Genomic DNA, 51,644 nt, shown 5'->3' with positions numbered 1-51,644 from the left:
TGACCATAGCTAATCGGTACCACCCCTTCCCATCCCGAACAGGACCGTGAAACGATTACGCGCCAATGATAGTGCTGCAACCAGTGTGAAAGTAGGTTATCGTCAGGCTTTTATTCCGCATACCCCCGCTCATTTAATTGAGTGGGGGTTTTGCTTTTAAGTGAGAATAGTCGATTTTGTAAGTGGTTTCGCAGAAATTAGCGAAATAACAGATGAAAAGACTAGACAAGAAGCATGATTGTGAAGTATAATTTCGCTTCTGTTGATGTGGTGACACACATCAAGTTTATCTGACTAGGCAAGAATATGGGTGCTTAGCTCAGTTGGTAGAGCGGCGCCCTTACAAGGCGTAGGTCGGGAGTTCGAGCCTCTCAGCACCCACCACAGATAAACAGCAAGAACGGTTAAGTAGTTTCGGAGTGGTAGTTCAGTTGGTTAGAATACCGGCCTGTCACGCCGGGGGTCGCGGGTTCGAGCCCCGTCCGCTCCGCCAGTTTCAAGAAAAAAGACAAGCGATGCTTGTCTTTTTTTTCGTCTGCATTTTCCTCCAGTCCAGGCAAGGATCTACCTTGATCCACGAACGCCGCTGCAAGCGCCTGCACGGTAGCCTCCTGCCTCAGTAGAGCGCCGGTTTTAGTTTTTATGTTGAATATCGGCATACCAATGCAAGGGCTTGAACTACTCCAATACTTCATCAACAGTAATGGGGATGCTAGTAGCCAGCCGTCAGGTTATGAAAGAATTAGCCGAAACTTCGTCGCTCCAGCGCAGGCTGGAGCCTGGAGTCCTTGGTTAATGCGCCGTGTGGCGTGACTAAGAGACCGATTGAGCGATGGTAAAACGGTGCGCACGGCGCACCCTACTACAGCGAGGAAGCGCTGCGATCTAGAAATAAAATAAGTAACCCAAACAACATAGTAAAAGCAGAGAGCACGTGTCGTTCTATTTCCGTTTATTTGAGTAACGAAGTCTGCTTGCAAGCAGTTTTTCCTGCCCCCGTACCTCTGTATTGATAGGTCTTCGGCCTATAGTAAATGCTGCGCACAAAACAAAACCCCCGCCCAATTACTTGAGCAGGGGTTTCCGGGACAAAAGGCGTCAGATCATCAAGCAGCCTGAGCGCTATCCATCTCACCATCTAAAGCAAACACCACATCGCTGAGCAAACTGGCCAGCTCGGCAGTCATCAGTACAAAGTCTGCATCAAAGCGTTCTTCTTCATTACTACCCTTGTCCTTGCTTTCATCAAGCACATCCAGCGGTTTGATGCGCTTGATTGTCAATGTGTCGGTCAGGACAAAGCTGACTTTGTCATCCCAGGTCAGCGCCAGCTTGGTGCATTGTTTGCCAGCGGTAATATGCTTCTGGATATCGTCCGGTTCCAGCGTGTAGCGTACGTAGCGCACAGTAGCCTTGTCTTCGGTAGAAGACTTGAGTTCGGTATCCTGGTCAATGGTGAAGCCCTTCGGCGCTTCATTGCCAGCCAGCCAGCCTGTCATGGCTGCTTGTGGTGAAGTCTTGGTACGCAAGCCTTCGAGTGGCAGCTTGTCGCAGCATTTCAGCAAAAGCTTGATGACTTCATCAGCCTTGGATGGGCTGGATGCATCGATAACCAGCCAGCGGTTCACCGGGTCTATCCACACATTGGTATTGCGCTTGACGCCAAAGGCGCGTGGCAACAATTCTTCAGTGATGCGTTCTTTCAGGTCTTTCATGGCTTTGCGGCCAGGTGCGAAACCTTGTTCTTCTTCTATTTCCAGCGCGCGTGCCTTGGTGACCTGGTTGATGACGCTGGAGGGCAGCAATTTCTTTTCTGTTGCCAGCGAAATCAGGAATTGTTGATTGACGCTATGTACCAGTTGGTCATTATTGCGTGGCGGTGCCCAGCCCTGGCTTTGCATCTCATTCGAAGCACATTGTGAAAACGCAATGCGTGACAATTGGGCATGCAACTCCTCGGCAGTGATCTTCCAGGGAGTTGTCAGACGAAAAACTTGCAGATTCTTGAACCACATAGCGTATCCAGACGAAGAAAACCTAGCATTCTACACGTCTGCGCTGGGCCACTCACGACCAAAAACACCTCTTTCGCGGCGAGAACTAACGCTTCGTCGCTTTCTGGCATACATAGCAGTTCAGCTTTGCAATACTTCTTACATCGCAGCAAAACAAACCAGCGAAATAACGCTAAACCCCACTAAACAGTATTCAAGGAGATCATCATGTTGAACCAAATCATCAGCGGCACACCAATGTATGTATGGGCAATTCTGGGCTTTCTGGCATTTCGCGGCATCAAAGCAAGTGTTGATCGCGAACTGACAGTCAGGGCAGTGGTCATCATTCCTCTGGTCATGCTGGCCTTGTCGGTGCAAGGCATATTGTCCGGTTTCGGTGCTGATCCTCTGGTACTGGCAGCGTGGCTGGCAACGATGACAGCCGGTGCGGCAGTGTCCTGGAATATGGTCAGCGACAAGAACGTGCGTATCCTGGCTGACAAAGGCACCGTGTTTTACCGTGGTAGCTGGGGCCCGCTGGTCATGATGATGTCCATCTTTGTCATGAAGTATGTTGTCAATGTGGCTTTGCACGTAAATCCTTTCCTGCATAGCAACATGTTGTTCGCTGTTATCAGCACTGCATTGTTCGGCCTGTTCAACGGTTTGTTCCTTGGCAAAATGCTGCGCGTCCTGATCATGTACAAACAAGCAATGTCTTCCAGCACAGTATTTACCCGCTCTGCTACGGTTTAAAACGCAATCGGCTAGCAAAAGCAGGAGGATGAGTAGTAATTCGTAACAAGAAGATGCAAGATTCGCTTGCGGCATCTCAGACAGGGGCAGGGTGAGACAGTATAATGTCCCCTGTCCTTATTTTATTTATTGTCAAAATACAATAAAAATTGCGTGCCATGCTAGCTGAACAAAAACAAGAATTACTGAAACTATTCCAGAATGCGGTTGAACCTATCTTGGCCGGTTCCGAGCTCAAGCCCACGATAGCACTGGAGCGCCCGCGTGATCCTTCCCATGGTGATGCAGCTTGCAATATCGCCATGCAGATCGCCAAACCGTTGCGCAAGAATCCACGCGAACTGGCACAGGCCATCGTTGCAGCAGTAGAAGCACAAGATAGTCCGCTGGTTGCCAGTGTGGAAATCGCTGGTCCTGGCTTTATCAATATCCGTCTTGCTGCTGCGGCCAAGCAGGCAGTGGTCACGACAGTATTGCAAAAAGGCGCAGAATTTGGCAAAAGCCAGCGTGGTGCTGGTGAAAAAGTGGTGGTCGAATTTGTTTCTGCCAACCCTACTGGCCCTCTGCACGTAGGCCATGGCCGCCAGGGCGCATTGGGTGATGCCCTGTCTGCCTTGCTGGATGCGCAGGGCTACGATGTCAGCCGCGAGTTTTACTATAACGACGCCGGTGTACAGATCAATAATCTGGCTTTGTCAGTACAGGCGCGCGCCAAAGGCTTTGCACCTGGTGAGGCTGGCTGGCCAGAGTCTGCCTATAACGGCGACTATATTGCCGATATTGCACAAGACTTTTTGGCGAAAAAGACAGTCTCTGCGGGCGATTGTGCACCTGTCACAGCCAGTGGTGATGTCGATGATATCGAATCCGTACGCCATTTCAGCGTGACCTATCTGCGCCGTGAACAAGATGCAGACTTGCTGGCCTTTGGCGTCAGGTTCGATAATTACTATCTTGAAACTTCGCTGTACAAAGACAACAAGGTCGAGACCACAGTTGCCGCCCTGAAAGCCGCAGGCAAAACCTATGAGCAGGAAGGCGCGCTGTGGTTGCGTACGACCGACTATGGTGACGACAAAGACCGCGTCATGAAAAAGTCAGATGGTACTTACACCTATTTCGTGCCGGACGTGGCCTATCACGTCACCAAATGGGAACGTGGTTACCGCAAGGCTATTAATATCCAGGGCAGTGACCATCATGGCACCATAGCCCGGGTACGTGGCGGTCTGCAGGCTTTGAATGTAGGCATACCGCAAGGCTATCCTGACTACATCCTGCATAAGATGGTGACCGTCATGAAGGATGGTGCCGAGGTCAAGATCTCCAAGCGTGCCGGTTCTTATGTGACCGTGCGCGACCTGATCGAATGGTCAGGTGGTGGCGATGAGCAGCGTGGCCGTGATGCCGTGCGCTTTTTCCTGATTTCGCGCAAGGCGGATACAGAATTTGTGTTCGATGTCGATGTCGCTCTGGCACGCTCTGAACAAAACCCGGTATTTTATGTGCAATATGCCCATGCACGGATTTGTCGCATGCTGGAACAATTCTCCACTGACGAAACAGCCTATGGAGCGTTCACTTCCGTTGATTTGTCGCCGCTGACAGCACCAAGTGAAGCCAGTTTGCTGACGAAGTTGGCAGAATACCCAGAGGTTCTTGAAAAAGCACTCGACGAACTGGGGCCGCATCAGGTGGCGTTTTACTTGCGCGAACTGGCTGGTGAATTGCACAGTTATTATTTCGCCGAAAAAGTCCTGGTTGAAGATGAAGCCATCAAGCTGGCCAGACTGGCACTGGTACTGGCAACCCGTCAGGTCTTGCGCAATGGTCTGGCACTGATCGGTGTTTCAGCACCAACACAAATGTAAATTTATTGCCTCATCAAGCTAACAAAACACGTCGGAGACGCATGAAATCTCAACAGAACGCCCCAAAACAAAAGAATAGCCAGCGCGGCAGTACCCTGACTGGCATCATCATCGGCCTGGTAATCGGTCTGGCTATTGCAGTGGGCGTGGCCATGGTGATTACCAAGTCATCGACGCCATTCACCAATAAAAATGGTAAATCGGACAAGGCGGATATTCCCCTGACGCAGTTGCAGGACCCTAACAAGCCTCTGTATGGCAACAAGGATGCTGCCAAAGAAGCCAATAAGGAACTGACTGCCAGCAAACCGGCAGAAACAGTAGCGCCGCCAGTTAAACCCGTAGAAGTCAAACCGCCAGAAAAAACGGCAGCAGAAAAAGCCGCCGAAAAAGCGGAGAGGGCAGAAGCTGCCGCTGCTGCCAAGGCCGACAATGCAGACGAAAAATATATTTACTTTTTGCAGGTTGGTGCGTTTAAGGAGCAGGTGGCAGCAGAAAACAGCCGCGCCAAGCTCGCACTGATCGGTTTTGAAGCTCGTATTGTGGAAAAAAATTCAGACGCCGGCACCATGTACCATGTTCGTCTTGGCCCGTATGCGCAACTCGAAACAATGAACCGTACCCGTGCCCGCTTGTCAGAGAATAGTGTGGATGTTGCCGTGGTTCGCACAGTCAAATAACAGACCGGTAAGTAATCAACGTGCAATGAGCGTGTAATAAGCGTACAAAAAGTGATTTATAAAGGAAACGTTATGCAATTCTTCAGACAAATCAAACGCCGCATGTTCATGCTGGCTAGCCTGTCTCTCGTGGTTGGTGTCGTCAATGCCAGCCCGACCGCACCTCAGCCTGGTGTTGAATATCAGGTCTTGAAACGCCCTCAGCCTGTTGACAGTGGCAAGAAAATTGAAGTCATTGAATTCTTTGGCTATTTTTGCCCGCATTGCTATGCGCTGGAACCTTTGCTGGCAGAATGGGTGAAGAAGCAGGGCGACAATATCTCCTTCAAGCGCATCCACGTGAATTTCCATGATCTGGTACCACAGCAAAAACTCTACTTCACCATGGAAGCCATGGGCAAAGCTGATGAATACCACATGAAAGCTTTCAACGCTTTCCACGTTGACCACAACCGCTTGCAAACAGATGCCAACATCATGGAATTCGTTGCCAAGTCCGGTCTGGACAAGCAAAAATTCTCTGATATCTACAATTCTTTCTCTATCACCAGCAAGCTCAGCCGTGCCACCCAACTGGCAAATGCCTACCAGATTGACGGTGTACCGTCGATTGCCATTGATGGCCGCTTTGTGACTTCACCAGTGCTGGCAGTTTCGACCATGACCAGGGTGACAGAAGACATACAGAACCACGCAGTCATACAGGTGCTTGATAGTCTGATCGCCAAGATACAAAAAGAGAAGAGTGGTGCACCAGCAGCGGCACCTGCTGCGGCCTCAGCCAGTTCAGCGGCTTCGGCCAAGGCAGCGCCCAAAAAGAAATAAGTAGCAATAGAGTTACAGATAGTCCGCCATCCCGGCGGACTTTTTCATTGGATATCATGAAAACAGTCTTCATCACTGGTGCATCTTCTGGCATAGGTGCCGCGCTTGCCAGAGCGTATGCCGAGCAAGGCGTTACCCTGGGCTTGCTGGCACGCCGCCAGGAAGTGCTGGAAGAACTGCGGCAGAGCCTGCCCAATCCCGGCCAGCATCATATCTATGCGGTGGATGTCACCGATCATGAGGCCCTGACAAAGGCTGCCAATGATTTCATGCAAGCCGTTGGGCAAGTTAATATCGTCATCGCCAATGCCGGCATTTCAGTTGGCACGCTCAGCGAATATGCTAGTGACATCAAGGTGTTTGACAGCGTACTGCAAACCAATCTGATAGCAACAGTGGCGACTTTTTCACCTTTCATCAATGCCATGAAAACTTATGCGCACAATGTTGATTGCCGCCTGGTTGGCATAGGTAGTGTCGCTGGCATACGTGGCTTGCCGGGTGCGGGAGCATATTGCGCATCCAAGGCTGCGGTCATCAGTTATTGCGAATCGCTGCGGGTAGAATTACGTGACAGTGGCATACGCGTCGTGACGATTGCGCCGGGCTATATCGATACGCCCATGACCAAGGGCAACCCTTACCCCATGCCTTTCCTGATGCCGGTCAAGGCTTTTTGCGCCTCTGCACTAGGGACCATTGATGCAGGTAACACTTACCGCGTGATCCCCTGGCAAATGGGTGTGGTCGCCAAGGTAATGCGCATCTTGCCGAACTGGCTGTACGACGCAGTGTTTGCCCGGGCGCGCCGCAAACCGCGTGCCGCAGATCAGACATGAGCATGTTGATTGATGCGCTAGGTACCGTGCATCAGCCTTACCTGGTCAATGCCGAGGCTGTGGCTGAGCCGCGCATCGTCAGCCTGGTGCCTTCCATCACTGAACTGGTTTGCGAGCTGGGGCTGTCGTCTTATCTGGTTGGCCGCACCGGTTTTTGCATACACCCCAAGTCTGTAGTGCAAACTATCCCCAAGATAGGTGGAACCAAGGATGTGAATATAGAAAAAATCCGCAAGCTGGCACCTACCCACCTCATCGTCAATATTGATGAAAATGAAAAACCAACAGTAGAAGCGCTGGCAAAATTCATTCCCCATGTCATCGTCACCCACCCACTGGTGCCACGCGACAATCTGGCCTTGTATCAATTGCTGGGCGGCATATTTGGTGCGCAGCAAAGGGCGCAGGAGTTGTGCAGCCAGTTTGAAGCCGCCTATGCTGCCCTGGACCCTGCTCCGGCCAGCTCTCAGCAAGTCATCTACTGTATCTGGCAAGACCCGTGGATGACAGTCAGCCGCGACACCTACATCGCCGCCATGCTGGGACTGATAGGCTGGCAAACCTGGTCGCCACCCAACAGCATCTTGCGTTACCCAGGTTTTCAGTGGGCTAGTGCAATGCAGCATCCCATCGACAGGGTTTTGCTTTCTACCGAACCCTATCGCTTTACTGAAAGCCATGTCGATGCGCTGGAGAAGCAGTTGGGCCTGCAAGTACAACTGGTCGATGGTGAAATGCTGTCATGGTATGGCAGCAGGGCAATTGCAGGTTTGCAATACCTGAAGCAATTGTCTGCGCAATAAGGTTATGCAATTCTGCGTATCAGCCCCAAATTCGAAATACGTCTATACAATTTACACAAAAATGCCACACTGCATAGCACAATAATTGACACTCTAATATGTCGACAACCATACTTCTGGGCATACCAGTTAAGGTTTTCTATATATTCTTGGAGAAGTTTGTTATGAGTAAGATGCGCAAAGCGATTTTACTTGCCCTGTATGGTGCAAGTGCAGCAACTGTTTTCACTCCCGCCATGGTGAGTGCGCAAACTGCTCCCGCAGCAGAAAAAGCTCCCGAAGCACCGATACAAACCATGACCATCGTTGGTTCGCGCCGTGCCAATACCAGCGCTACCAATACGCCACTGCCTGTCGATTTTATTTCGGTATCCAAAGCTGCAGAGCAGGGTGGTCAGTTTGATCTGGCACAGACCTTGGCCAATATCTCACCTTCTTTCAATTCCACCCGCCAGACCGGTGCTGATGGTGCCGATCTGGTGGATTCTGCGGCCCTGCGTGGTCTGGGTTCAGACCAGACCCTGGTGCTGGTGAATGGCAAGCGTCGCCACACGGTATCGCTGGTGAACCTGTTTGGCGCGCGCAACCGTGGTAATACCGGTACTGACCTGAATGCGATACCCGTCATGGCGATCAGCAATGTGCAAGTCTTGCGCGATGGTGCAGCCGCCCAGTATGGCTCGGACGCGATTGCCGGTGTCATGGACATCACTCTCAAGAAAAATCTTGGTTGCGAAGCCAGTTTTGGTTATAGCCAGTACTCTGTCGGCGATGGTAAAAATTATCTGCCATCCGCCTATTGCGGTATTGCCCTTGGTGAAAAAGGCGTACTGGGTATCACGGTGGAATACACCGACCGTGGTCGCTCGAATCGTGCCGACCCAGGCAACCCACGTACTATTGGCGACACCAAGGTCACAGGTCCTACGGTTTATTTGAATGGTGAAGTACCCAACGGCGGCAATGACAAACTGTATTTCACCCTGGGTACACAACAACGCAAGGCATCTTCTGCCGCGTTTGCCCGCGGTGGTATAGGTTCTGATGACATCCCTTCGCGCAATTCTGCTGCCATGTATCCGAATGGTTTCGTGCCTTATATCAATGGCGACATCAATGATATCTACGGCACCGTAGGTTATAAATGGGATATCGGCGAATGGCGTGCCGACCTGTCGCAAACCTATGGTTTCAATGAACTCAAGTACAACGTCAGCAATACTATCAATGCCTCGATTGCCAACAAGGACTTGCTGGCCGGTGGCAAGGGTATCAGCCCCAGCCGTTTTGATGCCGGTGGTTTTTCTTTCTCCCAAGCGACCACCAATCTGGACTTCAGCCGCTTCTTTGATGGCTTCATGAATGGTGTCAACGTTGCCTTCGGTGCTGAATACCGCCGTGAAAACTACAAGATCACTCCCGGTGAGCCAGGTTCATACAATGACGTCGATGGCCTGGGTTTTGGTGGTAATGCCGGTAGCCAGGGTTTCCCCGGCTTCCAGCCTGGTGACCGTACTGACAAAAACAGGAACAGTGTCGCTGCCTATGTCGATGTAGAAACCGATGTCACCAAACTCTTCAAGCTGCAGACAGCTGTCCGTGGTGAGCGTTATAGCGACTTTGGTTCTACCCTGACCGGCAAATTGGCTGGTAGCTACAAGGTATCTGATGATGTCCTGATGCGCGGCTCTATCAGCACAGGCTTCCGCGCACCATCGCTGCAACAAGTGTATTTCTCTTCGACCTTCACTGACTTCATCAGTGGCAAGCCCATGGACGTCGTGCTGGCACCAAATGGTGGCACAGTGGCGAATGCTGCAGGCATACCTAAACTGAAAGATGAAACTTCGAAAAACTACACATTCGGCCTGACTTTCAAACCGAATAGTGCATTTGCCATGACAGCCGATTTGTACCGTATAGATATCGCTGACCGCATCGTCTTGTCCGGTCGTTTTGATGCTGATAATTACCCTGCTCTGGGTACTACTCTGCAAGCACTGGGTGTGGGTCAGGCACAGTTTTTTGTGAATTCCATCAATACCAAGACCCAGGGTCTGGATTTGACGGCTTCCCATAAAACCAATCTGGGCGCAGGTAAATTATCGACTTATCTGGGTTTGAATTACAGCAAGACTGAAGTCACCAAGGTGCAGGCCCCGGCATCCCTGAAAGGCTATGAAGATGTCTTGCTGTCTGAACGTGAGCGCCTGTTCATAGAGCAAGGCGGCCCAAGAATGAAAGCCACTCTGGCCTTCAATTATGAGCAGGGTCCATGGGCAGGCGAGTTCAAGGTCATCCATTACGGCTCACAAACCCTGGGTACTTTCTCAGGCACAGCCGCTGGCGTACCCAATGCCTATTACGAACCTAAAACCTCGGCTGACGTAGCCTTGACTTATGCTTTCAATGACACTACCAAGCTGACCATAGGCGGTAATAATGTATTCAACGTCAAACCTACCCGTCAGGATCCGAATGAAACCGATAATGGTTTCTACTATGACAGCGTACAGTTTGGTCTCGGTGGTGCTTCTTACTTCCTGAAACTCTGGAAGAAGTTCTGATCCAGATCCCAGCTTGGGTGTAATCTTGCCCATCAAAAAACCGGCCTGCATGCAAATGTCAGGCCGGTTTTTAATGATTGATGCATCAGGTTCTGTTGGTCAAAGTCACCCCGGCAATCACCAGCAAGCCACCGACTATCATCGAAGGCAAGATAGGTTCGCCCAGTATCATCGCACCGAGACTGATACCGAATACCGGCACCAGGTTGTTGAACACCGCAGTGCGTGCCGGGCCTATGCTTTTCACGCCTTCGTAGTACCAGACAAAACCGATGACCGTGCCAAAAGCACCCAGATATACCAGTGACGCCAGCACTTGCCAGCTCAGGCGGGCTGGCTCAAAACGCGGTAATTCCAGTACTGCGCCCAGGCCCAGCAAGAGCAAGCCCCAGAGTGAAGCATAAGTGGTGGCAGCAATCGGTGACAGGCCTTTCAAAGCGTGCCTGCCTATGATGGTATATGCCGCCCAGCCACAAATCGCCACCAGCATGAACAGCTCGCCCTTGCCCAGCGATTGCGATAAATCATGCATGGCACTCATCAAATTACCTCGGGTAATCACCACTGCCGCACCGGCAAAGGCGACCATGATGCCCAGCCAGCGTATCTTGCTGAGCCTCTCTCCAAATATCAGCGCCAGTGCCAGCGCAGTGACGATGGGGTTTAATGCAACAAACAGGGCAGTGCGCCCGGCGGGCATATTTTCCAGCGCTGCAAAAAAGCACAGGTTATACAAGAAGATGCCGGTCGCACCGAGTGCAAAGGTCGCATGCATTTGCTGTTTGCTGAGTTTGGGCAAGCCACCTTCGAGACGCCAAGCCAGCAATAGCAATAAGGCACAGGCAACTGCAAAACGGATAAAGGCCGCAATCATGTGCGGTATCTCTTTGGCGACCAGGCGACCGGCAATGAAAGTGCCACCCCAGAACAGGGCGACACAGACAAGTTTCAGATAAGTGGAGACAGGGACTTTGTTCACGATAATCCAGGCAATGCAAAAGCCTGTTAGCCTACACCAAAATCACGCCCCTGGTTTTCACTTGTGGATGCTGCGCAAGCCTTGCTGGTAGATCACTTCGGCTATCTGTATCGCATTCAGGGCCGCGCCCTTGCGCAGATTGTCGCCACTGACGAACAATGCCAGACCATGTGCTACCGTGGGGTCAGGGCGCACCCGGCCAACGAATACAGGATCGCGGCCAGTCGCCATCAAGGGATTGGGCACTTCAGTAACGACTACACCGGCAGCATTGTTAAGTAGCCCAAGCGCGGTATCTGCAGAAATACTCTGCTCAAATTCAGCATTGATGGACAGTGAATGTCCGGTAAATACAGGCACACGCACACAGGTGCAAGAGACGCTCAAATCCGGGATACCAAGTATCTTGCGACTTTCATTACGCAGCTTGATCTCTTCTTCGGTATAACCGTCTTCAACAACTTGATAATTGTAAGGCACGACATTGTAGGCAATCGGCACCTGCCATTTCTTCGGTGCGGGAAAGTTTATGCCTTCACCATCATTGACCAGCCTGGTGCAATCATCACCTGCTTTTTGCATCTGGCTTGCCAGCTCTTCTACACCCGCAACACCACCGCCCGACACTGCCTGATAAGTGCTGACGACCAGACGCCGCAGCACAGCTTTATCATGCAGGGGTTTCAACACAGGCATGGCTGCCATGGTCGTACAGTTGGGGTTTGCGATGATGCCCTTGGGGATAGTTGCCAGGTCATAAGGATTGACTTCGGCCACCACCAGCGGCACCGCAGGGTCCATGCGCCATGCCGAGGAATTATCGATGACCAGCGCACCTGCAGCCGCGACTACCGGCGCGAGTCGCAATGAAGTGTCTCCACCTGCCGAGAAAAACACGACATCGAGGCCAGCATAATCAGCCGTCGCCGCATCTTCGACGGCGATCTGGCTGCCTTTCCAGTTGAGTGATTTTCCGGCAGAACGTGCAGACGCAAACAGGCGCAATGAGCTGACCGGGAAGTTGCGCTCTTCCAGCAGCTTGAGCATGAATTCACCGACCAGACCAGTTGCGCCGACTACGCCTACATGCATGCCATGTGGGTAACGCTCGAGCGATAAGGCAGAGCGCGCCGGTCGCGGTGGACTGGCAACTGAAGCCTGATGATCTTGATGATTAAAACTTGATGCCATGTAAATCTCCTTAAAGTGGCCAGGAGACAGGTATCAAGCTATATGCACCCGCCTCGTAGGCGGGTTGCGAAAAAATGAAAAAGCGCTAACCCACCATTGCGATAATGGTGGTCTTAATGCTCAGCGTGGATGCAAAGTGGCTTTTCATGAATTGATGGTAACAGACTTGATAACAGTGATCAAGCCAGGGGCTAGTCCATGCTGGCTTACTGTATTTCCAGCAGCAGGACACCGCGTGCAGGCACTTTGATTTTCTGCACCAGTTCAAATTCCTGCCCAGTGATCACATCTTTAGCCTTGGCGTTTGCAGGTAAAATCTCAGCAAAGCGCGCCGTTGCCAGTTCAGTATCTGCCGTATTCTTGTTCATCACCACCATGACTTTGTGCTTCTGGTCATAGCGAAAATACACATAGACGCCATCCTGAGGCGCGAAGTGCATGAGTTTGCCGCTGTGGATGGTGCTCTGCGTCTTACGCCAGTTCAGCAGCTTCTTGATATAGGTCTGTGCTTCCAGTTGTTTTGCATTCAGACCAGCGCCGGTAAAGGCATTCACTGCATCACCCGCCCAGCCACCGGGAAAGTCTTTTCGAAAAGCACCGTCATCCCTGTGTTTGGTGCTGGTCATTAAAATCTCGGTGCCATAATAAAACTGTGGCGTGCGCGGCATGGTGGCGACATAGGTGATCGCCATCTTGAACAAATCCAAGTCTTCATCAAGTGCGCTGTACAGGCGGCTGACATCATGATTGCCCTCAAACAGCACCATCGCTGATGGTTTGGGATAGAGCTGGTCATTGACGAGCGCTTCATACAGGGTGGCAAAACCGGAATGTAGACTCTCTGGCGCGACCAAAGCTTGGCGCAATGTATCGTGCAAGGGATAGTCCATCATGCTGGGCATGTGCGAGACATAGCCATTGGCATTCTTGTGCCCGTGCAGCCAGTGTGCCACCAGGTTGGGGTTATCTGACCATTCTTCGCCGACCAGTGTCAGGTGGGGGTATTCCTGCATGACGCGGCGCGACCACTCTGTTAAAAAGGCAGGATCAGAATAACCATAAGTATCTGCCCGTATGCCCGCCAGCCCGGCATACTCTATCCACCAGATGGTATTTTGTATCTGGTAGTTCGCCACCAGCGGGTTACGCTGGTTCATGTCCGGCATGTGGATTTCAAACCAGCCCTGGGTGAAATTCTTTTTATCGATGGCAGACGCATACGGGTCACTGACCGTAGTACGCGCATGGTAGGTCGGTACAAATTCACTGTTATAGCTGAGCCAGTCTTTACTGGGTAAATCTTTCATCCACCAGTGGCCGTCTCCTATGTGATTCAGCACAATGTCCTGGATCACGCCTATGCCTTTCTTTTTGGCTTCGGCTACCAGTTGGAGATATTCTTCATTGCTGCCCAGGCGTGCATCGACCTTGTAATAATCAGTGGCGGCATAGCCGTGGTAAGAATAAGCTTGCTGATTATTTTCCACGACAGGCGTGGGCCAGAGCATGGTGTAACCCATGCCAGCAACGTAATCCAGGTGGTCACGTATGCCTTTCAGGTCGCCACCATGGCGGCCAGCACTGGCATCATTGCGGTCCAGCTTGTCGGCAAAGCCGGGCAGACTGTCATTGCTGGTGTCGCCATTGGCAAAGCGGTCTGGCATAAGATTCAGGATTGCATCTACTGGGCCAAATCCCTGCCTTTGTGCCGATCCTGGTTCACGTGCCTTGAGTTCATAAGGAATGGCAAATTCTTGAGTACCCTGTTGCATGCGTATCTCGAATTTGCCTGCGCGGGCGGTGGGTGCAATCTGTAAATCCAGAAACAGATAATTGGGATTGCTGAGCTTGTGCATGCCCTTGATCTGCACGCCTGGATAATGGATGCGTGCTGTGTAGGTGGCAATTTGTTTGCCATGCAGCATGACTTGCAGCTTGTTACTCTTCATCCCTACCCACCAAAAACCGGGTTCTACATGTTCCATGACAGGCTGAGCCTGTACAAATACAGGCAGCAAGGCTAGCAAGCTCATGCACAGACGTGCCAAGGCTTTGGTTTTCATGTTGTCTCCTGATGGGTAAGTCTTATTTTTATGTATTTAAACTACATTTATATGGTTATTTTAGTTTATTGTGAATAGATAAAACATTTTTATTCATCTTAATTATGTATTTTGATTACATTAATCTTCCTGTGAAAATGTCCAGCTTGCTCCAAAGCCGGAACTGGAATGAGAAACTGCGTCTTTTTTGAGCTTCGTCCAGGCACTTTGTTTGATATTTTCTAGCTTATCAAATCAGGCTGAGCGGTCTCAGCAAAAGCAAGGGCGTTAGCGTATCTAAAGCGCAGCCCCCATCCCAGGAGGATATATGCAGGATATTTCAAACTTAAATTCGATTTTTGGCGATGTGCAGGCTTTGCAAAGCAAGCTCAAATCCAGACTAGCTGATGCAGAACAGAGTGCCGACAAGTTCAAGGCGGCATTGCAGGCAGCAGTCAAGCCAGAAACCAAAGCAGATCTGGTCAGCGCTATCAAGGAGAAAGCCGCTGACCTTGGTGCAGATACCAAGACCACAGACCTGGCTGCACAGGTACAGGCCACACTGACAGCTTTGCGTGAGCAATTACAGCCGCCGCCTGCAGTACCTCCTGCGGCGGCAAGCACGGTGGCAGCAGTCACTGGCACGCCAGCAAGTTCAACAGCAGTAACCAGCGGCAGCGATACAACTGCCAGCAGCAAAACTACGGTTGCCGCAAGTAAACCCGCTGCCACGCCGCCAGCCGCACCCACCACGACCATTGCCGCAGTCAATCCTACCCATGCCGCTTACAGAGTGTATGACCCGGCCAATCCATCCGCTTTTGTCTCGCCATCCAATCCCGGTGGTGGCCCCAATCTGCTGGCGGCAGACCTGGTCTTCAATACTGACCCAAGGCCGGATTCCGTGAACTCCATCAAGCGCCCGACAGCAGAGCAAGGTTCGGCTGAATGGGGTGATCAGTTGAAAAACTATGAAGTCGCTTATGAAAAATTAAGCAAAGAGAATAATGACTGGAACCAGAAAAACATGAAAATGCGTAACCAGACACTCGCAGCTTCGCCTTATGCGGCATTTGTCACAACCACTGGCGCGGTTAATCTGGCAGCACAAACCGATCCTTTTTATCAGGCTATGCTGGCTGACCCGACCAGGGCACCAGCCTAGTTTTACTGAAGTTCTAAAATCACTGGAACCCGTCAGCTAATCTGGCGGGTTTTTGCTTTGTGCTTGCACAAAACTACCTGAAAAAATAATTTTCAAACTGCTGGAATAAAGACTGGTCAGCTTACGTATATCCCTGTGTAAGCAGTTTGCGCGTCAAATGCTGCTGACATTCGTTTAGCCACCTATACTTCATTTACATTTTCAGGAGCCTTTTGATGAAAACCAGACAAATTTGCCTTGCCCTGCTGACTAGCGCCACATTCATCGCCGGGTTTGCCCAAGCCCAGTCCGCACCCAAGGTCGCAGATGGCATACTCGTCAGTGATACTGGCATGACTTTATACAGCTTTGACAAGGATGTCGCCGGTAGTGGCAAAAGCACTTGCAATGGCCCTTGCGCAACTAACTGGCCGCCAGTTGCCGTACCCGCCAAGCTGCCAGCCGGGAAATATTCTGTCGTCACCCGCGATGATGGCAGCACCCAACTGGCGTATGACGGCAAGCCGCTGTACCTGTATGCGGCTGATAAAAAAGCCGGTGAGCGTACTGGCGATAATTTTAAAAATGTCTGGCATCTGGTCAAGGAATAAAGCGTGTCGTGCGCTAAGCTTCAAGCCAATTTCAAGCCACTTAATGTCTGACAAATGAGTCAGTCAGATAGCCGCAGCCAGTTACTGGCCTGCATCCCCCGCCTGCGCCGCTATGCGCGTGCGCTGGTGGGTGACAGGGCGGGCGCGGATGATCTGGTGCAAGACACTATGGAACGCGGCTGGCTGAAGCTGGGTTCATTCCTGCCGGATGGCGATATGCGCGCCTGGTTATTCAGCATCATGCACAATCTGCGGCTGGATCAATTGCGCAAGCCATCGCTGACTACGGTAGAGCTCGATGATGAAGACGCATCCTTGCCCGCCCTGGCCGCCAGCCAGAGTCATGGCCTGGAATTGCGCGATCTGCAGGCAGCATTGCTGCAATTGCCACTGGAGCAGCGCGAAGTATTATTGCTGGTCGTGCTGGAAGAAATGCGGTATGAAGATATTGCCCTGACTTTGAATATCCCTTTGGGAACCGTGATGTCGCGGCTGTCGCGTGGCCGTGAAAAACTGCGTGCCATTATGGAAATGCGCTCTACCAGTACAGTCTTGAAAGTCGTCAAGTGAACAAGGCCAGATCATGAAACACGAGCCCATCAGCGAAGCAGACTTGCATGCCTATGTCGATGGCCAGTTGCCTGCTGCCCGCCTGGCAGAGGTAGAAAGCTATCTGCAGGCGAACCCGGCTGAGCAGGAAAAAGTGTCTGCCTGGCGCAAACAGAATGCTGGTTTGCATGCCTTGTTTGATGCCGTCGTTAATGAACCTGTTCCTGACCGGCTCAGTTCAATACGTGGACCAACTACTGCTGCGGCCAACCAGCCTGTCTGGGGCTGGCGTCATATGGTAGCCGGTATGGCGATTGCCTTTGTCAGTGCCAGCAGTGGCTGGTGGTTGCATGCACGCAGTGATGCCAGCGTGGTACTGGCACAGGCTGAGCTGCAAAAAAATGGTGTCCATGGCGCCGCAGGCTTTGCCCATCAGGCTGCCGTGGCGCATCTCGTATATAGTCCTGACGTGCGTCGCCCGGTAGAAGTGGGGGCAGAGCAGGAAGAACAACTGGTTGCCTGGCTGTCTAAACGCATGGGAAGTCCCATGCGTGCGCCCAAGCTGGGTAAGTTATCGTATGAGCTGGTTGGGGGCCGCCTTTTGCCGGGCGGCACTGGCCCTGTCGCCCAGTTCATGTATCAGGATGCGACCGGCCAGCGTCTGACTCTGTACGTCAGCAATGACCAGGCGCAAAACAAGGATACCGGTTTCAAATTCCTGCAAGATGGCAAGGTCAATGTGTTTTACTGGGTCGATGGCAAGTTTGGCTATGCCTTGTCGGGCAGTATCAGTAAAGCAGAACTCGCGCGTATTTCCAATGCCGTGTATGAGCAGCTGGAAAAACCTTCCTGAGCCAGTTTTGCTGACAAGAGATTTGTCACGCTAAGTAAATTCAGGTGACAGGCTTGCCGAAAATATCTATTCTTTCCTCCTTCTATGCCAAAGCGGTCTTTGATGACGGTGCTTGGTAAAATTCAGCAAGACAGGTAGCAATGATGCTGCCTGCCAAGGATGGGATATTTGCATGCGTAAATGGACATTGACAGGATTATCGGCAAGCTTGTTTTCAGGCGTATTGTCCGGCTTGTTATTGAGTAGCGCCGTATTCTTGCCTGTGGCAAGTGCCCAGGCAGCATCAGCAATTCCAAGCTATACCTACGAAGTGGTACATGCCTACCCGCATGATCCAAATGCCTTCACCCAGGGTTTGTTTATCAAGGATGGCTTCCTGTTTGAAAGCACGGGTTTGCAAGGCCGCTCTACCGTACGCAAGGTCAGGCTGGAAACCGGTGAAGTCCTGCAAAAAATGGATTTGCCCAGGCAGATTTTTGGTGAGGGCATCACCTGGTGGGACAAGCGCATTATAGGCATCACCTGGACTACCCAGGCGGGCTATGTGCTTGATCTCGACACTTTCGCTTTTCAAAAAGAATTTACCTACAAAGGTGAGGGTTGGGGTCTTGCCCGCAATGATAAAGAAATCATCATGAGCGACGGCACCTCAGAATTGCGTTTCCTCGACCCACTCACTTTGCGCGAGACCCACCGCATCAAGGTCACAGCAGATGGCAAGGCAATAGATCAGTTGAATGAACTTGAATGGGTAAAGGGCGAGATTTTCGCGAACATCTGGCAAACCGATAACATCGCCCGTATTGATCCCAAAACCGGCAAGGTCATAGGCTGGATCAATTTGAACGGCTTGCTCTCCATGGGCGACCGCATTATGGGTAACCCGGATGTCCTGAACGGTATCGCCTATGATGCAGCCAAAGACAGGCTGTTTGTGACCGGTAAATTGTGGCCCAAATTGTTTGAAATCCGTTTGATCAAGCGCTAGACCTGATTATCATGATAATGATGAAAAAAATCCTGCATTGCCTGTTGAGCGGCAGTTTGTTGCTGGCCATGTCTTCATCTTCCAGCCTGGCGGCAGAGTCGACACTGGAAAGCCAACTGATAAATGCCCTCAAAATCAAACAAAATACTGAGCTAAGGCAGGCCAAATCCAGGCCTGTGATACAGGCTTATCAGCAAGCAGGCATACTGAGCAAGAAATCTGACCAGCGTGCTGATTACGTCGATTTTTACCTCTTGCGCAAACCAGCCAGCTTCATGGGCCATACGCTGGTTGTGTTGGAAGAAGAGTATATGGACACCTATGTAGGCTGCTGCGTCAGCCCCGGCCTTGGTCTGGTGTTGCAAACAAGTGGTGATACTCAGGCTGTGCAGGATTTCGCCGGGAAAAATGCCTGTACCTTCAAGCCGCATACAGATGTGTTCGATACCCTGAAGACCTATGGCATCAGACATAAGTTACCCAAAGCCGATTACGCCTCCCTCAGTTGTCGTGAACGGGATGCGCAAAAATAAATGTGGGCAGACTAGCGTGCATGGGTATTGATCGCTTGTATATGATTGCCTTTTTGTATATAAAGTAAGTCTCGCCGGCCCCGCCGTTTCCATCCTGAAAGGAAAGCGTCATGTCTGAGTCTTACCGTACCCCGTCTGATATCCATCCCAGCCTGATTTATGATGATGCGCCTGCTGCCATAGACTGGCTGGTCAAGGCCTTTGGCTTTACCTCCCGCTTTGTCGTGCCTGGTGAGGGCAATCGGGTAGAGCATTCAGAATTGAGCCTGGGCACAGGCGTCATCATGGTCGCTTCGCCCAAGGCTGAGACACATCATGTCAGCCCCAAATCCTTGACCGGTATTTCGCAGGCGCTCAGCGTCTATGTGGATGATCCGGATGCCCATCATGCGCGGGCAATTGCCGCCGGTGCCAAGCTGGTGCGGCCACTGCAAACCGAGGATTATGGTGCCAGGGGTTACATGGTGCTCGATCCTGAAGGACATCTCTGGTATTTCGGCAATTACCGGCCCGGTGAATACTGGCAGGATGCGAAAGACTGAACTGAACATCACCACTCATTGAACACTGATTGAACAATAAGGGAGTGTATTCATGCATAAAGGTAGCTGCCACTGCGGCAAAATCGCATTTGAAGTAGAGGGTGAAATAGATAGCGGGCTCGCCTGTAATTGTTCCATCTGCCAGCGCAAGGGTTCGCTGCTGTGGTTTGTGCCGTTTGCTAATCTGCATCTGCTGACGCCGGAGGAGGCCGCCAGTACCTACATCTTCAACAAGCATGTGATATTGCATAAATTTTGCCCCACTTGCGGCATGCATCCATATGCCGAGGGAGTCGATCCCAAAGGCAACAAGGTGGCTGCCATCAATCTGCGCTGCCTGGAAGATATAGACCTGGCAGCTATACCCGTGCATCACTATGATGGCCGTGCTTTATAAAAAGGATGAAGATGTTCAAGAAATATTTGGGAGCGGCCAGTGTATTGCTGGCCATTGCCAGTCTGGGATTATTGCCTGCACATGCAGCCGACTCCACTGATGCAAAAAACGCCGCCCTGGTCGCACAATTGACGAAATTGTCTGATGACTGGGATGCCGCCATCGTCCGCAAGGACAAGGCGGCGATAGAAGCCAATATGGCGGAAGACTTCCGCCAGATAGATGGCGACGGTGATCTTGAAACCAAGACCAGTTTCGTCAATGGCCTGGTATCAGACAAGCTGACAATAGACCCCTACAAGGTTGAGGATTTTGAAATACGCCTGTACGGCAATGTCGCCCTGCTCAGTGGCCGCACCAAGATGACTGGCCACTACGATGGCAAGCCTTTCAAATCACATTACCGCTATATCGATATCTATGCACAGCGCGATGGTAAATGGCAGATCGTTAGCGTGCAGATCAGCAGAATACCACAGCAATAAAAATATCGCCCCTGCGCACCTTTGAGAGCGTAGGCGGGGGCGATATTTCTTTACACTTATTTCACAACGAAGCGCAGCACCCCATCGTCACCTGTTTCCCTGCGCAAGACACCGTCATACCAAAGCTTGTGCAAATGCGCCAGCGCTTCGCCTATGGCGAAAGTCAGCTGATGAGAATCGAGCGGGCGACGGAACATGATGGGGACGATGTCCATCGCTGATTGTGGAATGGCACAGGCGAGCTTCACTTCTTCCAGCCGCTCGGCATGGTGGTCTTGCAATTGCTGCACGCGGGTATGCAAGCCCTTGAAGGGTTTGCCATGCGAAGGCAGGATCAGTACATCTTCTGGCAGCGGCAGATATTTTTGCAGTGAATCCATATACTGCTGCACGGGATTGGCTTCCGGCTCTATCGCAAATACCGATACATTGGTAGAGATACGCGGCAACAGCATATCGCCAGAAATCAGGATATTCAGCTCTGCGCAATATAGCGAAGCATGTTCGGGGGAATGCCCAAATCCAACGATGACTTGCCAGTGACGTTGCTTGATGACGACATCCAGACCTTCTTGCATGCGGTGGTAGGCGGTTGGTACAGTCGGCACCAGTCTGGTGTAATGGGTTTTTCTCTCCTGTATCTGTTCCTGCATGCCGCTATCGACCAGGCCATGCTTGCGAAAGTGCGGGAACATGGCCGTGCCGTCCGCACCCGGCAGGCTGGCCGACATCATGCGGGCAAAGGCATATTCGCCAGCAGTCATCCATAGCTGCACATTCCAGCGGCTGCACAGCCAGTCAGCCAGGCCTATGTGGTCGGGGTGGCAGTGGGTGGCAAGGACGCGGATGATGGGCAGGCCGCGCAAATGGTTGTTCAGGTCGCCGAACAAGATCTCCCAGGCATCGCGGGTGGCGTCGCTGGCGATGCCGCAATCGACTACCGTCCAGCCACGCACCTTGCCCTGGCTGGTTTCCAGCTCATCTTCCAGCAGCCACAGATTGATATGGTTCAGCGCAAAGGGCAGGCCCATGCGTATCCATAGCACGCCTGGGGCTATTTCCATGGTCTTGCCGGTGTCGGGCAAGATTTCGCCAAAAGGGTAGTGGAGTTGTTGTTCCAGTAAGTTCATGCTCGTCTCTGTTGTTATTGTGGTGGCCACAGCGTGTTGCCATCTGCTACCTGTTTTCTCATTATGGATGACTCCAGAAGGACTGGAATAGCCTACAATGCGATTTAAAACTATTTGACGTTAACGTCAACTGCATCAAGTGCAGATTGTAATCAGAAAACTGTTTCTGTGTTTTTTTCACCAGATTGACCATGGCCACCTATACCATTACCGAACTTGCCCGCGAATTTGATATTACCCCGAGGGCGATACGATTCTATGAAGACCAGGGTTTGCTCAGCCCCACGCGAGAAGGGCCGGGCGGCCGCAACCGTGTTTATACAACGCGGGAGCGCACTCATCTGAAGCTGACCCTGCGCGGCAAACGCCTGGGCCTTAGTCTGTCAGATATCAAAAGCCTGGTCGATATGTACCGTTCCCCTAAGGATACCGAAGTACAGTTGCAAAGCTTCCTGGTCGTGCTGGCCAGACACAGGGCGGCGCTGGAGCAACAGCGGGAAGATATAGAAATCATGCTGGCAGAAATCAGCGCACATGAAGAAAAAAGCCGTAGTTTGCTGGGGCGACTGGACCATGCAGAAAAATAAGTCTTGTCTTATTTGATAGGAATGCCATGGGCGGCATGAGTAATTTGATAATTTTTAAGCTGAGCTTGCAGTAGAAAAACATCAAACCAGCGAATTGACGTTTACGTAAACGTCAATTCGACGTATTATTTTTGCCTGAGATGGTTTTTCCTTGGCTATGAGGGTTTTATGAGCAATCAGGCAACGCAACAAACCACAGCGACACTGGATCACAAACTGGCCCTGAGCCTGCTGGAAAGCTTCAATGCGCAGGGCGCCCTGATGGCCTGGAACGCCCGCCTGACCAGCATCACTCCCGGTGCTTGTGAAATCAGCTTGCCATTTAATGAGGTAGTCAGCCAGCAGCATGGCTATTTTCATGGTGGTGTCATCGGCACGATAGCTGATGCAGCCGGTGGCTATGCCGCTAATACACAATTGATGCCAGTGAGTGAGTGCTTAACTGCAGAATACAAGATCAATATCGTTGCACCCGGCAAGGGCGATACTTTGATTGCCCGTGGCAAGGTCTTGAAGGCAGGTAAAACCCTGGTGGTATCCAGCGCAGAAGTGTTTGTCGTGCATGAAGGCCACGAAAAACTCTGTGCCATCATGCAACAGACTTTGTTTGTGATACCCAAGGCAGAATCAAAGATATAGGCTATAGGCTTAACAAGGCTGGCATGCTTGATCACAAGTCAACATAAGCCAGCGAATTTTAATTTTATAAAAGTGTGAGGACGACATGCTGCATTTACCAGGTTTGACTTTTGATCACGGCGAAGACATCGCCGCTTTGCGCGAAGCCGTGCAGCAATTTGCCCAGGCAGAAATCGCTCCGCGCGCCGCCGAGATAGACCGCAGCGACCAGTTCCCGATGGATTTGTGGCGCAAGATGGGTGACCTGGGCATCCTGGGTGTGACCGTCAGCGAAGAATACGGTGGCGCCAACATGGGCTATCTCGCCCACATCATCGCCATGGAAGAAATTTCCCGTGCTTCTGCCTCAGTCGGCCTGTCGTATGGCGCCCACTCCAACCTGTGCGTGAACCAGATCAAGCGCAATGGTACAGAAGAACAAAAAGCCAAATACCTGCCAAAACTCATCAGCGGTGAACACATAGGCGCACTCGCCATGTCCGAGCCAAATGCTGGTTCCGACGTCGTCAGCATGAAGCTGCGCGCCGACTGGAAGGGTGATCGCTGGGTCTTGAACGGCACCAAGATGTGGATCACCAATGGCCCGGATGCCGACACGCTGGTCGTGTATGCCAAGAATGACCTGGAAGCTGGCCCACGCGGCATGACAGCATTCCTCATAGAAAAAGGTTTCAAAGGTTTTAGCATTGCGCAAAAGCTTGACAAACTCGGCATGCGCGGCTCGCACACAGGTGAACTGGTATTCGAGGATTGCGAAGTCCCGGCAGAAAACGTGCTCGGCGGCTTGGGCAAGGGCGTGAATGTTCTGATGTCTGGCCTGGATTTTGAGCGTACCGTCTTGTCCGGCGGCCCTCTGGGCATCATGCAAGCCTGTATGGACGCAGTGGTTCCTTATGTGCATGACCGCAAGCAATTCGGTCAGCCTATTGGTGAGTTCCAATTGATGCAGGGCAAACTGGCGGATATGTATTCCACCATGATGGCTTGCAAGGCCTATGTCTATGCAGTTGGTCAGGCTTGCGACCGCGCCACTACACCCGAAGCAGTGCGCGCCCTGCGCAAGGATGCTGCCGGTGCGATTTTGTATTCCGCAGAAAAAGCCACATGGATGGCAGGCGAAGCCATCCAGACCCTGGGCGGCAATGGCTATATCAATGAATATCCGGTAGGCCGCCTGTGGCGCGATGCCAAGCTGTATGAGATAGGTGCTGGCACCAGCGAAATACGCCGCATGCTGATAGGCCGTGAATTGTTTGCAGAAACCAAGTAACAGGGATTGTTGTAAACTGAGTCTATTTGACCATGACACATTTGCATATCACTACACCGCTGCTGGAACACCGTTCTCTTTCAGCCAGCCTGGACAAACAAGTCTGGCTGAAGATGGAAAACAACCAGCCTTCCGGTTCTTTCAAGTTGCGCGGCATAGGCCTGATGTGCCAGCGTGCGGCAGCGCAGGGCGCAAAACACTTTGTCTGTCCTTCCGGCGGCAATGCCGGTTTTGCTGCTGCTGTTGCTGGCGTAGCCCTGGGTTTACGAACCACGATCGTCGTGCCGCAAACCACGCATGAAAGTGTGCGTGCGGCAATACGGGCAATTGGTGCGACAGTCATTGTCTCGGGCAGCGTCTGGGATGAAGCCAATCAGGAAGCTCTGCGCCTGTGCGAGCAGCCGGGTGCCGTATATATCCCACCGTTTGACCATGCTGATATCTGGGATGGCAACGCTACAACGATAGATGAAGTCGCGGGCAAGCTCGACTTTGACGTCGTCATCTGTTCAGTCGGCGGCGGTGGTCTGCTCAGTGGCATCGCCCTGGGGCTGGAGCGCAACGGCCTCGGCCATATCCCCATCATCGCGTCTGAGACCGAAGGTGCCGCTTCCCTGCACGCAGCCGTGCAGGCTGGTGAACTGGTGACTTTGCCAGCGATTACCTCGATTGCCAGCACCCTGGGCGCGAGACGTGTTGCACAACAGGCGTTTGACTGGACGCGCAAGCGCGCTATTCATACGGTCACCGTTAGCGATGCCCAGGCTGTACAGGCTTGCCTGGCTTTTGCCGACGATATGCGCACTTTGGTGGAACCGGCCTGCGGCGCAGCTTTGGCCGTTGCTTATCAGAACTTGCCGGTATTGGCTGAGTATAAAAAACCACTGATCGTAGTTTGTGGTGGCATCGCCGTGGATTTGGCTAAACTACAGGCTTGGAAAAACCAGTTCCACTTGACCTGATCACCGACCATGCCCCACACCCATTTCCCCAAATTGTTGTCTTCGCAAATTGCCTTCGATATCGCCAGGACGATACTCGATGGCTTTGACAGGCATTACCATTTGTTCAGGGCCAGTAGCCAAAGGGCAAAGCAGCAATTTGAAACAGGTGACTGGAAAGCCGCACAAATCGCCGCACGCGAACGCATAGGGTATTACGACACCCGCGTGCGCGAATGTGTGCAGGCACTGGAAGATGAATACGCAGAAGAAGACCTCAGTGATGAAGTCTGGCGCGAAGTCAAACTGCATTACATGGGCATGCTGATCGATCATCTGCGCCCCGAGCTGGCCGAGACTTTTTTCAATACCGTCTGCACCAAGCTCTTGCACAGGAATTATTATCACAATGATTTTATCTTCGTGCGTCCGGCAACCTCGACCGAGTATCTTGAAAGCGAAGATACACCGCCCAGTTACCGCGTCTATTATCCGGCGACCGACAGCCTGAACTTCACCATCAAACGCATCGTCACGAACTTCCAGCTGAACGCCAAGTTTGAAGACCTGGACCGCGATGTGGCTTTGGTCGAAGCACGTCTGCGTGAAAATTTTGGCCCCGCCAAGCTGGAGCCAAATCACCAGATACAGGTACTAGCCAGCCTATTCTATCGCAATAAATCTGCCTACATCATAGGCAAGGGCATCAATGGCAATAAGGAATACCCGTTTGTCATTCCTGTCATGCACAAGCGCAAGGGGGAGCTGGTACTCGACACAGTGATCTTTGACACCATGCTGATCACCGTGCTGTTCTCTTTTACCCGTGCCTATTTCATGGTCGATATGGAAGTGCCATCGGCTTATGTGCAATTCATACGCAGCATCTTGCCGAAGAAACCGCGCAGTGAAATCTACACCATGATAGGTCTGCAAAAGCATGGTAAGAATTTGTTTTATCGCGACTTCTTGCACCACCTCAAATATTCATCCGACCGCATAGAAGCCGCACCTGGCATACGCGGCCTGGTGATGCTGGTATTTGCACTGCCGTCTTTTCCGTATGTATTCAAACTCATCAAAGACAGTTTCCCGCCACCCAAGGAAACCACCAAGGCCCTGATCAAGGAAAAATACCTGCTGGTGAAAAACCATGACCGCGTAGGCCGTATGGCAGATACGCTGGAATATTCTGATGTGGCATTCCCGCGAGCCCGTTTTTCAGAAGAGCTGCTGGCCGAGATCAAACAATACGCGCCGTCATTATTGGAAGTGAATGATGATGAAGTCGTCATCAAGCATCTGTACATAGAACGCCGCATGACGCCGCTGAATATCTGGCTCACAGAAGCCGAGCGCGGTGGTGATATGGCTGCGATGGAGCATGGCCTCAAAGAATATGGCAGCGCCATCAAGGACCTGGTGGCAGCGAACATCTTCCCCGGTGACATGCTGTATAAAAACTTTGGTGTCACCCGTCATGGCCGTGTCGTCTTTTATGACTATGATGAAATCGAATACATCACCGACTGCAATTTTCGCAAGATACCTTTGCCGCGCAATGAAGAAGACGAGATGTCTGCCGAGCCATGGTATCCGATAGCCAGGAATGATGTCTTTCCCGAGCAGTTTGGCACTTTCTTGCTGGGGAATAAAAACGTCAAAGAATATTTTATGAAGCACCACGCTGACTTGCTGACCGCCGAATACTGGCAGGCCCGTAAGAAGCGCATAGTCGATGGCAAGGTAGATGATGTGTTTCCGTATCCGCAGGAAATCCGTTTTTGCAATCAGACCAGTACAACAAATTAAGGCTGTGCATGTTTGTTGACATGCCTCCCGTCATTAGCCAGGCAGCATTGTTGCCTATATTAATTGGAGAGTAAGATGAGTGATCCTATCGTAATCGTTGGTGCAGCCCGTACCCCCATGGGTGCTTTTCAGGGCGATTTTTCTTCCCTGACAGCCAGTCAGCTTGGTGCAGTTGCCATCAAGGCCGCCGTTGAACGCGCAGGTGTCAAGCCAGAGCTGGTAGAAGAAGTCTTGTTCGGTAACTGCCTGATGGCAGGCCAGGGCCAGGCCCCGGCACGCCAGGCTTTGCTGGCTGCGGGTTTGCCAGTATCCACCGGTGCCGTGACCTTGTCCAAGATGTGTGGCTCGGCCATGAAGGCTACCATGATGGCTTTTGATTCCATCAATGCAGGCAGTAATGAAGTCATCGTTTCCGGTGGTATGGAATCCATGACCAATGCTCCTTACCTGATTCCCAAGGCACGCGGCGGTTACCGCATCGGTCACGGCATGATGTATGACCATATGATGCTCGATGGTCTCGAAGATGCCTATGACAAGGGCCGCTCCATGGGTACTTTTGCTGAAGACTGTTCAGCAAAATACAATTTCAGTCGCGAAGAGCAGGATGCATTTGCGATTGCGTCTGTCAAGCGTGCACAAGCTGCAACTGCCGATGGTTCTTTCGCGTGGGAAATTGCGCCGGTGACAGTATCTGGCCGCGGTGGTGATGTCGTCATCGACAAGGATGAAGGCCCGCTGAAAGCCAAGCTCGACAAAATCCCGACGCTGAAACCAGCCTTCAAAAAAGACGGCACGATCACTGCTGCTTCTTCTTCGTCCATCAACGACGGCGCTGCAGCACTGGTCCTGATGCGTGAATCCAAAGCCAAAGAACTGGGCCTGACACCGATCGCAAAAATCCTCGGCCACGCCAGCAATGCGCAGGAACCAGGCTGGTTCACGACAGCGCCGGTTGGTGCAATCCAGAAGCTATATAAAAAACTGGGTTGGACAACGGACGATGTTGACCTGTTTGAAATCAACGAAGCTTTCGCCACCGTGCCTATGGCAGCCATGAAAGAACTGGGCATTCCGCATGACAAAATCAATGTGCATGGCGGTGCCTGTGCTTTGGGCCATCCTATCGGTGCATCCGGTGCGCGTATCATTATTACGCTGATGGGTGCTTTGAAGAAACAGGGCAAGAAGCGTGGCGTGGCTTCTTTGTGCATTGGTGGTGGTGAAGGAACAGCACTCGCCATTGAGATGCTTTGATGCTTGTTTTAGATCCCTCCCCTTGATGGGGAGGGGGTGAAAATTTTCACACATTGGGAAAATATGCCAGTCGCTTTAATCATCGGTGCATCACGCGGTATAGGTCACGAGCTAGCCACGCAATACAAGGCGGCAGGCTGGCGTGTCATTGCCACTGCACGCAAGCAAGAAGATCTGGCAGCTTTGCAATCAGCAGGCTGTGAAGCGCTGCAACTGGATGTGACGAATCCAAATGATTGCGCAAGTCTGGGCGGGCGTCTCGGTGATGAGAGGATAGATGTAGCAATCCTTAACGCTGGAGTATATGGCCCGCGTGTCGAGCAATTGATCGCACCTCAGGAATCCGAGTTTGATGCAGTAATGCATACCAATGTACTGGCTGCCATGCGCATCTTGCCTTTAGTCCTGCCGCTGGTGGATGCAGCAAAAGGCAGGCTGGCAGTGATCTCTTCACTGCTGGGTTCGCTGAGCTTGCGCAACAGCACGCATGGGTGGTTGTATCGCGCCAGTAAAGCTGCCTTGAATTCTGTTCTCAAGGATATTTCCTTGCAGGCATCCGACAGTATATGCATCGCCTTTCACCCAGGCTGGGTACAGACTGAAATGGGTGGTAGTGAGGCACCTTTGACTGTGACTGAAAGCGTGCGCGGCATGCGCCAGACCCTGGCAGATTTAAGCGCCAAAGATAATGGCCAATTTTTTAATTACGATGGCACCAGCCTGAGCTGGTAATCGTTCAAAGCAAACAGAGACTTAGCATGTTACTGACACCAGAACACGAAATGATACGCGACGCCGTACGCGCCTTTGCCCAGGACCGCCTGGTGCCCAATGCCGCCCGCTGGGATAAAGAACATCACTTCCCCGCAGAAGAATTGAAAGAGCTGGCGCAAATGGGTGCCTATGGCGTGGCCGTGCCAGAAGAGTTTGGTGGAGCGGGTATGGATTATCTGTCGCTGGCCCTGGTTCTGGAAGAAATCGCTGCCGGTGATGGCGGCACGTCCACGGTGGTATCTGTCAACAATTGCCCGGTCTGCAGCATCGCCATGATGTACGCCAACGACGCACAAAAAAAACAATGGCTGACACCGCTGGCACAAGGCGAAATGCTGGGCGCATTTTGTCTGACCGAACCGCATGCCGGTAGTGATGCGTCTGAACTGCGCACTACGGCAAAACGGGATGGCGATCATTACGTCATCAATGGCGTCAAGCAATTCATCACCAGCGGCAAATACGCCGATGTGGCCATCGTCATGGCTGTCACCGATAAAGAGGCAGGTAAGAAGGGCATCAGCGCCTTCTGGGTGCCAACCATTACACCTGGCTATATCGTCGCCAGCCTGGAACAAAAGATGGGCCAGCATTCGTCCGACACTGCACAAATCCTGTTCGAGAATTGCCGCATTCCGGCAGAGAACCTGATCGGTGAAGAAGGCATGGGTTACAAGATTGCCCTGTCTGGACTTGAAGGTGGCCGCATAGGCATAGCCTCACAATCAGTAGGCATGGCGCGTGCCGCATTTGAAGCAGCACTGGCCTATGCCAAGGACAGAACCAGTTTTGGCAAACCTATTTTCGAGCACCAGTCAGTGCAATTCAAACTGGCCGACATGGCGACCCAGATAGAAGCCGCCCGTCAATTGATCTGGCACGCCGCCAGCATGAAAGATGCAGGCAAGCCCTGCCTGAAAGAAGCAGCAATGGCAAAATTGTTTGCCTCAGAAATGGCAGAAAAAGTCTGCTCGGATGCGATACAAATCCACGGTGGCTACGGCTACGTCAGCGACTTCCCGGTAGAGCGTATTTATCGCGATGTGCGGGTTTGCCAGATTTATGAAGGTACTTCCGATATACAAAAGATTTTGATCGGACGTGCACTGGCAGGCTGAGTGGCGTCAATTCTTAAAAAGAATAACGGAGACAGCATGAAAAAAGGTTACAAGCAACTGGTCGATGAAGCCAATGCCGAAATCAAAACCTATAGCGTGGCAGAAGCTCAGGCCAAACTCGCAGACAGCAATGTGCAGTTTATTGATGTCCGTGATATCCGCGAACTCGAGCGTGAAGGCATCATCCCTGGTGCCTATCATGCCCCTCGCGGCATGATAGAGTTTTGGGTTGATCCTGATTCACCTTATTTCAAACCTGTCTTCGGCGAGAAAAAAGAATTCATTTTGTTTTGTGCCGCTGGCTGGCGCAGTGCATTGACTACCAAGACCGTGCAAGACATGGGCCTGGAAAATGTTGCGCATATCGATGGCGGTTTTACTGCCTGGAAAGCCGCGGGAGCGCCAGTCGCCAACAAGGAAAGCAAGAAGTAATAATGAGTAGCAAAGCATGCCCGTGTGGCTTGAATAAAAATCTTGAGCAGTGCTGCGGTCCTTACATCAGTGGCGCAGCGGTAGCACCAACGGCAGAAGCGCTGATGCGTTCGCGCTACACCGCTTATACCCTGAATGATGAAGCCTATCTGCGTGCGACCTGGGATGAGCGCACTTGTCCCAAAGAACGTATCACGCATGATGACCCAACCAAATGGCTGGGGCTGGAAGTCAAGAAATTCAAAGCGGATGGTGATGCGGCGACAGTGGAATTTGTTGCTAGGTACAAGATAGGCGGCAAGGCACACAGGCTGCATGAACTCAGTCGTTTTGTGCGGTATGAAGGCAAGTGGTTTTACGTGGATGGCAGTTTTCCAGAAAAGTGAAAAAGATAATGACAACTTTAGATTCCAAACTCAATCCCCGCTCTGAAGAATTCAAAGCCAATGCAGCGGCCATGCAAGCCGTGGTGGATGACCTCAAAGAAAAGATCGCCAAAATTGCACTTGGTGGTGGCGATGAAGCGCGCAAGAAACATCTGGCACGTGGCAAACTCTTGCCGCGTGACCGCGTACAAATGCTGCTCGATGCAGGCACGCCTTTCCTTGAGTTTTCGCAACTCGCTGCCTACGACATGTACAAAGAGAAGAGCGGTACCGATGCCGCTCCATCTGCTGGTATGATCACTGGCATAGGCCGAGTGGCCGGGCAGGAATGCATCATCGTCTGTAATGACGCGACAGTCAAAGGCGGCACTTATTATCCACTGACCGTCAAGAAGCATTTGCGTGCGCAAGAGATTGCTGAGCAAAACAATCTGCCCTGCATTTATCTGGTCGACAGTGGTGGCGCGAACCTGCCTAACCAGGATGATGTCTTCCCTGACCGCGATCACTTTGGCCGCATCTTCTACAATCAGGCCAATATGTCGGCCAAAGGCATACCGCAAATTGCGGTGGTCATGGGTTCCTGCACTGCTGGCGGCGCGTATGTGCCAGCGATGAGTGATGAGTCCATCATCGTCAAGAACCAGGGTACGATTTTCCTCGGTGGCCCACCACTGGTGAAAGCCGCTACCGGTGAAGTCGTCAGTGCTGAAGACCTCGGTGGTGGTGATGTACACACACGTTTGTCTGGCGTGGTTGATCATCTGGCGCAAAATGATACGCATGCGCTATCATTGGCGCGCACGATTGTTTCGCATCTGAACCGCCAGAAACCACAAACCCTGGTCATGAAAAAAGTTGAAGAACCAAAGTTCCCAGCATCTGAATTGTATGGCGTGATACCGGTCGATACCCGCAAGCCTTTTGATGTGCGTGAAGTCATTGCCCGCATTGTCGATGGCAGCCATTTTGATGAATTCAAGGCGCGCTATGGTACTACCCTGGTCTGTGGTTTTGCCCATATCCATGGCATGCCAGTCGGCATTATTGCCAATAACGGCATCCTGTTTTCTGAATCGGCATTGAAGGGCGCCCACTTCATAGAACTGTGCTGCCAGCGCAAGATACCTCTGGTCTTCCTGCAAAATATCACCGGTTTCATGGTAGGCCGCAAATATGAAAACGAAGGCATCGCCCGTAACGGTGCCAAGATGGTGACTGCAGTAGCGACCGCAAATGTGCCCAAATTCACGGTCATCATCGGTGGCAGTTTTGGTGCAGGCAACTACGGCATGTGTGGCCGCGCTTACTCGCCACGCTTCATGTGGATGTGGCCAAATGCCCGTATCAGCGTCATGGGTGGTGAACAGGCTGCGAGCGTACTGGCGACAGTAAAACGTGACGGCATAGAAGGCAAGGGTGGTAGCTGGTCTGCCGAAGAAGAAGCAGCTTTCAAACAGCCTATCAAAGAGCAATACGAACACCAGGGACATCCTTATTATGCATCGGCCCGCCTGTGGGATGACGGTGTCATTGACCCGGCAGATACCCGCATGGTACTCGGCCTGGGCTTGTCGGCAGCATTGAATGCACCGATACCGGATGTGAAGTTTGGTGTGTTCCGCATGTAAGCCAAGGCAATATTCATGAAAAAAACATATATCCCTTCATTGCTCTTGGTCAGCTTTGCACTGGCACTCAGCGCTTGTGTGGCTACGCCATATGTAGCACCGCAAAATGGCGCTGTGGCTGATCTTGCGGTCAGGATGACAACGGCGAAAGGGGCGGGTGTTAAATTGTATATATACGATGATGCAGAATCTTGCTCAGGCCCAAAAACTATCATCGATGATGCTGCGCATACGAATATAACGGCGACCAAGCTGCCAGCGGGCAAGTTGGTAACATTTGGATATGATGAATTGATAGGCATTAGCTCATGTAAAACTAATTTCAGTTTTTTCCCGATTGCTGATCATGTCTATGTTCTGGATACGCTAACTGGCCGCAGGGCCTGCACTACACGCATAGTCGATGCGACAGACGTGAACAATGTGCTTTCCGTACCAATGATTAACCGGACTGTGAATGGTGCCAAGTGCGCACCTTTGAAAAAATAGGCTAGTGAAAATAGGCTGTGTTAAAGAAGGAAAAGATTGAAAAAAATGGAAACCTTGAATATTGAAATTGCAAATCATCTGGCCACAGTCACGTTGAACCGCCCCGATGTACGCAATGCATTTAATGAAACAACCATAGCCGAGATCACCCGGGTTTTCCGCGATTTGGATACGAATGACAGCATTCGTGCTATTGTGCTGGCCGCGAATGGTCCTGCTTTTTGTGCTGGTGCAGACCTGAACTGGATGAAAAAGATGGCAGACTACACCCATGAGGAAAACCTCGCGGATGCTAGTCAACTGGCAGAAATGCTGCGCACTATCTATAGCTGCAGCAAGCCGGTAGTTGCTAAAGTGCAAGGTGATTGCTATGCCGGTGGCATGGGCCTGGTGGCTGCCTGTGATGTTGCTGTCAGTGTGGATACAGCAAATTTTTGCCTCAGCGAAGTCAAGCTGGGCTTGATACCGGCGACGATCTCGCCGTATGTCATCAAGGCCATGGGTGAAAGCGCGGCACGCCGTTATTTCATCACTGCCGAGCGTTTTACTGCAGCAGAAGCGCATCGCACGGGCTTTATCCATGAAGTGGTAACGGCAGATGCACTGGATGCCAAAGTGGCCGAGATCGTCAAGGCGCTGAGCAGCAACAGCCCGAATGCAGTGAAGCAGGCCAAGCGTCTGGTGCAGGATGTCGCCAGCCGTGAAGTGACGCCAGCGCTCATAGCAGCAACAGTAGAAGGAATAGCGCAAATACGCGCGTCTGAAGAGGGCCGTGAAGGCGTGCGTTCTTTCCTGGAAAAGCGTAAGCCAAACTGGTTAAGTTGAATCTGGCTTGAAGATCAAGCGGATAGCAAGAATAGAGTGGAAAGGAGCTGGCAAAGATGACAAAGCGAAGACTGGTATTGACTGGCCTGGGCGTCTCTTTGCTGGCTGCAGCAGGCGCGGTGACTTATCGCAAGTCCACGGTAGTCATCACTACAATCGCAGATATGCAGGCAAAACTTGCCAGTCTGAAATTGAATAAACTCGCCAACCTATCCGGCTGGCAGCCCTATAAAGTCTTTGTGCATCTGGCGCAAAGCATAGAGTACTCGATGACGGGTTATCCCGAAATGAAACCAGCAGCCTTTCAGAAAACGGCAGGCAGTGCAGCCTTTTATGCTTTTTCAGTCGCCGGTGCGATGACGCATAATCTGACTGAGCCCATACCAGGTGCACCAGCAATTGCCGAGAGTGGCGATGTCAATGCCGGCATCGATATGCTGATTGCGGCATTACAAAAATTTGAAAACCATGCGGGTGACATCAAGCCGCATTTTGCTTATGGCAGTTTGAGCAAGGCAGAGTTTGCTCAGGCTCATGTCATGCATATAGAAAATCATTTGAAGCTCATCAAATCTACGCAATCTGTAGCCTGAACTTGGGATGAACTGAGCTTCAATCGTAACATTTGTCTGGAATAAATTTGAATCAAGAAAATGACTGGGTAACACGCAGCCTGCAGCATGTATGGCATCCGTGTACCCAGATGCAGCATCATGAAACCGTGCCGCTGATCCCCGTCAGCCATGGCCGCGGTGCATGGCTGTTTGATATGGAAGGCAAACGCTATCTTGATGCCATCAGTTCCTGGTGGGTCAATCTGTTTGGTCATGCCAATCCACGCATCAATGCAGAATTGAAAGACCAGCTCGACAAACTGGAACACGCGATGCTGGCCGGTTTTACTCATGCGCCTGTGGTCGAATTATCAGAAAAATTGGCGGCCCTGACTAATCATGCCCTCGGCCATTGCTTCTATGCTTCTGATGGTGCATCGGCAGTCGAGATCGCCCTGAAGATGAGCTTTCATGCCTGGCGCAATGGTGGCCAGACTGAAAAACAAGAGTTTATTTGCATACAGGGTAGCTACCATGGTGAAACCGTGGGGGCACTGGCAGTGACGGATGTCAGCCTGTTCCGCGAAGCCTATGGCCCGATGTTGCAACGTGCACACGTCGTCGCATCACCGGATGCGCGCCTTGCCGAGGCTGGCGAAACTGCTGCCGATGTCGCCCTGCGCGCCGCCGCGGCACTGGAAGCCAAATTGCAGGAACGCGCAGGCAAGATTGCTGCCGTCATCATAGAGCCGCTGGTACAGTGCGCGACTGGCATGGCCATGCATGACCCAGTCTATCTGAAGCGTTTGCGTGAATTGTGCGACCAGTATCAGGTGCATCTGATCGCTGATGAAATTGCCGTAGGCTGTGGCCGTACCGGCACTTTCTTTGCTTGTGAATCTGCAAGCATCTGGCCAGATTTTTTATGCCTGTCGAAAGGTATCAGCGGTGGTTATTTGCCGCTGTCCTTGGTGATGACGACAGATGCTGTGTATCAGGCATTTTATGACGCTGATGTAAGACGCGGTTTCCTGCATTCGCATTCCTACACAGGTAATCCGCTGGCATGCCGTGCAGCGCTGGCGACACTGGCGATATTTGAAGATGATAAGGTCTTGCAAAAGAACCGTATCAAGGCAGAATTCTTGAACACTGCTTTTGCCGATTTGAAAAATGATGCACGCGTGCGCCACTTCCGTCAGCAAGGCATGATTCTCGCCTTTGATGCGGTGGTCGATGATGCAGAACGCGCAGCGACATTTTCACGCCGCTTTTTTGCTGCGGCTCTGAAGCAGGAATTATTAATGCGGCCCATAGGCCGCACAGTCTATATGATGCCGCCCTACATCCTTGAGCAGGATGAAATGAGCTTGCTGGCACATAAAACCAGACTGGTATTTGAAGAGGTAATGGCATGAACGATGCTAGTAAAAGCAATCCCGGCATACATAATCCAGGAATAAGAATAGCGACCCAGCGCAAGTCCCTGATACAGGGTTTGCAGCAAGAGCTGGCCGTGCTGGATCAAAAACATTTATTGCGCCAGAGGCGCACGGTAGAAACACCTTCAGCACCAAACATGAAAGTCGATGGCCGTGACTTGCTGGCATTTTGCAGCAATGATTACCTCGGCCTGGCAGCACATCCAAAACTTGCAGAAGCCATGCAGGAAGGTGCCGCGCTATACGGTGTAGGCAGTGGTGCATCACACCTCATCAGTGGCCACAGCCGTGCCCATGCGGTGCTGGAAGAACGCCTAGCCGAGTTTGTCTCACCGCATATCGATAACGCCCGCACCCTGTATTTCTGCACAGGCTATATGGCCAATCTGGCGGTCATCACCGCGCTGGCCATCAATAAAGATACGACCGTATTTTCTGAAGCCCTGAACCATGCATCCCTGATTGATGGTGCACGCCTCTCGCGTGCCACCGTGCAGGTATTCCCACACCGCGATTACACAGCGCTGGAACGCATGCTGCAACAATGCAAGACCAAGCACAGGGTCGTTGTCACCGACAGCGTCTTCAGCATGGATGGCAATATTGCAGAACTGGGTGCTCTGCTGGCAATTTGCGAGCGTTATGATGCCTGGCTTATCGTCGATGATGCGCATGGCTTTGGTGTGCTGGGCCAGCATGGCCGTGGTGTGCTTGAGCACCTGAATATCAAGTCACCGAATCTGGTGTATATGGGTACGCTGGGCAAGGCCGCCGGTGTCGGTGGTGCCTTCGTTGCAGCCGATGCGACCGTGATTGAGTGGCTGGTGCAACGTGCCCGTGCTTACATTTATACGACTGCTGCCGCACCAGCCCTCGCGCATGCACTGCTGACCAGCATAGACATTATTGCAGGTGAAGAAGGCCAGCAAAGACGTGCGCATCTGCAAAAATTGATAGGCCTGTTCAGTGATGGTCTGCATTTGCAAGTCTGGCAGGGCATGCCATCGGATACTGCGATTCAACCTGTGCTCATTGGTGACAACGCCGCCATGCTGAGAGTAGCAGGCAATCTCATGGACCAGGGTTTGTGGGTAGGCGCGATACGCCCACCTACCGTACCTGTCGGTACGGCACGCTTGCGTGTGACCCTGTCCGCTGCGCATACAGAAATCCAGGTCCTGCAACTGGTGCAGGCCATCAACCGTCTGGATCAGATGAGCTATGTGGCCCAGTGTTTTGCCGAGGTGGCCTGATGCAAAAACGGCAGCATGACTTTTTCGTGACGGGCACTGATACCGAGATAGGCAAGACTCTGGTCAGTGCTGCGATGCTGCATGCAATGCAGGCGCAAGGTTTGCAGGCAGTGGGTATGAAGCCGATCGCCGCCGGGGCAGAAATGCGTGACGGTATCTTGCATAATGAAGATGTCGATATGCTGGTTGCCGCTGCCAGTGTCAAGGCAGAACTGGCTCTGGTATGCCCTTACCTGATGCAGACACCGGCAGCACCGCATATCGTGGCTGAGCTGGAACATGTAAAGATAGAACTGCCGCATATCATCGACAGCTATCAACAGTTGCGTGAACAGGCAGATGCCGTGATCGTAGAAGGTGTAGGTGGTTTTTGCGTACCCCTGAATGCGCAAGTGACTACCGCAGACATGGCGCAAGCTGTGGATTTGCCTGTGATACTGGTAGTTGGTATGCGCCTGGGTTGCATCAATCATGCATTGCTGACTGTTGAAGCCATCGCCGCCCGCGGTTTGAGGCTGGCAGGCTGGGTTGCCAATACCGTTGATGCCAACATGCTGTACCCGCAAGAAAATATTGCCGCCCTGCGTGAGCGCATAGCCGCACCCATGCTGGGGCATATTCCCCGTTTGAATGTTCCAGATCATGAGAAGGCAAAAGCTGCTGCCTCGTATCTGGATTTGAGTCAATTGAAGTAAAAGGAAACAAAGATGCAAGCTACTGATACGACTTTGCAAACCATGCAATTCCAGCCACCGGTCAAGAAGATAGAAGCCGAGACCTGGCCCGTGGATGAAGTACTGGCCCTGTTTGATTTGCCCTTCAATGACTTGATGTTCAGGGCGCAAACTGCACACCGCGCCAACTTCCCTGATGGTGATGTGGAGCTGGCGACCCTCTTGTCCATCAAGACTGGTGGCTGCGAAGAAGATTGCGGCTACTGCCCGCAAGCAGCACGTTATGACACTGGCGTAGAAGCCAAGAAATTGCTGGATGTACGCGAAGTGCTGGATGCCGCCAAAGCCGCCCGCGAAAACGGCGCAACCCGTTTTTGCATGGGTGCAGCATGGCGTTCACCTAAAGACCGTGACATGGAAAAGGTAGAAACCATGGTGCGCGAAGTCAAGGCCATGGGCCTGGAAACTTGCGCGACTCTGGGCATGCTCAAGGAAGAACAGGCGCAGCGCCTGAAAGATGCAGGTCTCGACTACTACAACCATAACCTCGATACCGCACCTGAGTTTTACAGCAATGTGATTTCTACCCGCGATTACCAGGACAGGCTTGATACGCTTGGTCATGTGCGCAGTGCGGGTCTCAAAGTCTGTTGCGGTGGCATCGTCGGCATGGGTGAGTCACGCCGCCAGCGCGCTGGCCTGATTGCGCAGCTGGCGAACCTGAATCCCTATCCAGAATCGGTGCCTGTCAATCATCTGGTGCAGGTAGAAGGCACGCCTTTGCATGGCCTGGACCCACTTGATCCGCTGGAATTTGTACGCACGATAGCTGTTGCCCGTATCACCATGCCCAAGGCGCGTGTGCGCCTGTCTGCCGGTCGTCGCCAGATGGGTGAGGCGGTACAGGCCATGTGCTTCCTGGCTGGCGCGAATTCGATTTTCTACGGCGATAAATTGCTGACTACGGCTAATCCTGAAGCGCAGGATGATCGCGTACTGCTCGATAAACTGGGCTTGAAGACGCGTGGCAAGGTCGAAGCGAAAGCTGGAAATTGTGGTTGATTAAGAACTTAAGTAAGACCTTAAATCTTTAGCACAGAGCACACAGAGAAAAAATGGAGACACAGAGGAAGGCAAGTGCTTTTCTTTGATGAAAATCGTAGTCAATTATCGTAGATACATCCACCCAAAAGGTTAGAGACATGTTTACCAAAATCCTTATCGCCAACCGTGGCGAAATTGCTTGCCGTGTTGCTGCTACCGCACGCCGCATGGGCATCAAGACTGTCGCTGTGTATTCCGAAGCCGATGCCAATGCCAAGCATGTCGCGGTTTGTGATGAGGCAGTCTTGATAGGCCCGGCTGCCGCCAAAGAGAGTTATCTGCGTGCCGACAAGATCATAGAAGTCGCATTGGCGACGGGCGCGCAGGCGATACATCCGGGTTATGGCTTCCTGTCAGAAAACAGTGAATTCGCTGAAGCCTGTGCCAAAAATGGCATCGCGTTCATCGGCCCGCCAGCATCGGCGATAGAAGCCATGGGCAGCAAGTCTGCGGCGAAATCCCTGATGGAAAAAGCCAATGTGCCGCTGGTGCCGGGCTACCATGGCGATAATCAGGATGCGGATTTTTTACATACCGAGGCTGACCGTATCGGTTACCCCGTCTTGCTCAAAGCCAGTGCCGGTGGTGGTGGCAAGGGCATGCGCGTCATCGAAAAATCGGCTGACTTCAAAGACGCGCTGGCATCCTGCAAACGCGAAGCCATCAACTCTTTTGGTGACGACAAGGTGCTGGCAGAAAAATATCTGCAAAGACCACGTCACATAGAAATCCAGGTGTTTGCTGATACCCACGGCAATTGCGTCTACCTGTTTGAACGCGATTGCTCGGTACAGCGCCGCCATCAAAAAGTACTGGAAGAAGCACCTGCACCAGGCATGACGGCAGAGCGCCGTGCGGCGATGGGCGATGCTGCCGTCGCTGCTGCAAAAGCAGTTGGTTATGTCGGTGCCGGTACGGTGGAATTCATCGCCAACCAGGATGGTTCTTTCTATTTCATGGAAATGAATACCCGTTTGCAGGTTGAACATCCGGTGACAGAAATGATCACCGGTACTGATTTGGTGGAATGGCAATTGCGTGTTGCTGCCGGCGAAAAATTGCCGTTGCAACAAAATGAATTACAGATCCATGGCCATGCGATTGAAGCACGCGTATATGCAGAAAATCCGGAAAAAGGTTTCTTGCCATCGATAGGTACTTTGCGTCATGCACGCACCCCTGTTGCGGTGAATTTTGAACTAGGTGGCGCGACTGATCCGGCGGCTTTCCGTATCGATAGTGGCGTGCGTGAAGGCGATACGATTTCGCCTTTCTATGACCCCATGATTGCCAAGATGATAGTCTGGGGCAAGGACAGGAAAGAAGCGCTGGCCCGCATGGCGCAAGCCCTGGCGCAATACCAGATCGTCGGCCTGAACAGCAATATCGCCTTCCTGTCACGCCTGGTCACCAGCACAGCTTTTTCTGGCGCTGATCTGGATACTGGCCTGATAGAACGCAATCAGGCAGAACTGTTCCCAGCACCGGTAGCCGCGAATCTGACTACGCTGGCGCTGGCGGTTGTATCCCTGTTGAATTCAGAAAAATCTACAAAGGGTAGCAGCAGCGACCCATGGCAATCCAGCCACGGCTGGCGCATGAACAGCCTTATGCAACGTAGCCTGCAATTCACGGAAGAAGAACAAACGCATGATGTGCAAGTGACTTATCTGTCTGACGGCTGGCAAGTGCAGGCAGGTGAATCGAAAGTGCAAGTCAGGCTGGCACTCGCCGATGAAAATGATATCGTCATCAAGATTGCAGACCAGACCGTGGCTGCCACGGTAGTGCGCGATGGTGAGCATTTCCACGTCTTCAGTCAGGGCAAGCATACAGCCCTGCATTACATTGATGCACTGGCACATGCGGGTGAAGCCGAGGCTGAAACTGGCCGCCTGACTGCACCCATGCCCGGCAAGATCGTTGCTGTGCTCGTCAACAAGGCACAGGAAGTGAAGAAGGGCGATGCCCTGCTGATCATGGAAGCCATGAAGATGGAGCATACGATCTCTGCCCCGCATGATGGCGTCATTGATGAAGTCTTGTATGCGATTGGTGATCAGGTGACTGAAGGGGCGCAGTTGCTGGCTTTCCAGCAGTAAGCTTTCCTGAAGTTTGTACCGTAAAGCCAGCACTGTTGTGCTGGCGTTTTTACTGCATGTTCAGCAAAAAACAGATACACCAACAAATCACCTCGCTGTGTTACTTGTACAAACTTGCAAGCAAGTCCATCATGATTACCTGAACAGAAAATTGTTCCAGCGATTTTTCATTACCTTGCCCAGACCTTTGGAATCACCATGACCGCACTCTCCATCAACATCAACAAAATCGCCTTGCTGCGTAATTCGCGTGGCCGTAATTACCCTGATGTGCAGGCTTTTGCTGCACGTTGCCTGGACCTCGGTGCGCGTGGCATTACACTGCATCCACGTCAGGATCAAAGGCATGCGCGTTATTCTGATGTCGAAACTTTGGGTGTGCTGTGCCAGGCACGTTGCGTGGAGTTGAATGTCGAGGGTTATCCCGCGCCAGACTTTCTCGAAGTCGTGAAGCGCAACAAGCCTGCGCAATGCACTTTGGTGCCGGATGCGCCAGATCAACTGACCTCTGACCATGGCTGGGACTTGCGCAAGGATGCCGATTTTCTACGCCCCGTACTGGCTGAATTGAAGGCGCTGGGCATACGTAGCAGCCTGTTTATTGATTACGACAACCAGGACATGCACCTGGCCAAAGAACTGGGGGCAGACCGGGTTGAGTTATATACCGAACCGTATGCCGAACATTTTGGCACGGCAAAGGGGGAAGAGATTTTCCAGGGTTTTGCGGCTGCTGCCAAACGTGCCCAGGATGCTGGTCTGGGAGTGAATGCAGGGCATGACCTGAACCTGGATAACCTGGCCAAATTCCTGACCATACCCGGCATACTGGAAGTCTCCATAGGCCATGCTGTCATCGTTGAATGCCTGGAACAGGGTATTGTTGAAGTGCTCACAAAATATGCAAAAATTTGCCAGCAAGGCTAGATTTTATATTTTTTGCATGAAAAAAGAAAAAGCAAAAAAATGTTAACTTTTTCCTTGTAGCCTTCAAATTCTTGAACTACATTGGGGTAACGGTGCTTCGCATGAAGCACTGTGGTTGATGTTCCTCTCTATGCTCAAGAGATAATCGATAGAGAGAATATCAGCGTTGTTGTTGGTGTTGGTGTTTAAAGGCAAACCACCCGAAAGCGTGGGACGCAAAACTACAGGGCCCTCGCTAAACACGGCAGGGTAGCCAGGTACCGTATTCCGCATTGGCGGTTTTTCGTTAAGAGGCATGTGCTCATGAATAGCATTTCTACGGCGCTTCCCGGCGCTTCTAAAAAAATTCTGATTAGTGTATTCGGTTTGTCTGAGTATGAATTGCGTCTGGTGCGCAGCGTGCTTAGCTTGACCATGGCGAGCGGACGCAGGCATTCCTATGCCTTGTGCGATGCCAGTCAGGCTGCTGACCCTGATATCGTCATACTCGATCCGGATAATAGCCAGGCCAGGGCAGCTTTACAGGAGCTTATAGCAACACACAATATTCCCGAACCTGCAACGGTATTCATTTCCAATGCAGGCAAGGCACATCCAGGCAAATATCATTTACTGCATCCTCTGGTACCAACCAAGATGCTGGCGTTGCTGGATCAGGTAGCAGATGAACTGGAAAAAGTTTTACAAACAGCATTTCCACTCAGTGCAGCAGTTGCTCAGAAGGCAGAAATGGACAAAGCAGCTATTGTGCAGCCCCTGCTGCAAAAAAATCCTTCAAACTCGGTTTTGCAGGGTGGTCACCGTGCCCTGATCGTGGATGACAGCCCTACTGCAAGAATCAAGATAGACCTGGAATTGCGCTCGATGAAGATCGCTTCTGACTGCGCTGAGACTGGCGAGCAAGCCTTGCAGATGCTGGAAAAGAAAAACTACGACATTATCTTCCTCGACATCGTCATGCCTGGTGCTGATGGCTATGAAATCTGCAAGATCATACGCCGCCATCCACAAACCAAACGCACACCCGTGGTCATGCTGACCAGCAAATCCTCTCCGTTTGACCGTATCCGTGGCTCGCTGTCTGGATGCAGCAGTTATCTGACCAAGCCTGTAGAACACCTGAAGTTCCGTGCCGTCGTCGAAAAGAGCCTGAGTGCAACTGAGACAGCGCCTGACATGGAAAAGAATCACGGCCTGGCGATGGGTACCTGAAACCAGATCAGCCCAATATTTTTACCTTGGCTCTGGGGATCAGAGCGTTTCACTTACACATCTCGGGAGTACATCATGGGTATGAAAAAAGCACTCGTTGTTGACGATTCCACTACTGAACTGGCCAACATCAAAAGCATATTGACTGATGCCGGTTATGTGGTGGTCACCGCATCCAGCGGCAAGGACACGCTGGAAAAAGCCAAGGCCGAAAAACCCTCGATTATTTTCCTCGACATCGTCATGCCAGAGATGGATGGCTATGAAGCCTGCCGTAGCCTGACGCAAGATCCGGCAACCAAAGACATCCCTATTATCTTTGTCAGCAGCAAATCGCAAAAAGCCGACAAGATCTGGGGGCAGTTGCAAGGTGCCAAAGGCTATGTCGCCAAGCCCTATACAGCGGACCAGATCATTGATCAACTCAAAATCGCTGCCTGATTTTAAATTTTGTAACGCATCACCCATCTGCGGGGGCGGTCATGAGCTTAGTCACTTCCAGCAATGCCGGACAGTCCAAAGAATGGCTGCCACCCAGTGTTGCCCTTGAGCGCTTCACTCCACCTGGCGATTTGCTGTGGAGTGATGTGGCACCCTTGGTCGAAAGAAAGCGTTATGGCTATCGTGTGGGTTCGTTGAACTTGCTGATCAGGGCCGAGGTGGGGAGTGAAGTGATACGGCCACAGGCGCTTGCTCCCTTGCCTGGTGCGGCAGCATTCTTGCTTGGTCTGATCAACCTGCGTGGCAATCTGGTGCCCATTTTTGATTTGGGTCTGGTACTCAGTGGCCGCAGGTCTGAAGTCACTGCATCTAAATTATTTTTGATTTTGGACAAAGCAGAAAATGCCGTTGGCATGCTGATAGACAGTTATCCGCAGCCACTGACCGAATTGCGCACCATTACCCAGATGCCGCAATTGCCTGCCACGCTGGAAGCCCATGTGCCAGCTGCCTTTGTCAAGGATGACAAAGTCTGGCTGGACTTCAATCATGAAAGTTTTTTTGAAAAACTCAGCCGCAGTGTATAGAGCACAGAACTAAAGAGCATAGAACTAAAAACTGGAATCGGCTGATCCCCTGCTATTGATTTGACCAAGTAGTCTTCGATGTTTTTCTTGTGGAGAGCAAAATGAAATTACGTACTCCGAATATTGGTATCCGGCTCAGTCTGGGATTTACAGCGGTGTTGCTGCTGTTGGCGGTAACGGCCTGGCTGGCGATGTCCAACCTGAAGAGCATCAATGACGGTACCCACCGCATTGTGGATGGTAGCTACCCTAAAGTTGTGCTGGCCTACAAGATGCTTGGTAACGTTAATGCCAATGCGCGTTCCATGCGTAATATGCTGCTCCTGAACGATCAATCGGCAGTGGAAAAAGAACAGCAACTGATTTTGTCTCGCAGGCAAAACCAGGATGAAAACATCGCCGGTTTTGAAAAACTGATTACCAGTGAAGAAGAAAAAGGCATCTTCCAGACAGCGACCGAAGCACGTAATAAATACGGTGCTTCACAAAGGGAATTCCTGCGTCTGGCGACTGAAGGTAAAAAGACGGAAGCCACAGCCTGGTTGCTTGGCAACCTGCAAGCCGATCAGGAGAAATGGTTTTCTTCGATGGATAATCTCATCGACTACCAAACAAAATTGGTGAATAAGGATGGTGCCGCCGCCGATAGTACTTATGTCAGTGCGAAAAACATCCTGGCTTTGGTGGCAGCCTTGTCCATCTTGCTGGCAGCAGGTGTTGCCTACTGGATGACGCGCAGTATTACCAAACCGGTATCGCATCTGATTGGCGTTATGCAGAAACTGACGCAGGGTGATGCCAGTGTCAGGGCGCGCAGCACTCAACCGGACGAAATCGGCAAACTCTCACGCCAGTTCGACAAGATGGTGGATGAACGTGAAGCCAGCCGCAAATCCATCGAAGATGAAAATGAAAAACTCAATGAATCTGTGCTGGTCTTGTTGCAGGCCGTGGCGCAACTGGCGAGCAGGGATTTGACTGTCAAAGTACCGGTATCTGCCGACGTGACAGGCGCAGTATCTGATGCCTTGAACATGCTGACCAGTGAAACTGCCAAAGTGCTGCGTGATGTAAGTAATATTTCTGCCGACGTGACCGAGGCCACGCTGAAAGTGAAAGCCCAGTCCGATAACGTGATGGCCGCAGCAGCAGAAGAAAGGCTGGAAGTAGAACATACTACTGTTTCATTATCGACCGCTTCTGAAGAAATGCGCAATATTGCCGACCTGGCACAAACCTGCAACCGCGCTGCTGATAATGCGATACGCTCAACCCAACTGGCGATGGATACGGTGAACAGCACGGTCGGTGGTATTAACAGTACCCGCGACATCATACGTGAAACAGAAAAACGGATTAAACGCTTGGGTGAACGTTCACAAGAAATTTCCGGCGTGGTCGGTCTGATTAATGCGATTGCAGAACGTACCCACATCCTGGCGCTGAATGCGAGTATGCATGCGGCATCCGCCGGTGAAGCTGGTCGTGGTTTTGCGGTGGTTGCGGATGAGGTGCAAAGGCTGGCAGAAAATGCGAGGCAAGCGACGCTGCAAATTTCTGGCCTGGTCAATAACATCCAGCTGGAAACCTCAGATACGGTCAACACCATGAACTCGGCAATTGCCCAGGTGGTAGAAGGTAGCCGGCTGGCAGAACAGGCCGGTCTGCAAATGCAGGCGACGCAAAATGCGACCACTGAGCTGGTGGAATCAGTACAGCAGATTGCCATCAAATCCCATGGTCAGGCCAAAGCCAGCCAGGAGTTGCTGGACAGAGCGATACAGATCAAGAAAACCAATCAGGAAACCAGCTTGCAACTCGATGAACAATCTGCGCAAACCACCAATCTGGTGGAATACGCAAGAATGCTGTTATCTACCGTACGCGTCTTCAAACTGGCAGCCTGATATCACCACTCAAACCTGCGCAAGGCTTTGCGCAGGTTTGTCTCTTTCCAACTTACCCGTCTGAGGCAGTATGGAACAGCTAGAAAACCAGGCTACAGATTTCAGCCATGTCGTCCTCGGTGCCCTTGATGAGGTATTCAACGCGCTGGAAACCGATGCCACTCACTCAACGGATGTCGCGGTAGTCACGCGTGCGCTGGCTTGTTATATCGAGCAATTGCGCCGCATACGCGCGGCAGCCAGTGCTGCTGACATGCCCGGCCTGCACTGGGTATGCGCGCTGATAGAACGTAACCTCATCAGCCTGTATAACCAGAATCGCCGCCTCACGGATGAAGAATATCACCTGCTCAGCGAATGGCCAGATTTGCTGGCCAGCCATGCATTGAATCATGGCGACAAAAATATAGAAACCCTGATAGACCATCTTTCGACAGCCAGCTGGCCCATTCCTTTGAGCCTTGGTGATTCCTGTGAGCTCAGGCAACTGCTGAATAGCGATCCACTGACACCAGTAGCTGAAGTGGAAGAGCCTCCCCCTTTGTTCCTGGTGCCTGCGCCAGCCACGGCAGAGATCGCTTTATTGAATCAGGCAGATGCATACAATGCACAGGCGGCACAAGCTGAAAATGCAGAAATCACTGAGCCAGAGACATCCGCGGTAGCCGTAGATACAGTAGATACAGCAGATACATCAACTTCAGCATTACATGAAGCGCTGGACGCTCTCATCATGAGCCTGGCAGCCGATGAGCACTTTGCCCAGGGTGGTGACAATGATGCAGCTACCCTGCAAGCTTATGCGGCGCAGTTGCTGGGTTTTTCCAGTTGCGCAAGTCAGTTGAATCTGCATATCGTGGCAGATGCCTGCCAGGCTGTTGCTGATGTTGTCATCATGAGATCCGCAGATGCAGATGCCGTCAATGAAACCGAACTGGGCCTGCTGCAGCGCTTCCCGCTGATGCTCATGGATAGCATTGCTGATGCTGAAAATCCGGAAATCGCAGCCAGTCTGCTCGATGTTGTGTATGACCCGGCATGGAACAGGCAAGAAGCAGTAAGCGGTGCTACCTACACTGAGTTACAACAGAGTGATAATAGTGAAAACTACAGTGCAGACAACATCGCTGATGAAGGTGCTGATGCCGGTGGTGCGCAGACCAGTGCTGCCGCACAAGAAATCAGCAGCGATATGCTGACCCTGTTTGCCAGGGAATTCAGATTGATGAGTGACATGCTGGCAGAAGACCTGGCGGCAGTGATAGCGGCTGGTGACGATGAAGAACAGCGTGGCCTGGCATTGCAAAACTATGTTGAAGCCTTGTTGCGTATTGCCTCTACTTCAGAATCCATAGGCCTGACTGCGCTGCATCAATTTTTGTCCTTGCTTGCTGGCCTGGTGGCCGCACAAACCCAGGCGCTGGATGCGCAGCAATCCAGCCTGCTGGCAACATTGCCAGCCAGTTTGAATAACTACCTGCTGGCACCTAAAGAAGAAATCGCCGCACTGGAATTATTATCATTGTTGATGGACCCATGCTGGTCGCAGGCCGCAGTCATGGACGGTAATGAATCTTTGTTCGTAGAACTCATCAATATCAATCTGATAGCAGACCATCATTATGCTGAAGCTGCTGCGATTGCCATCACTGAGAGCGATGTCTCGATACAACTGCCCGATGATCTGAATACAGAATTATTCGATGGCCTCTTGCAGGAACTGCCTGTGCAGGTAGGTAATTTCACCAGTGCCATAGAAAAATTTTCAAATGGTGCCGGCAACATGCGTGACATAGAGCAAGCCAAGCGTGCCGCGCATACGCTGAAGGGCGCTGCCAACACCGTGGGTATAGCGGGCATTGCCAACCTGACCCATCATCTGGAAGATTTGCTGATTGCCCTCACTGATAAACAAAGCCTGCCCAACAATGCACTGGCAGAATTGCTGACCGAGGCTGGCGATTGTCTCGAAGCCATGGGTGAGGCTGTGGTCGATGGCGGTACAGCACCAGCACCGGCACAGTCGCAACAGCTGCTGCAACAGATTTGCGACTATGTCAGCTATATGCACAGTGGTGAATTTGTTGTCCGCAACGAAGCTGTTGCAGTCATTGCGCCTGTTGCAAATACCCCGGCCCCGCAATCTTCTGGCGCTGTACTTGACCTGGTCGAACCTGGTTCTCATGCGGCTGAACCGATGTTGCGCGTACCTGCGAAAGTGGTGGATGAACTATTGCGCCTCGCAGGTGAAAATGTTATCTCGAATGCGCAAATCCAGGAACAATTGAAACAGACGCAAAAACAATCGAAGGCCATACAAAAACACGATGTCCTGTTCCAGAAATTGATCGCTGACCTCGAAACTCTGGTCGATGTGCGCGGCATGAGCAGCCCGCAGAAAAAAGCCAGCATCAGCACTACCGATGGTGACTTTGATCCACTGGAATTTGAACGTTACAGCGAGTTGCATACCATCACCGCACAACTGGTAGAGGCACGCACCGATGCTTTCGAAATGTCCAGCCATATCGACGAACAATTGCACGGCCTGGCTGAGCTACTGGAAGTGCAGCGCCGCCTGCAAATGGAAAACCAGCATGCCGTGATACGCACGCGGCTGGTGCCGGTCACGACTATCGTCTCGCGCCTGCAACGCAGTGTGCGCCAGACTTGTCGCTTGCTTGATAAACAGGTCAACCTGAATATCCTGGGTGCGAACACCAATATCGATAGCAATATGCTCAATGACCTGACAGACCCGCTGATGCATATCCTGCGCAATGCGGTCGATCATGGCATAGAGACACTTGCCAGCAGGCTGGCCGCGAATAAACCGGCAGATGGCCTGATAGAACTGAGCTTTGCCCGTGAAGGTAACTCCATCGTCGTGCGTTGCAAAGACGATGGTGCAGGCCTGGATTATGCGGCGATACGCCGTACCGCCTTGAAGCGAAAAATGATCAGTGCCGAGCGTATCTTGTCTGAAGAAGAACTGGCCAGGCTGATTCTGGTACCAGGTTTTTCTACCCGTGACAGCAGCACCCAGACTTCTGGCCGTGGTATAGGTATGGACATGGTGCATGCACGCATACTGGAAATGAAAGGCTCGTTGAATTTGCGCTCAGTCGCTGGCCAGGGTCTGGTGGTGGAATTGCGCCTGCCTGCCAGCCTTTTGTCTGAGCATACCCTGATGGCGCGCGTGGCTGGTCACATGATGGCGATTTCCAGCCGTCGTATTATTGATATCCATTACATCACTGATGCACAAATTGATACCTTGGCTGACCAGCCTGTCTATCGAGTTGGTGATGCAGTGCATAAATTGCTGAAGCTCGATAGTTTGCTGGGCATGCAAGACCATCGCAAGGAGGCGCGCAGCTATGGCTACCCGGTCTTGCTGGTCAGCACCGATACCGGCTCAACCTGCGCAATACAAGTGCAGGAACTGGTTGATGGCCGTGAAGTCGTGGTCAAGAAATTTGGCCGCTATGTACCAAGAATCCAGGGCACGATAGGTGCGGTCATCCTCGGTGACGGTAGCGTTGCACCCGTTATCGATCTGCCGGAATTATTGCGCGCATCGACCCAGCAGTACATCAATATCGATGATGCCCATGCTGGTTTGCCGTCGCAGGCAGATTCGCAAGCAACACATGTGCGTACCGCGCTGGTGGTCGATGATTCATTGTCAGCCCGCCGTGCCACTGCCCAAATCATGCGCGATGCCGGTTATGAAGTGCGTACTGCCATTGATGGTCTGGATGCGGTTGCCATACTCGATGAAGTGCTGCCCGACGTGATTTTGGTGGATATGGAAATGCCGCGCATGAATGGCCTGGAACTGACCAGCCATGTACGCGCCCGCAAGCTCGACAAGCGTATTCCCATCATCATGATCACTTCACGCTCTACCCAAAAACACAGGCAGCAGGGCGATGCCGCCGGGGTGGATGCCTACCTCGTCAAACCCTTCAGTGAAGATGCCTTGCTGCAGCATATTAACCGCCTGACAGGAGCCTGATCATGGGAGCGATGATGCCGGGGATGAGTACAGAAATACGCAACCGTCTGTTGCTGCGGATTGATAATATGCAGCTCATGCTGCCGCAGGGTGATGTCTGTGCAGTGGAATCTGTTGTTGATCTGGTCAGCCAGGATGCTGTCGCGCCTGCCATAGGGCGCATCGCTTACCTGGGACAAAGCTGGCCAGTATTGAGCCTGAATGGTGAATTGCAGACCCTGGACAAGATACCTGCAGCACGCCGCGCCTGTGTCATGCTGGCTACCGGCAAGGGTTTTCTGGGCTTGCTGTGTGATGATGTCAGGGTACTCAATCAGCAATCCGGCAGCGACTATGCCTTGCCTGTTGCTATGCGTGCCGGCTACACGCCAGTGCAGGCTGTCATGCCATTTGAAAATGGCCTGGCCTGTCTCAGCGATGCGCGGCATTTAATGCAGTATGGTGCCTTCGCACAAATCACTGCTACTCATTAGTGGAGCGCAAATATGTCTAGTGCAAATGCCTGGTTACTGGACGTAGGCGATGGCAGGCAAGTCGCAATAGGCCAGCGTGAACTCATACAAATCATGGATGCGCAGGATAGCTTTGAGGTGCCTCTCGCGCCCGCGTATATGCGGGAGATCATCTTCTGGCAAAAACGTGCCGTGCCTGTCATGCAACTCCCTGTACGCCTCGGTGGTCGTGCCTGCACAGGCAATATCCTCGCTCTGGTGGCATTTCATGATGCTGTCAGCAATACGGCAGGCCTGGGTGCCATCCATCTGGCGGCCCCACCTGTGCGTGTGCTGGTTGATGATAAGCAGGCCAGCAGCCTCGATGAAGCAGGCTGGGAAGATATGGCGATTTCCTGTTTTGAGCAGCAGGGGCAAAGCATACCTGTGCTGGATTTGAGCCGCCTCTTTTCTGCCACGCATTAGAGCTGAGTAAGCATGCGTTGCTTACTCACGCAAGCCATATCTGCGCATCTTGTTCAGCAAGCCTACACGGGATATACCCAGTTGTTTTGCTGCATGCGTATGGTTGTGCTGGTTGTCATTCAGCGCGCCGACGATGAGGCGCTTTTCCAGAGCCGCCACCTGTTCCTCCAGTAAACCGGTATCCACTACAGGCGCATCGCTTGCAACTTCACCGCAAGCCAGTGCCAGATCATCTACTACGATCTCGTTCATCTCGCCAGCCAGTGCCATCGCAGTTTGCAGACAATGCTGCAATTCCCTGACATTGCCGGGCCAGGCATGGGATACCAGCCACTCTTGCGCTGCAGCCGTCAGGCGTTTTGGCGGTGTTGATCTGGCTGCAATTGCCTGGGCTATCAGGGCGATGTCTTCAGCCCGGTCTGCCAGTGCCAGAGTGCGCATCTGTATGCCTTTAAGGCGGTAATACAAATCATCCCTGAAGCTTTTTTCTTCGACCATGACTGCCAGATCACGGTTAGTCGCCGCGACTATGCGCACATCGACACGCAACTCAGCGCGTG

49 protein-coding genes, 2 tRNA genes, 1 rRNA gene and 1 riboswitch (1 of these 53 running past the window's edge) are annotated in these 51,644 nt (G+C 52.0%); of the genes, 46 read left to right on the top strand and 6 right to left on the bottom strand.

From position 1 onward, the window contains the following. The 3 genes from rrf to ACO0LL_RS17070 form a co-directional block, all read left to right on the top strand. Positions 1-108, top strand: a 5S ribosomal RNA gene (gene rrf / locus ACO0LL_RS17080); the annotation flags it as partial. 200 nt (positions 109-308) lie between these two features. Beyond that, positions 309-384 (top strand) — tRNA-Val (locus ACO0LL_RS17075). A gap of 32 nt (positions 385-416) precedes the next feature. Continuing rightward, a tRNA-Asp gene (locus ACO0LL_RS17070) sits at positions 417-493 on the top strand. A 613-nt stretch (positions 494-1,106) separates the two neighbouring features. On the opposite strand, the gene ACO0LL_RS17065 is transcribed toward ACO0LL_RS17070, so the two are convergent. Next, complete coding sequence (locus ACO0LL_RS17065; RefSeq protein ID WP_422952047.1) at positions 1,107-2,015, bottom strand: recombination-associated protein RdgC; 909 nt, start codon at positions 2,013-2,015, stop codon at positions 1,107-1,109. Positions 2,016-2,222: 207 nt separating this feature from the next. Between ACO0LL_RS17065 and ACO0LL_RS17060 the strand changes: the two genes are divergently transcribed. The 7 genes from ACO0LL_RS17060 (at position 2,223) to ACO0LL_RS17030 (ending at position 10,338) form a co-directional block, all read left to right on the top strand. Then, entirely contained in the window at positions 2,223-2,753 is a 531-nt protein-coding gene (locus ACO0LL_RS17060) for a DUF6622 family protein (RefSeq protein ID WP_422952046.1), read from the top strand. Positions 2,754-2,911: 158 nt separating this feature from the next. Further along, positions 2,912-4,624, top strand: a complete 1,713-nt coding sequence (gene argS, locus ACO0LL_RS17055) for an arginine--tRNA ligase (protein ID WP_422952045.1) — start codon at positions 2,912-2,914, stop codon at positions 4,622-4,624. A 41-nt stretch (positions 4,625-4,665) separates the two neighbouring features. Continuing rightward, entirely contained in the window at positions 4,666-5,304 is a 639-nt protein-coding gene (locus ACO0LL_RS17050; RefSeq protein WP_422952044.1) for an SPOR domain-containing protein, read from the top strand. Positions 5,305-5,376: 72 nt separating this feature from the next. Beyond that, on the top strand, positions 5,377-6,129 hold the full coding sequence (locus tag ACO0LL_RS17045; RefSeq protein WP_422952043.1) for a thiol:disulfide interchange protein DsbA/DsbL: 753 nt from the start codon (positions 5,377-5,379) through the stop codon (positions 6,127-6,129). A gap of 56 nt (positions 6,130-6,185) precedes the next feature. Continuing rightward, positions 6,186-6,968, top strand: a complete 783-nt coding sequence (locus ACO0LL_RS17040) for an SDR family oxidoreductase (protein WP_422952042.1) — start codon at positions 6,186-6,188, stop codon at positions 6,966-6,968. Continuing rightward, entirely contained in the window at positions 6,965-7,771 is an 807-nt protein-coding gene (locus tag ACO0LL_RS17035) for a helical backbone metal receptor (RefSeq protein ID WP_422952041.1), read from the top strand. Before ACO0LL_RS17040 ends, ACO0LL_RS17035 begins: the two co-directional genes overlap by 4 nt. Before the next feature lie 164 nt (positions 7,772-7,935). After that, positions 7,936-10,338 carry a TonB-dependent receptor plug domain-containing protein gene (locus ACO0LL_RS17030; RefSeq protein WP_422952040.1) on the top strand — a complete coding sequence of 801 codons (2,403 nt, stop codon included), beginning with the start codon at positions 7,936-7,938 and terminating at the stop codon, positions 10,336-10,338. 85 nt (positions 10,339-10,423) lie between these two features. Here the strand turns inward: ACO0LL_RS17030 and ACO0LL_RS17025 are convergent, their stop codons facing one another. The 3 genes from ACO0LL_RS17025 to ACO0LL_RS17015 all read right to left on the bottom strand — a co-directional run bounded on the left by ACO0LL_RS17025 (position 10,424) and on the right by ACO0LL_RS17015 (position 14,571). Beyond that, positions 10,424-11,317: a DMT family transporter gene (locus tag ACO0LL_RS17025; RefSeq protein ID WP_422952039.1), complete on the bottom strand. Its 894-nt coding sequence runs from the start codon at positions 11,315-11,317 to the stop codon at positions 10,424-10,426. 57 nt (positions 11,318-11,374) lie between these two features. Continuing rightward, positions 11,375-12,508 carry an aspartate-semialdehyde dehydrogenase gene (locus ACO0LL_RS17020; protein WP_422952038.1) on the bottom strand — a complete coding sequence of 378 codons (1,134 nt, stop codon included), beginning with the start codon at positions 12,506-12,508 and terminating at the stop codon, positions 11,375-11,377. A gap of 206 nt (positions 12,509-12,714) precedes the next feature. Beyond that, positions 12,715-14,571 carry a glycoside hydrolase family 13 protein gene (locus ACO0LL_RS17015; protein WP_422952037.1) on the bottom strand — a complete coding sequence of 619 codons (1,857 nt, stop codon included), beginning with the start codon at positions 14,569-14,571 and terminating at the stop codon, positions 12,715-12,717. A 307-nt stretch (positions 14,572-14,878) separates the two neighbouring features. Between ACO0LL_RS17015 and ACO0LL_RS17010 the strand changes: the two genes are divergently transcribed. The 9 genes from ACO0LL_RS17010 to ACO0LL_RS16970 all read left to right on the top strand — a co-directional run bounded on the left by ACO0LL_RS17010 (position 14,879) and on the right by ACO0LL_RS16970 (position 20,652). Next, positions 14,879-15,715 (top strand): hypothetical protein, encoded by an 837-nt coding sequence (locus tag ACO0LL_RS17010; RefSeq protein WP_422952036.1) that lies wholly within the window; start codon positions 14,879-14,881, stop codon positions 15,713-15,715. A gap of 215 nt (positions 15,716-15,930) precedes the next feature. Further along, positions 15,931-16,305, top strand: coding sequence for a hypothetical protein (locus ACO0LL_RS17005; RefSeq protein ID WP_422952035.1), 375 nt, complete (start codon positions 15,931-15,933; stop codon positions 16,303-16,305). Positions 16,306-16,359: 54 nt separating this feature from the next. After that, positions 16,360-16,875, top strand: a complete 516-nt coding sequence (locus ACO0LL_RS17000) for a sigma-70 family RNA polymerase sigma factor (protein ID WP_422952034.1) — start codon at positions 16,360-16,362, stop codon at positions 16,873-16,875. 13 nt (positions 16,876-16,888) lie between these two features. Continuing rightward, the gene (locus ACO0LL_RS16995) at positions 16,889-17,707 is read left to right on the top strand and encodes an anti-sigma factor family protein (RefSeq protein WP_422952033.1); all 819 of its coding nucleotides are present in this window, start codon (positions 16,889-16,891) and stop codon (positions 17,705-17,707) included. A gap of 172 nt (positions 17,708-17,879) precedes the next feature. Beyond that, a complete protein-coding gene (locus ACO0LL_RS16990; protein WP_422952032.1) occupies positions 17,880-18,695 on the top strand; it encodes a glutaminyl-peptide cyclotransferase in 816 nt (271 codons plus the stop codon). Positions 18,696-18,712: 17 nt separating this feature from the next. Continuing rightward, positions 18,713-19,228, top strand: a complete 516-nt coding sequence (locus tag ACO0LL_RS16985) for a hypothetical protein (protein WP_422952031.1) — start codon at positions 18,713-18,715, stop codon at positions 19,226-19,228. Positions 19,229-19,338: 110 nt separating this feature from the next. Continuing rightward, complete coding sequence (locus tag ACO0LL_RS16980) at positions 19,339-19,770, top strand: VOC family protein (protein ID WP_422952030.1); 432 nt, start codon at positions 19,339-19,341, stop codon at positions 19,768-19,770. Positions 19,771-19,822: 52 nt separating this feature from the next. Next, complete coding sequence (locus ACO0LL_RS16975; RefSeq protein ID WP_422952029.1) at positions 19,823-20,167, top strand: GFA family protein; 345 nt, start codon at positions 19,823-19,825, stop codon at positions 20,165-20,167. Between the two features lie 11 nt (positions 20,168-20,178). Further along, entirely contained in the window at positions 20,179-20,652 is a 474-nt protein-coding gene (locus ACO0LL_RS16970; RefSeq protein ID WP_422952028.1) for a nuclear transport factor 2 family protein, read from the top strand. Between the two features lie 56 nt (positions 20,653-20,708). Here the strand turns inward: ACO0LL_RS16970 and ACO0LL_RS16965 are convergent, their stop codons facing one another. Then, positions 20,709-21,782 (bottom strand): MBL fold metallo-hydrolase, encoded by a 1,074-nt coding sequence (locus ACO0LL_RS16965; protein WP_422952027.1) that lies wholly within the window; start codon positions 21,780-21,782, stop codon positions 20,709-20,711. 191 nt (positions 21,783-21,973) lie between these two features. On the opposite strand from ACO0LL_RS16965, the gene ACO0LL_RS16960 reads away from it, so the two are divergent. The 27 genes from ACO0LL_RS16960 to ACO0LL_RS16830 all read left to right on the top strand — a co-directional run bounded on the left by ACO0LL_RS16960 (position 21,974) and on the right by ACO0LL_RS16830 (position 51,084). Beyond that, a complete protein-coding gene (locus tag ACO0LL_RS16960; RefSeq protein ID WP_422952026.1) occupies positions 21,974-22,369 on the top strand; it encodes a MerR family transcriptional regulator in 396 nt (131 codons plus the stop codon). Between the two features lie 168 nt (positions 22,370-22,537). Then, complete coding sequence (locus tag ACO0LL_RS16955) at positions 22,538-23,008, top strand: PaaI family thioesterase (protein ID WP_422952025.1); 471 nt, start codon at positions 22,538-22,540, stop codon at positions 23,006-23,008. 85 nt (positions 23,009-23,093) lie between these two features. After that, positions 23,094-24,278: an isovaleryl-CoA dehydrogenase gene (locus ACO0LL_RS16950; protein ID WP_110257510.1), complete on the top strand. Its 1,185-nt coding sequence runs from the start codon at positions 23,094-23,096 to the stop codon at positions 24,276-24,278. A 32-nt stretch (positions 24,279-24,310) separates the two neighbouring features. Further along, the gene (locus tag ACO0LL_RS16945; RefSeq protein WP_422952024.1) at positions 24,311-25,240 is read left to right on the top strand and encodes a pyridoxal-phosphate dependent enzyme; all 930 of its coding nucleotides are present in this window, start codon (positions 24,311-24,313) and stop codon (positions 25,238-25,240) included. 9 nt (positions 25,241-25,249) lie between these two features. Continuing rightward, positions 25,250-27,031 carry a bifunctional isocitrate dehydrogenase kinase/phosphatase gene (gene aceK / locus ACO0LL_RS16940; protein WP_422952023.1) on the top strand — a complete coding sequence of 594 codons (1,782 nt, stop codon included), beginning with the start codon at positions 25,250-25,252 and terminating at the stop codon, positions 27,029-27,031. Positions 27,032-27,106: 75 nt separating this feature from the next. Beyond that, positions 27,107-28,288, top strand: a complete 1,182-nt coding sequence (locus ACO0LL_RS16935; protein WP_422952022.1) for an acetyl-CoA C-acetyltransferase — start codon at positions 27,107-27,109, stop codon at positions 28,286-28,288. 63 nt (positions 28,289-28,351) lie between these two features. Further along, positions 28,352-29,020 carry an SDR family oxidoreductase gene (locus tag ACO0LL_RS16930; protein ID WP_422952021.1) on the top strand — a complete coding sequence of 223 codons (669 nt, stop codon included), beginning with the start codon at positions 28,352-28,354 and terminating at the stop codon, positions 29,018-29,020. Between the two features lie 26 nt (positions 29,021-29,046). Beyond that, complete coding sequence (locus tag ACO0LL_RS16925; RefSeq protein WP_422952020.1) at positions 29,047-30,180, top strand: acyl-CoA dehydrogenase family protein; 1,134 nt, start codon at positions 29,047-29,049, stop codon at positions 30,178-30,180. 36 nt (positions 30,181-30,216) lie between these two features. Continuing rightward, positions 30,217-30,612 carry a rhodanese-like domain-containing protein gene (locus tag ACO0LL_RS16920; RefSeq protein WP_422952019.1) on the top strand — a complete coding sequence of 132 codons (396 nt, stop codon included), beginning with the start codon at positions 30,217-30,219 and terminating at the stop codon, positions 30,610-30,612. A 2-nt stretch (positions 30,613-30,614) separates the two neighbouring features. Beyond that, on the top strand, positions 30,615-30,998 hold the full coding sequence (locus ACO0LL_RS16915) for a YchJ family protein (protein ID WP_422952018.1): 384 nt from the start codon (positions 30,615-30,617) through the stop codon (positions 30,996-30,998). An 8-nt stretch (positions 30,999-31,006) separates the two neighbouring features. Beyond that, the gene (locus ACO0LL_RS16910) at positions 31,007-32,629 is read left to right on the top strand and encodes a carboxyl transferase domain-containing protein (protein ID WP_422952017.1); all 1,623 of its coding nucleotides are present in this window, start codon (positions 31,007-31,009) and stop codon (positions 32,627-32,629) included. Positions 32,630-32,644: 15 nt separating this feature from the next. Continuing rightward, complete coding sequence (locus ACO0LL_RS16905) at positions 32,645-33,118, top strand: hypothetical protein (RefSeq protein ID WP_422952016.1); 474 nt, start codon at positions 32,645-32,647, stop codon at positions 33,116-33,118. 45 nt (positions 33,119-33,163) lie between these two features. Next, entirely contained in the window at positions 33,164-33,943 is a 780-nt protein-coding gene (locus ACO0LL_RS16900) for an enoyl-CoA hydratase/isomerase family protein (RefSeq protein WP_422952015.1), read from the top strand. Between the two features lie 56 nt (positions 33,944-33,999). Beyond that, positions 34,000-34,536, top strand: a complete 537-nt coding sequence (locus tag ACO0LL_RS16895) for a DUF1569 domain-containing protein (protein ID WP_422952014.1) — start codon at positions 34,000-34,002, stop codon at positions 34,534-34,536. Positions 34,537-34,577: 41 nt separating this feature from the next. Beyond that, complete coding sequence (gene bioA, locus ACO0LL_RS16890) at positions 34,578-35,915, top strand: adenosylmethionine--8-amino-7-oxononanoate transaminase (protein WP_422952049.1); 1,338 nt, start codon at positions 34,578-34,580, stop codon at positions 35,913-35,915. Beyond that, the gene (gene bioF, locus ACO0LL_RS16885) at positions 35,912-37,192 is read left to right on the top strand and encodes an 8-amino-7-oxononanoate synthase (protein WP_422952013.1); all 1,281 of its coding nucleotides are present in this window, start codon (positions 35,912-35,914) and stop codon (positions 37,190-37,192) included. Before bioA ends, bioF begins: the two co-directional genes overlap by 4 nt. Continuing rightward, positions 37,192-37,887: a dethiobiotin synthase gene (bioD, locus tag ACO0LL_RS16880; RefSeq protein ID WP_422952012.1), complete on the top strand. Its 696-nt coding sequence runs from the start codon at positions 37,192-37,194 to the stop codon at positions 37,885-37,887. Before bioF ends, bioD begins: the two co-directional genes overlap by 1 nt. A 12-nt stretch (positions 37,888-37,899) precedes the next feature. Beyond that, a complete protein-coding gene (gene bioB / locus ACO0LL_RS16875; RefSeq protein WP_422952011.1) occupies positions 37,900-38,928 on the top strand; it encodes a biotin synthase BioB in 1,029 nt (342 codons plus the stop codon). A 140-nt stretch (positions 38,929-39,068) separates the two neighbouring features. Beyond that, entirely contained in the window at positions 39,069-41,072 is a 2,004-nt protein-coding gene (locus ACO0LL_RS16870; protein ID WP_422952010.1) for an acetyl/propionyl/methylcrotonyl-CoA carboxylase subunit alpha, read from the top strand. A 198-nt stretch (positions 41,073-41,270) separates the two neighbouring features. Beyond that, positions 41,271-41,999, top strand: a complete 729-nt coding sequence (locus tag ACO0LL_RS16865; RefSeq protein WP_422952009.1) for a pyridoxine 5'-phosphate synthase — start codon at positions 41,271-41,273, stop codon at positions 41,997-41,999. Between the two features lie 180 nt (positions 42,000-42,179). Then, a riboswitch (cyclic di-GMP riboswitch) is annotated at positions 42,180-42,264 on the top strand. 38 nt (positions 42,265-42,302) lie between these two features. Next, entirely contained in the window at positions 42,303-43,211 is a 909-nt protein-coding gene (locus ACO0LL_RS16860) for a response regulator (protein WP_422952008.1), read from the top strand. A 75-nt stretch (positions 43,212-43,286) separates the two neighbouring features. Further along, positions 43,287-43,652, top strand: a complete 366-nt coding sequence (locus tag ACO0LL_RS16855) for a response regulator (RefSeq protein ID WP_422952007.1) — start codon at positions 43,287-43,289, stop codon at positions 43,650-43,652. 41 nt (positions 43,653-43,693) lie between these two features. Further along, entirely contained in the window at positions 43,694-44,239 is a 546-nt protein-coding gene (locus ACO0LL_RS16850; protein ID WP_422952006.1) for a chemotaxis protein CheW, read from the top strand. A gap of 101 nt (positions 44,240-44,340) precedes the next feature. After that, the gene (locus ACO0LL_RS16845; RefSeq protein WP_422952005.1) at positions 44,341-46,146 is read left to right on the top strand and encodes a methyl-accepting chemotaxis protein; all 1,806 of its coding nucleotides are present in this window, start codon (positions 44,341-44,343) and stop codon (positions 46,144-46,146) included. Between the two features lie 70 nt (positions 46,147-46,216). Beyond that, positions 46,217-50,167, top strand: a complete 3,951-nt coding sequence (locus ACO0LL_RS16840; RefSeq protein ID WP_422952004.1) for a hybrid sensor histidine kinase/response regulator — start codon at positions 46,217-46,219, stop codon at positions 50,165-50,167. A 2-nt stretch (positions 50,168-50,169) separates the two neighbouring features. After that, on the top strand, positions 50,170-50,640 hold the full coding sequence (locus ACO0LL_RS16835; RefSeq protein WP_162061272.1) for a hypothetical protein: 471 nt from the start codon (positions 50,170-50,172) through the stop codon (positions 50,638-50,640). Between the two features lie 12 nt (positions 50,641-50,652). Beyond that, positions 50,653-51,084: a chemotaxis protein CheW gene (locus tag ACO0LL_RS16830; protein WP_422952003.1), complete on the top strand. Its 432-nt coding sequence runs from the start codon at positions 50,653-50,655 to the stop codon at positions 51,082-51,084. A 21-nt stretch (positions 51,085-51,105) separates the two neighbouring features. On the opposite strand, the gene ACO0LL_RS16825 is transcribed toward ACO0LL_RS16830, so the two are convergent. After that, positions 51,106-51,644 carry the end of a sigma-54-dependent transcriptional regulator gene (locus ACO0LL_RS16825; protein WP_422952002.1) on the bottom strand. 808 nt of this gene lie beyond the right edge of the window, so the window shows 539 of its 1,347 coding nt (coding positions 809-1,347); its start codon lies off the right edge, out of view; it ends in the stop codon at positions 51,106-51,108.

The sequence above is a fragment of the Undibacterium sp. TC4M20W genome (assembly GCF_049340245.1).
GTDB lineage: Bacteria > Pseudomonadota > Gammaproteobacteria > Burkholderiales > Burkholderiaceae_D > Undibacterium.
Note: the sequence above shows the minus strand (reverse complement) of the source record. Positions and strands in the feature narration are given on the sequence as shown.

Coding starts and splice junctions, on each gene's coding strand:
- ACO0LL_RS17065 (WP_422952047.1), bottom strand. CDS start 2,015: ATGTGGTTCAAGAATCTGCAAGTTTTTCGTCTGACAACTCCCTGGAAG.
- ACO0LL_RS17060 (WP_422952046.1), top strand. CDS start 2,223: ATGTTGAACCAAATCATCAGCGGCACACCAATGTATGTATGGGCAATT.
- argS (WP_422952045.1), top strand. CDS start 2,912: ATGCTAGCTGAACAAAAACAAGAATTACTGAAACTATTCCAGAATGCG.
- ACO0LL_RS17050 (WP_422952044.1), top strand. CDS start 4,666: ATGAAATCTCAACAGAACGCCCCAAAACAAAAGAATAGCCAGCGCGGC.
- ACO0LL_RS17045 (WP_422952043.1), top strand. CDS start 5,377: ATGCAATTCTTCAGACAAATCAAACGCCGCATGTTCATGCTGGCTAGC.
- ACO0LL_RS17040 (WP_422952042.1), top strand. CDS start 6,186: ATGAAAACAGTCTTCATCACTGGTGCATCTTCTGGCATAGGTGCCGCG.
- ACO0LL_RS17035 (WP_422952041.1), top strand. CDS start 6,965: ATGAGCATGTTGATTGATGCGCTAGGTACCGTGCATCAGCCTTACCTG.
- ACO0LL_RS17030 (WP_422952040.1), top strand. CDS start 7,936: ATGAGTAAGATGCGCAAAGCGATTTTACTTGCCCTGTATGGTGCAAGT.
- ACO0LL_RS17020 (WP_422952038.1), bottom strand. CDS start 12,508: ATGGCATCAAGTTTTAATCATCAAGATCATCAGGCTTCAGTTGCCAGT.
- ACO0LL_RS17015 (WP_422952037.1), bottom strand. CDS start 14,571: ATGAAAACCAAAGCCTTGGCACGTCTGTGCATGAGCTTGCTAGCCTTG.
- ACO0LL_RS17010 (WP_422952036.1), top strand. CDS start 14,879: ATGCAGGATATTTCAAACTTAAATTCGATTTTTGGCGATGTGCAGGCT.
- ACO0LL_RS17005 (WP_422952035.1), top strand. CDS start 15,931: ATGAAAACCAGACAAATTTGCCTTGCCCTGCTGACTAGCGCCACATTC.
- ACO0LL_RS17000 (WP_422952034.1), top strand. CDS start 16,360: ATGAGTCAGTCAGATAGCCGCAGCCAGTTACTGGCCTGCATCCCCCGC.
- ACO0LL_RS16995 (WP_422952033.1), top strand. CDS start 16,889: ATGAAACACGAGCCCATCAGCGAAGCAGACTTGCATGCCTATGTCGAT.
- ACO0LL_RS16990 (WP_422952032.1), top strand. CDS start 17,880: ATGCGTAAATGGACATTGACAGGATTATCGGCAAGCTTGTTTTCAGGC.
- ACO0LL_RS16985 (WP_422952031.1), top strand. CDS start 18,713: ATGATGAAAAAAATCCTGCATTGCCTGTTGAGCGGCAGTTTGTTGCTG.
- ACO0LL_RS16980 (WP_422952030.1), top strand. CDS start 19,339: ATGTCTGAGTCTTACCGTACCCCGTCTGATATCCATCCCAGCCTGATT.
- ACO0LL_RS16975 (WP_422952029.1), top strand. CDS start 19,823: ATGCATAAAGGTAGCTGCCACTGCGGCAAAATCGCATTTGAAGTAGAG.
- ACO0LL_RS16970 (WP_422952028.1), top strand. CDS start 20,179: ATGTTCAAGAAATATTTGGGAGCGGCCAGTGTATTGCTGGCCATTGCC.
- ACO0LL_RS16965 (WP_422952027.1), bottom strand. CDS start 21,782: ATGAACTTACTGGAACAACAACTCCACTACCCTTTTGGCGAAATCTTG.
- ACO0LL_RS16960 (WP_422952026.1), top strand. CDS start 21,974: ATGGCCACCTATACCATTACCGAACTTGCCCGCGAATTTGATATTACC.
- ACO0LL_RS16955 (WP_422952025.1), top strand. CDS start 22,538: ATGAGCAATCAGGCAACGCAACAAACCACAGCGACACTGGATCACAAA.
- ACO0LL_RS16950 (WP_110257510.1), top strand. CDS start 23,094: ATGCTGCATTTACCAGGTTTGACTTTTGATCACGGCGAAGACATCGCC.
- ACO0LL_RS16945 (WP_422952024.1), top strand. CDS start 24,311: ATGACACATTTGCATATCACTACACCGCTGCTGGAACACCGTTCTCTT.
- aceK (WP_422952023.1), top strand. CDS start 25,250: ATGCCCCACACCCATTTCCCCAAATTGTTGTCTTCGCAAATTGCCTTC.
- ACO0LL_RS16935 (WP_422952022.1), top strand. CDS start 27,107: ATGAGTGATCCTATCGTAATCGTTGGTGCAGCCCGTACCCCCATGGGT.
- ACO0LL_RS16930 (WP_422952021.1), top strand. CDS start 28,352: ATGCCAGTCGCTTTAATCATCGGTGCATCACGCGGTATAGGTCACGAG.
- ACO0LL_RS16925 (WP_422952020.1), top strand. CDS start 29,047: ATGTTACTGACACCAGAACACGAAATGATACGCGACGCCGTACGCGCC.
- ACO0LL_RS16920 (WP_422952019.1), top strand. CDS start 30,217: ATGAAAAAAGGTTACAAGCAACTGGTCGATGAAGCCAATGCCGAAATC.
- ACO0LL_RS16915 (WP_422952018.1), top strand. CDS start 30,615: ATGAGTAGCAAAGCATGCCCGTGTGGCTTGAATAAAAATCTTGAGCAG.
- ACO0LL_RS16910 (WP_422952017.1), top strand. CDS start 31,007: ATGACAACTTTAGATTCCAAACTCAATCCCCGCTCTGAAGAATTCAAA.
- ACO0LL_RS16905 (WP_422952016.1), top strand. CDS start 32,645: ATGAAAAAAACATATATCCCTTCATTGCTCTTGGTCAGCTTTGCACTG.
- ACO0LL_RS16900 (WP_422952015.1), top strand. CDS start 33,164: ATGGAAACCTTGAATATTGAAATTGCAAATCATCTGGCCACAGTCACG.
- ACO0LL_RS16895 (WP_422952014.1), top strand. CDS start 34,000: ATGACAAAGCGAAGACTGGTATTGACTGGCCTGGGCGTCTCTTTGCTG.
- bioF (WP_422952013.1), top strand. CDS start 35,912: ATGAACGATGCTAGTAAAAGCAATCCCGGCATACATAATCCAGGAATA.
- bioD (WP_422952012.1), top strand. CDS start 37,192: ATGCAAAAACGGCAGCATGACTTTTTCGTGACGGGCACTGATACCGAG.
- bioB (WP_422952011.1), top strand. CDS start 37,900: ATGCAAGCTACTGATACGACTTTGCAAACCATGCAATTCCAGCCACCG.
- ACO0LL_RS16870 (WP_422952010.1), top strand. CDS start 39,069: ATGTTTACCAAAATCCTTATCGCCAACCGTGGCGAAATTGCTTGCCGT.
- ACO0LL_RS16865 (WP_422952009.1), top strand. CDS start 41,271: ATGACCGCACTCTCCATCAACATCAACAAAATCGCCTTGCTGCGTAAT.
- ACO0LL_RS16860 (WP_422952008.1), top strand. CDS start 42,303: ATGAATAGCATTTCTACGGCGCTTCCCGGCGCTTCTAAAAAAATTCTG.
- ACO0LL_RS16855 (WP_422952007.1), top strand. CDS start 43,287: ATGGGTATGAAAAAAGCACTCGTTGTTGACGATTCCACTACTGAACTG.
- ACO0LL_RS16850 (WP_422952006.1), top strand. CDS start 43,694: ATGAGCTTAGTCACTTCCAGCAATGCCGGACAGTCCAAAGAATGGCTG.
- ACO0LL_RS16845 (WP_422952005.1), top strand. CDS start 44,341: ATGAAATTACGTACTCCGAATATTGGTATCCGGCTCAGTCTGGGATTT.
- ACO0LL_RS16840 (WP_422952004.1), top strand. CDS start 46,217: ATGGAACAGCTAGAAAACCAGGCTACAGATTTCAGCCATGTCGTCCTC.
- ACO0LL_RS16835 (WP_162061272.1), top strand. CDS start 50,170: ATGGGAGCGATGATGCCGGGGATGAGTACAGAAATACGCAACCGTCTG.
- ACO0LL_RS16830 (WP_422952003.1), top strand. CDS start 50,653: ATGTCTAGTGCAAATGCCTGGTTACTGGACGTAGGCGATGGCAGGCAA.